Raw genomic sequence first — 49059 nt, 5'->3', positions numbered from 1 at the left:
GAGACGATCAGGGTGGCACCGAGCTCGGCCAGGCGATCGTGCAAGGTTTCGGCGGTGTCGGCGGCGGAGATCGGCGTGCGCTCGGCGAGCAGCATCGGGCCGGTATCGAGGCCCTCATCCATGCGCATGGTGGTGACGCCGGTCTCGCCATCGCCGGCTAGGATGGCGCGATGGATGGGCGCCGCGCCGCGCCAGCGCGGCAGCAGCGAGCCGTGGATGTTGAGACAGCCGCGCGGCGGGATGTCGAGCACGCTGAGCGGCAGGATCAAGCCATAGGCGGCCACCACCATGACATCATGCGGCGTCGCTTGCAGCAGCTGATGCGCCTCGCTGGCGATCTCCGGGTATTTGCCATCCAGCCGCAGCGATACCGGTTGCGCGACCGGGATCTGATGATCGAGCGCAAACTGCTTGACCGGCGACGCATGCAGCTGCATGCCGCGGCCGGCCGGGCGGTCCGGCTGGGTCAGCGCGAGGACGATCTGGTGACCGGCGTCGTGCAGGGCCTTGAGCGCCACGGCGGCGAATTCGGGAGTACCGGCGAAGATGATTTTCATTGTGAGCGATAAGGCGAAGGGTGGCCAAAATGACTACGGGACAAACGGCAAGAGCCGCTGACAGGGCGCTTCTTGCAGTTTGTCCCGCAACATGGAAAAGATGTTTATCTCGTACCGTATTGCTTGTCGCGCTTCTGCTCGCGTTCTTCCTTGAGCATCTTGGCCTTGATACGGTTGCGCTTCAGCGGTGACAGATATTCAACGAATACCTTGCCTTGCAAGTGATCCATTTCATGCTGGATGCAGACCGCCAGCAAGCCATCGGCGTCGACTTCAAACGGCTGGCCGTCCGCGTCCAGGGCGCGCACTTTCACACGCGCAGGGCGTTCAACGCCATCGTAGACGCCTGGCACAGACAGGCAGCCTTCATCGTAAATCTGCTTTTCTTCGCTGGCCCAGAGAATCTGCGGATTGATGAACACCCGCAGGTCGGTGCCGGTATCGGAAGTATCGATCACCACCAGCTGCTCATGGACGTCGACTTGCGAAGCGGCCAGGCCGACGCCTGGCGCTTCGTACATGGTTTCAGCCATGTCGGCGATCAATTTTTTTAACCGACTGTCAAAAACTGTCACTGGCTTGGCAATTTTGTGCAAGCGGACGTCGGGATAACGCAGAATATTTAATAAGGACATGCTTGAATACGTAACAATTAGGCGGTTTGGAAGGGGTTTTCTCTTGCTAGTTCAATCGATTATGGGCAAAATTTGATTCACTATGGCAAGTTTTTTGCTTTATTTTGCTTTACCAATATCAAATGCCGTGGCGACGAACCGGCCGGGAGCCGAAAAGCTCCAGGGTACAGGCGCCAATTTAACGCAGTATTCACCGGAAACAATATGAAAAAGTTTAGCACAGCTGCACTCCTTCTTGCTTTATGCACCGGATTTGGCATTTCCAGCATGGCCCACGCCCAGGCAGTGAAGACCATGCGCTGCGAGTTTTTGCCGAATGCTCCGGACCAGCACGTGGTAGTGCGTGGCGACACGCTGTGGGGGATTTCCGGTCAATTCTTGCAACATCCATGGTGCTGGCCGCAGGTGTGGGGCTTGAACCAGGATCAGATCCGCAATCCGCACTGGATCTATCCAGGCCAGATCGTGTATTTCGACCGTGTCAACGGCCGCCTGCGCCTGGGCAACAGCACTAGCGGCGAACCCGGCGTGGTCAAGCTGTCGCCGCAAGTGCGGGTGCAAGGCATCGGCCGCGATGCGATTACGACCATTTCCACCGATGCCATCGGTCCTTTCCTGTCGCAACCGCTGATCATCGAAGGCGACGACTTGAAAAGCGCGCCGCATATCGTGGCGGTGCAGGAAGGCCATATTAATCTAGGCAAGGGCGATAAGGCCTATGTGCGCGGCGACCTGGCGGATGCGACTGCATTCCAGGTATTCCGTCCCGGCACTCCGCTCAAGGATCCGGTCACGGGCAAGGTCATCGCCAACGAAGCGCTGTACCTGGGTACTTTGAAACTGGAGCGCCGCGGCAGCACGCCGGATGAGGCGGCAACCTTCAGCGTGGTCGACGTCAAGGAAGAAATGCAGGTCGGCGACCGCATCATTCCACGCCCGGTCGAACCAATCCTGAATTACGTGCCGCATGCGCCGGCCGGCAATGTCGATGCCCGCATCGTCTCCATCTATGGCGGCGTGGCCACGGCGGCGCAGAACCAGATCGCCACCATCAATCAGGGCAAGGCTGACAATATCGACGTCGGCACGGTGCTGCAGCTGTCCCGCCTGGGTACGACCATCAAGGATCCTGCCGATCACAACAAGAAGGTCAAGCTGCCGGACGAACAATACGGTACCCTGTTCATCTTCCGCGTGTTCAACCATATTTCGTATGGCTTGATCATGGAAGTCCAGAATACGGTCGATATCGGCGACACCGCCAGATCGCCGCAATGAAGTAAAGGTCCTTGCTGTTAATAAAGATAATCTTCACGACGATGATGGCGGCGCCGGTCTGAGCCGCCATCGGGCCGCCGCCGATGCCGATGAACTGGCATCCTGGCTGCGTCTCGACCAGACTGCCGGAGTCGGCGCCGAAACTGCGCGCCGCTTGCTGGCGGCCTTCGGCCTTCCGGCCAGCATCTTTTCCACTTCCTTCTCCGCCCTGCACAAGGTTGTGTCTGAGCGCATCGCCTATGCCTTGCTGGCACCGCCCTCGGACGCCACTCTGGCTCTGATCGAACGCACTCTGGAGTGGCTGCAGCAAGCGGGCAACCGCTTGTTGACCTTGGCGGACGCAGGCTACCCGCAAGCTTTGCTGGACATCAGCGATCCACCGCTGATGCTGTATGTGAAGGGGCGCGCTGAACTGCTGGCGCGGCCGGCGCTGGCGGTGGTCGGCAGCCGCAACGCGACTGGGCAGGGCATCGCCAATGCTGAACGCTTTGCAGAAATCCTCAGCCAGCGCGGCCTGACCGTCATCTCCGGCCTGGCCCTGGGCATCGATGCCGCCGCCCATCAAGGCGCTTTGCGCGGCGCGGCGGGTTATGCGGAAGCGGGCAGCACCATCGCCGTGATCGGCACCGGCGCCGACATCGTCTACCCGGCGCGCAACCGCGGCTTGGCGCACCAGATCGCTGAAGCGGGCTGCATTGTCAGCGAGTACCCGCTGGGCGTGCCCGGCATCGCAGCCAATTTCCCGCGCCGTAACCGTATCGTTTCCGGCCTGGCGCGCGGCGTGCTGGTGGTGGAAGCCGCGGCCCAGTCGGGTTCGCTGATTACCGCCCGCATGGCGGCCGAGCAGGGGCGCGATGTGTTTGCCATTCCCGGTTCGATCCACTCGCCGCTGGCGAAAGGCTGCCATCAGCTGATCAAGCAGGGCGCCAAGCTGGTGGAATCGGCGCAGGATATCTTGGAAGAGTTGCGTAGTTTCCACACCCCGGCGCAGGCGGATAGCGTGGCTGACGAGGCCGGCGGCGTGACCCAGGCCGCCGCCGAGGATCCGCTAGCGGCAAGCGATGACGATCAAAAACTGTTGCGGCAGCTCGGCCATGATCCGGTCAGTTTCGATGTGCTGGCGGTGCGCTGCGGCAGCGACGCGGCGAGCTTGAACGGCCGTTTGCTGGCGCTGGAACTGGCCGGCCTGATCGAAGTTCTGCCCGGCGCTCTTTACCGCCGCCTCGACTGATAATGCTGTAACGCATTTAAGATCTAATTTGCGATTTCGCGCAGCTTTGCGCAAATCCTGCGATACTAATATACGTATACTGACGCTCGAAGCTGCAACATTGTTGTAAAGCATTTCATTGTTAAGTTGCACTTTACTTGTCACACCCTTACCTTAGCGATACAGTAGAACCATGTTTGAAGTCCTCGTTTATCTGTATGAAACTTATTATCGGCCCGATGCCTGCCCTGAACCGGAGGCCTTGGTCAAGAAGCTGTCGGCGATCGGCTTTGAAGAAGACGAGATCACCAAAGCCCTCGGCTGGCTGACGGATCTGGCGGAAGCCAACCACGAATTCGCTGATAAGTATCCGCAGCAAACCTCTTTTTCCTTTGGCATCCGCATTTACGCTCAGCAGGAAATCGACGTACTGGGCATTGCCGCGATTGGTTTCATCCAGTTCCTGGAGTCGGCCAAGATGCTCAATCCGGTGCAGCGCGAGATCGTGATCGAGCGCGCACTGACCGTCAGCGAGACCCCGGTTCCGCTCGACAAACTCAAGGTGATCGTGCTGATGGTGCTATGGAGTCAGGGCAAGGAGCCGGACGGCTTGATGTTCGACGAGCTGTTTCTCGACGAAGACGACGATCCCGAGCCGCGCCTCTTGCATTAGCCGCGCTCAGCGCCATCTGCCCCTATGTCGGTGGACCTGCGCACTTGCAGCTTTTCCAGCAACCCGCTTATCATTGCCGCAATATTTGCCCGCCACAGTGCTGATTTCGATATTAGCCGTGGAGTTGGCAGCGAAATCGTCTGGTGTATGATGAGAGAATTTCTCTCTGGCAACCAAAATTCCGAACTGCCGCGATGGCTAAAAAACAAGCCATGGCGTGCATAAGCAAAAAAATGCGCTGAAATATTGCGCACTACTTTCGAGACAACACTATGAGCAAGACCCTCATCATTGCCGAGAAACCTTCTGTCGCGAACGATATCGCGAAGACGCTCGGCGGCTTCACCAAGCACGATGAGTACTTTGAATCCGACGAATACGTCCTGTCATCGGCGGTCGGCCATTTGCTGGAAATCGCAGTGCCTGAAGAATACGACGTCAAGCGCGGCAAGTGGACCTTCACCCATTTACCGATGATTCCGCCGCATTTTGCGCTGAACCCGATCGCCAAGACCGAGTCGCGCCTGAAGGTGCTCAACAAGCTGATCAAGCGCAAGGATGTCACTTCCCTGATCAACGCCTGCGACGCCGGGCGCGAAGGCGAGCTGATTTTCCGCCTGATCGCGCAATATACGAAAGCCAAGCAGCCGGTCAAGCGCCTGTGGCTGCAATCGATGACGCCGGGCGCGATCCGCGACGGCTTTACCCATCTGCGCGAAGACAAGGACATGCTGCCGCTGGCCGACGCCGCCCGCTGTCGCAGCGAGGCGGACTGGCTGATCGGCATCAACGGCACGCGTGCAATGACCGCCTTCAATTCGAAAGAAGGCGGTTTCTATTTGACCACAGTCGGCCGGGTGCAGACACCGACGCTGTCGATCGTGGTTGAGCGCGAAGAGAAGATCAAGAAGTTCGTGCCGCGCGATTTCTGGGAAGTGCGCGCCGAATTCGTCTGCGCCGCCGGCATCTATGAAGGCCGCTGGCTCGACACTGCCCACAAGAAGGATGAAAACGATCCGGAAAAGCGCGCCGAGCGCCTGTGGAGCAAGGCCGCCGCCGAATCCATCGTGGCCGCCTGCCGCGGCAAGCTGGGCAACGTCAAGGAAGAATCGAAGCCGACCACCTCGATGGCGCCGGCGCTGTTCGACCTCACAAGCCTGCAGCGCGAAGCCAACTCGCGCTTCGGTTTTTCCGCCAAGAATACCCTGGGCCTGGCGCAGGCATTGTACGAAAAACACAAGGTGCTGACTTATCCGCGTACCGATTCGCGTCATCTGCCGGAAGATTACCTGAGCACCGTCAAGCAAGCGCTGGAAACGGTCTCCGAGAACAATAACTACCAGCAGTTTGCCGCACAGATCCTGAACAAGGGCTGGGTCAAGCCGAACAAGCGTATCTTCGACAACACCAAGATCAGCGATCACTTTGCGATCATCCCGACCACGCAGGCGCCGAAGAATCTGTCGGAACCGGAACAGAAGCTGTACGACCTGGTGACGCGCCGCTTCATGGCAGTGTTTTTCCCGGCAGCCGAGTTCCAGGTCACCACCCGCTACACCGAAGTATCCGGCCATCAGTTCAAGACTGAAGGCAAGGTCATGACCAATCCGGGCTGGCTGGCGATCTACGGCAAGGAAGCCGCGGATGAGAAGGATCCGGAAAACAGTGGCACACTGGTTGCAGTGGCCAAGGACGAGAAGGTCAAGACCGACAAGATTACCGCCAACGGCCTGGTCACCAAGCCGCCCGCGCGCTACACGGAAGCCACCTTGCTGTCGGCCATGGAAGGCGCCGGCAAGCTGCTGGACGACGGCGAGCTGCGCGAAGCGATGGCCGGCAAGGGCCTGGGCACGCCAGCGACGCGCGCTGCCATCATCGAAGGTTTGCTGAACGAAAAATACCTGCTGCGCGAAGGCCGGGAAATGATGCCGACCGCCAAGGCGTTCCAGCTGATGACCTTGCTGCACGGCCTCGGCGTCGATGAGCTGACCGAGCCTGAGCTGACCGGCGAGTGGGAGCACAAGCTGTCGCAGATCGAACGCGGCACCATCAGCCGTGAAGAGTTCATGCGCGAAATCGCACAGCTGACCCAGATCATCGTCAAGCGCGCCAAGGAATACGATAACGATACGATCCCGGGCGACTACGCTACCTTGCTGGCGCCATGTCCGAACTGCGGCAGCGTGGTCAAGGAAAACTATCGCCGTTTCGCCTGCACCAAGTGCGAATTCTCGATGAGCAAGACGCCCGGCAGCCGCCAGTTCGAAATTCCTGAAGTGGAAGAACTGCTGACCAAGCGCACCATCGGTCCGCTGCAGGGTTTCCGTTCCAAGATGGGCCGGCCGTTTGCCGCCATCCTGAAAATCAGCCGCGACGAAGAAATCAAGAATTTCAAGCTGGAGTTCGATTTCGGCCAGAATGACGGCGAAGGCGAAGATGGCGAAGGCGTCGATTTCACCGGCCAGACTGCCTTGGGCCCGTGTCCGAAATGCGCCAGCGGCGTGTATGAGATGGGCCTGGCCTACGTCTGCGAAAAAACCGTAGCCAAACCGAAGGCTTGCGATTTCCGCAGCGGCCGCATCATCCTGCAGCAAGAAATCCTGCCGGAGCAAATGGTCAAGCTGCTCAACGACGGCAAGACCGATCTGCTGCCGGGTTTCATTTCGCAGCGCACGCGCCGTCCGTTCAAGGCTTTCCTGGTCAAGGGCAAGGATGGCAAGGTCAGCTTCGAATTTGAAGAGCGTAAAGCCAAGGCGCCCGCCAAGGGCAAGGCCAAGGCGGCGGCAGTTCAAAGCGAAGATGACGCCGCTGAAGTCAAGGCGGTAGCGAAGAAGCCGGCGGCCAAGAAACCGGCGGCCAAAAAGGCGGCTCCCAAAAAAGTCGTCGCCAAACGCAAGGCAGCCTAAGCGCTGACCTGAATCCGAAAAGCCGCTCCCTGAGCGGCTTTTTTATTTCCCCGACCTGCATGATCGGTTGACTGGCATGGCGATGGCGCCATGCCACTGCGGGCCAGGCTTTCAGCTACACTTGGTGTTCGCCTTTGTTAACCGGATCTTGCCATGTCTCTGGATCATCCCGCAGTTGCCCGCGCCCTGGTGCGTGAAATGGGCGCCTCGCGCATTCGCGAAGTTGCCAATGTCGGCATCGGCCGCGACGATGTGCTGCCGTTCTGGTTCGGCGAGCCAGACCAGGTGACGCCGGCTTTCATCCGCGATGCCGCCAAGGCGGCGCTGGACGACGGCGATACCTTCTATACCCATAACTACGGCATCCCGCCGCTGCGCGAGGCGATCGCCAAGTACCTGTCCGGCCTGCACCAGCCGCTGGACGCCGGCCGGATCGCGGTCACCTCTTCCGGCGTATCCGCCTTGATGGTGCTGGCGCAGCTGATCATCAGCCCTGGCGACCGGGTGGTGGCGGTGACGCCGCTGTGGCCCAATGTCAGCGAAATCCCGAAAATCCTCGGCGCGGAGGTGGTGCGGGTAGCGCTGCAGTTCGGCCAGACCTGGGAGCTCGACCTGCAGCAGTTGCTGGACGCACTGACACCCGGCACCCGCGCCGTGCTGCTGAATTCGCCTAACAATCCGACCGGCTGGGTGATGCCGCGCGCACAGCAGGAAATCGTGCTGGCGCATTGCCGCCGGCTTGGCATCTGGATCGTCGCCGACGATGTCTATGAGCGGCTGGTGTACAGCGAGCAGCCGCATCCCTGCGCGCCTTCTTTCCTGGACATCGCCGACGCTGACGATCGCTTGATTTCATCCAACAGTTTTTCCAAGTCCTGGCTGATGACCGGCTGGCGGCTCGGCTGGCTGGTGGCGCCGCCGGCGCTGATGCCGGATCTTGGCAAGCTGATCGAATACAACACTTCTTGTGCTCCCGGTTTTGTGCAGCGTGCGGGCATCGTCGCCATCGAGCGCGGCGATGAAATCATCGGTAACACCGTGGCCCGTTACCGCCAGGCGCGCGACTTCCTCTATGAGCGCCTGAACACCTTGCCTGGCATTACCGCACCGCGGCCGAAGGGCGCCATGTACCTGTTCTTCCGGGTCGACGGCGTCAGCGACAGCCTGGCGCTGTGCAAGCAGCTGGTGCGCGACGCCGGCCTGGGACTGGCGCCCGGCAATGCCTTTGGCGCCGAAGGGGAGGGCTATGTGCGCTGGTGTTTCGCCAGTTCCCTGGAACGGCTGGAGGACGGCGCGCAACGACTGCAGCGCTTCCTGTCTGCCTGAGCAGTCCACCTGCGCATGAAGGTGTGGCGCCAATGCCTGCCGGCGGCGCAGCTCGTTGCGCACGGGCGTTGATTCTTTCGCAAGCCAGCCCTGGCATTTTCCATTGCTACTCAGGCAAGAAGTCCCCGGCGATCATTTCCTGACCTTTTTTTTTGCCGATTCTGGTGCTATCATCAAAAAACGCGCAAACGTTTGCGCGTTTCAAATGACGGCATGCCGGCTCGAACGGATTTGCCGTGCGACATGACTCATTGGTAAAAATTTTAATAACGACTTCAGGAGACTTTTGATGAATACCCGTATCCGCCTCAAGCTGATTGCCGCCACCATCCTCGTTTGCGCCCTGCCTTCCCTGCCAGCCATGGCGCAGACTGCCGCCAAGCCGAAGGTCGCGCTGGTGATGAAGTCGCTGGCCAATGAATTTTTCCTGACCATGGAAAACGGCGCCAAGGAACACCAGAAAGCGCATGCTGCGCAATATGACCTGATCGCCAACGGCATCAAGGACGAAACCGATACCTCGAACCAGATCAAGATCGTCGAACAGATGATTGTCTCCAAGGTCAACGGCCTGGTGATCGCGCCGGCCGATTCCAAGGCGCTGGTGCCCGTCATCAAGAAAGCGATCGACGCCGGCATCATCGTGGTCAACATCGACAACAAGCTGGATGACGCCGCGCTCAAGGAAAAAGGCATCACCGTGCCGTTCGTCGGTCCGGATAACCGCCTTGGCGCCAAGCTGGTCGGCGACTACCTGGCCAAGCAGATCAAATCCGGCGACAAGGTCGCCATCATCGAAGGCGTGTCGACCACGTTCAACGCCCAGCAACGCACACTGGGTTTCCAGGACGCCATGAAGACAGCCGGCGCCAATGTGGTGGCTGTGCAGTCCGGTCAATGGGAAATGGACCCGGGCAACAAGGTTGCCGCAGCTATCCTGAACGCCCATCCTGACGTCAAGGCGTTGCTGGCCGGCAATGACAACATGGCGCTCGGCGCTGTTGCCGCAGTCAAGGCTGCAGGCAAGACTGGTAAAGTACTGGTGGTCGGCTATGACAACATCAACGCCATCAAGCCGATGTTGAAAGACGGCCGCGTGCTGGCCACCGCCGACCAGTTTGCTTCGCAGCAGGCAGTGTTCGGCATTGAAACCGTCTTGAAGGCGATCACCGACAAGAAAGCCCAGAACACGCTGGGCGGCACGGTTGAAACCAAAGTCGCGCTGGTGACTAAAGACAGCAAGTAACCGGTCCGTAATCAAGTAACTTATTGCGGCACACGGTTGCGTTGCCGCCGCGCCTGAGGCGCGGCGGCGGGTCCTGTCCGCACCAGCTTTGCCATTGGTGGAGGACTGCATGTCCAACGAATTCATCGCGGCGCACCCGTCTGACGTGCCCACCGCTACTCCTGCAACTTCTACAACTCCCGTATTGCTACACCTGACCGGCATCGGCAAGACCTATGTCGAACCGGTATTGAGCGACGTTTCGATCAGCATCAGCCCCGGCCAGATCCTGGCCCTGACCGGCGAGAACGGCGCCGGCAAGAGCACACTCTCGAAAATCGTCTGCGGCCTGGTGCAAGCCACCACCGGCAGCATGCTGCTGGACGGCCAGAGTTACCAGCCGGCTTCGCGCAAGGAAGCTGAACAGCTCGGCATCCGCATGGTGATGCAGGAACTGAACCTGATTCCCACCCTCAGCATCGCTGAAAACCTGTTCCTGAACCAGTTGCCGCATCGCTTCGGCTGGATCGACAAGCCCAGGCTGGCTGAAGCTACCCGCCAGCAGATGGCGGCAGTCGGCCTGACCGATCTCGATCCCTGGACGCCGGTCGGCGAACTGGGCGTCGGCCATCAGCAGATGGTTGAAATCGCCCGCAACCTGATCGGCAGCTGCCGTTTGCTGGTGCTGGATGAACCGACCGCCATGCTGACCAGCCGTGAAGTCGAACTGCTGTTCAAGCAGATTGCACGCCTGCAGTCGGAAGGCGTGGCGATCATTTATATTTCGCACAGGCTGGAAGAATTGAAACGCGTCGCCGACCGCATCGCCGTGCTGCGCGACGGCCAGCTGGTGTGCGACGATCCGATCGCCGGCTACAGCACCGACGCGCTGGTGCAGCTGATGGTCGGGCGCGCTGCGGAAGCAGAGCTCGATCTCGGCCACCGTACTATTGGCGCGCCTTTGCTGCGCGTGCGCGATCTTGGCCGCGGCACTGTCGTGGCGCCGGCTTCCTTCGATTTGCGCGCCGGTGAAATTCTCGGCATCGCCGGCTTGATCGGCTCAGGTCGCACCGAATTGCTGCGCCTGATTTTCGGTGCCGACCGAGCCGACCAGGGTCAGGTATTCATCGGTGATCAGACCGAAGCTGCCAGGATTTCATCGCCGAAGGAGGCGGTGGCGGCCGGCATCGCCATGATCACCGAAGACCGCAAGAGCCAGGGTTTGCTGCTGCCGCAATCGATAGGCTTGAACACCACCTTGTCGAAACTGGGATCGGTGAGCCGTTTCGGCGTGCTCGACAAGCAGGCTGAAGGCGTCGTCGCCGACGACTATATCAAGCGCCTGCGGATCCGTTCGCGCGACGGCAATCAGGCGGCCGGCGAACTGTCAGGCGGCAATCAGCAGAAGGTCGTGATCGCACGCTGGCTGTACCGCGACTGCCCGATCATGCTGTTCGACGAGCCTACCCGAGGTATCGATATCGGCGCCAAGTTCGACATCTACAAACTGCTGGCGGAATTGTCGCGGCAGGGCAAGGGCTTGCTGATTGTTTCCAGTGACCTGCGCGAATTGATGCTGATCTGCGACCGTATCGCGGTGATGAGCGCCGGCAAGCTGGTCGACACTTTCGAGCGCGGCGCCTGGAGCCAGGAGACGATTCTGGCGTCGGCCTTCAGCGGCTATATGAACAACGGTGACGACAGCGGCGCTGCCGCGGCAGAACCATCCACTGCGCAAGCTGCCTGAAGCACGCTGCTGCGCTGTAATCAACATACTGAAAATCATGACAACTTCTTCCCGTTCGTCTTCTCGCTGGTCCTCACGCCTTTCTTCTTTTAACGGCAGCATTTCCGGCCTGAAGAATTATCTGGGCCTGATCGGCGCCCTGCTGGCCATGTGCGCATTGTTCTCGGTGCTAAGCGAGAACTTCCTGACCGCCGCTACTTTCACCACGCTGTCCAACGACATCCCCACGCTGGTGGTGATGGCGGTCGGCATGACCTTCGTGCTGATCATCGGCGGCATCGATCTCTCGGTCGGTTCGGTGATGGCGCTGGCGGCCTCGGTGCTGTCGATGGCGATGGTGCGCTGGGGCTGGCCTTTGTTTACGGCCGGGATCCTGGCCATGCTGGTGGCCAGCCTGTGCGGCATGGTGACCGGCCTGATCTCGGTCGGCTGGCGGATTCCCTCGTTCATCGTCTCGCTGGGCGTGCTGGAAATGGCGCGCGGCCTGGCATACCAGGTCACCAACTCGCGCACCGAATACATCGGCAGCGCGGTCGACAGCATCAGCTCGCCCATCTTGTTCGGCATGTCGCCGGCCTTCATCTCGGCCATCCTGATCGTCATCGTCGGCCACCTGGTGCTGACCAAGACCGTGCTCGGACGCCACTGGATCGGCATCGGCACCAATGAAGAAGCGGTGCGCCTGGCCGGCATCAACCCGCGTCCTCCCAAGGTGCTGGTGTTCGCCTTGATGGGTTTGCTGGCCGGCGTCGGCGCATTGTTCCAGGTCTCGCGCCTGGAAGCCGCCGATCCGAATGGCGGCGTCGGCATGGAGCTGCAAGTGATTGCGGCCGTGGTGATCGGCGGCACCAGCCTGATGGGTGGCCGCGGTTCCGTCATCAGCACCTTCATCGGCGTCCTGATCATCTCGGTGCTGGAAGCCGGCCTGGCACAAGTCGGCGTCAGCGAACCGATGAAACGCATCATCACCGGTCTGGTCATCGTCGCCGCGGTGGTGCTGGATACTTATCGGCGCCGCGGCGAGCGTTCTACACACTAATTTGCAAGCAAGCTACGGCTCTGTTTCTGGCATCGGGTAATTATTTATGGCAACCATCAAGGATGTAGCGCGCAAGGCGGGAGTGTCGTACACCACGGTGTCGCACGTCCTCAACCAGACGCGGCCGGTCAGCCACGACGCCAGCGCGCGCGTGCTGGCGGCCGCGGAGGCGCTGGCCTACGTGCCGAGCGCGCTGGCGCGCTCGCTGCGCAGCAAGACCACCGGCAGTATCGGCCTGATCATTCCGAACAACACCAATCCGTATTTTTCGGAAGTGGCGCGCGGGATTGAAGACAGCTGCTACGCGGCCGGCTACAGCGTCATCCTTTGCAATTCGGACGACGACCCGGCCAAGCAGCGCGATTACCTCAACGTGCTGCTGACCAAGCGCTGCGACGGCCTGATCGTGGCAACCCTGGCGCAGACCGACGGCGAGCTGTTGCGCAAGATGAAGGTGCCGACTGTGCTGCTGGACCGGGCGCCCAAGGATATGGGGATCGACCTGGTGGCGGTCGACAATGCCGCCGGCGGCGCCTTGGCGGCGCAACATCTGCTGAGCCTGGGTCGGCGCCGCATCGCCTGCATCGGTGGTCCGGCCGACATCGACATTTCGCGCGAGCGGATTGCCGGCCTGCGCCAGACCCTGTTTGTCGCAGGCGTCACGCTGCCGGACGATATGCTGGTGTATGCGGATTTCACCAGCGCCGGCGGCTACCTGGCGGCGCGCAGCTTGCTGGCGTCGCAGGTTCCGGATGCGATTTTCTGCTGTAATGACCTGATGGCGATAGGCGCCCTGCGTGCTGCCGCGGAGCGCGGCATTGCGGTGCCGCAGGCGCTGGCGGTGGTGGGTTTCGACGATATCGACCTGGCGCAGTTTGTCCATCCGACCTTGACCAGCGTCGCCCAGAATACGCGTCGCCTTGGCCAATTGACAGCACAATGCCTGCTGGACCGGATCGCCAGTCCGGAGCGGCCTTTGCAGCGGCAGACCATTGCGCCGGAACTGCACGTGCGCGGTTCGACCGTGGCGGTCTGAATGGATCTGAACTCCGCGGTATTTTTGTAAACCTTAATTTGAAGACACACATGATCGTCATCATTGGCAGTATCAATATGGACCTGGTGTTGCGCGTGCCGCGCATGCCGCACCCTGGGGAAACCTTGTCCGGCGGCCAGTTCCGCACCATCCCGGGCGGCAAGGGGGCGAACCAGGCGGTGGCGTGCGCACGCCTGAGCGCCGACAGCAGCAAGGTGGCGATGATTGCCTGCCTGGGCGACGACGCCTTCGGCGCGGAACTGCGCGCGGCCTTGCGCAGCGACGGCATCGACGACAGCCATGTCAGCACGGTCAGCGGCACAGCCTCCGGCGTGGCATCGATCCTGGTCGATGCCGGCGGCCAGAACAGCATCGTGCTGGCCGCCGGCGCCAACGACGCACTTAGCCCGGCGCATATCGACGCTGCCCGTGCCTTGATCGAACAGGCGCGCATTATCGTCTTGCAGCTGGAAACCCCGCTGCCGACTATCCGCCATGCCATCAAGCTGGCGCATCAGCTGGGCAAGACCGTGGTGCTGAATCCGGCGCCGGCGCAGGGCTTGCCGGCCGACCTGCTGGCGCAGGTCGAGTACCTGATCCCGAACGAAATCGAGGCCGCGATGCTGGCCGGCATGCCGGAAGCCAGCCTCGACACTGACGCCGCCATCGACGCCGCAGTCGCCAAACTGCGCGCCAACGGCAGCGCCAATGTGCTGGTGACGCTGGGTTCAAAAGGCGTCTACGCCGCGCTGTCGTCCGGCTCCGAGCATTTCGCCGCACAGCCGGTCAAGGCGGTCGATACCACCGCCGCCGGCGACACCTTCATCGGTGGCTTCGTCGCCGCGCTGGCGGAGGGTCGCAGCGAAGCCGACGCAATCGCCTTCGGCCAGCGCGCTGCCGCCCTGAGCGTGGCGCGCATCGGCGCACAGACTTCGATTCCTTACCGTCACGAACTGGAAGCTTGAGATGAAGAAGAGCCCATTGCTGAATATCGCCCTGTCGCAACTGATTGCATCGCTGGGCCACGGCGACAGCATCGTCATCGGCGATGCCGGCCTGCCGGTGCCGTCCGGCGTGCCGCTGATCGATCTGGCGCTGACCCGCGGCGTACCCGGTTTCATGACAACCCTGCAAACGGTATTGACCGAGATGCAGGTCGAGCACCATGTGCTGGCCGATGAACTGCCCTTGCACAGCCCGCAGCTGGCGCAGCAGATCGACGCCCTCGGCGTGGCTGACAAGCGGACCTTGTCGCATGCCGATTTCAAGCGCATGACGCACAACGCCAAGGCAGTGATCCGCACCGGCGAATTCACGCCTTACGCCAACATTATTCTGGTGGCCGGCGTGGTTTTTTGATAATGTTTTTCTAAGGTGGGCGATAAAATGCTTGTGGCAGGTACAATAAAGCCATGAATATCTCATTGCCCGAACTGGAACAAGCCATCAATTACTGGCGCCTGCAACGGCCTGCGATAGGGGAGGAATGCGCTTTATCGCCGGAGGTCAACGCCCTCGCCGACGTCTATGCCTTGATGATCATCAATCACAGCAGCAGCGTGGCGCTGGCCTCGATGGGCAGCATCGCGCAGCAGCTGATCGCCGCGTGGCGCCAGCACATGCTTGATCTCAGCGCCGCGGCCAGATCAGTGGGCTAGATGACGCGCCTGCCGTTTGGGCGCAACCAGGTTGTCTGCTTCTTTCTTCGCCACCAATTGCTGTACATCTGCCTGCTTGGCCGGCTTGCCCGCATAGTCTGTACTGAGCACGGCGTTCACTTCCGTTTCCGTCATTCCATGCAGACGTAGCCACTGCCCGACCAGTCCCGCCAGCCGGTCCAGTGCGATGCGGTGGGTGGCGTCGGTTTTTCCATACAGCCAGTCGGAAAATTGCATGAAGCTGGCAAACGGCGTCTCCCCCAACAGTATCGGCAAGGTATGGGCGAAGCGGCCCGAGTTGGCGACCAGGTCCCAGTAACGCGAAAAGCGCTGCAGGCGCTGCATGGTCGGGAAATCGATCAGATTGGTGGCGAGAATGGTGTAGGGCGGATGTGGATCGAAGATCAGGCCAAACGGTTCAGTATGGCGGATGATCGGCGTTCCGCGCAGGCGCTTCAGAATCCCGAACTGGATTTCGTGCGGCTGCAAGGCCACCAGCCGGTCGAAACCGCGCGCGAAACTTTCCACGTCTTCCCCCGGCAAACCGGCGATCAGGTCGACGTGCAGATGGGCTTGCGATTCTTGTATCAGCCAACGGATGTTTTCCGCGGCCTTCTCATTGTTTTGCTTGCGGCTGACCAGCGCCTGCACTTCCGGGTTGAAGCTCTGGATGCCGATTTCGAATTGCAGCGCGCCGGGCGGAAACTGCGCGATCGATTCCTTCAAGGCATCCGGCAGATGATCCGGCACCAGCTCGAAATGGGCAAACACCGGATCGTCGGGATTGGCTGCCAGCTTGTCGAGGAAGAACTGCAGGATCTTGAGGCTGGTCTTGACGTTCAGGTTGAAAGTGCGGTCGACGAACTTGAACAGGCGCGCACCGCGCGCATGCAGCGCGTCCATTTCCGCCAGAAAATCCTCCAGCGCGAACGGCCACGCAGTCTTGTCCAGCGCCGATAAACAGAATTCACACTTGAACGGACAGCCGCGCGACGCTTCCACATACAGCGTGCGGTGGGCGATGTCGTGGTCGCTGTATAAGCTGTAGGGCAGGGTGATGTCGGCCATCGGCGGCTGCACGCCGACACGGACTTTCATCAGCGGCTTCGGGCCGTGCAGGATCTGCCGGCACAGCTGCGGCAAGGTGACGTCGCCCCAGCCGGTCACCAGATAATCAGCCAACTGGACGATCTGCTGTTCCGCCGATTCATAGGAGACTTCGGGACCGCCCAGCACGATCACCATGTCCGGCGCCACCCGCTTCAGCATCGCCACCACCTTGGTGGTTTCCTCGATATTCCAGATATACACGCCGAAGCCGACGATGGTCGTGCCTTCGCTAGCTTTGTGCGCCAGCAGTTTCTCGACGATGTCGGTGGTCTTGGCGCCGATCACGAACTCATGCAATTGCGTGGCGTCGCGCAGGTCGCCCATGTTCGCCTGCAGGTAGCGCAGGCCGAGGGAGGCATGGGAGTAGCGGGCGTTGAGCGTGGACAACAGGATGGTCATGTGTGGCTAGCGGAAAGATGGACGGCAGAAACCTGCGGGATGCGCCATTTTACGCCTGCGTGACCGCCTGTCCTTGAAGCTTTTAGGGAATTTGCCAAATTGACAAATTCAATTGAGATTATCAAGATTGCAATAATCCATCACCAAGCATGCTTGCCCTGAAATCGCATTTGCAACTATTTTTCAGTTGCATTGCGGGGAGTTAGAGAGGATAATTAAATGACCAGAGCCGAAAAGCTGCGCAACCGGGCCGAATCGATTCCCGCTGATTTCACCTGGCAGGAGTTGGTTGTCCTGCTCAACGCCTATGGATTCATCGAATTTTCAGACAAGGGCGGCTCCTATCGCAGTTTTAAAACTGCGGCAGGCCTGAAGATTTTTGTGCACAAGCCGCATCCTGGAAATATCGTGAAGAAATATATGCTGCGAAAGGTGATCGGCCACCTTAGAGAGCATGGTTTGATGAGCGCCAACGAGGAATGACATGAGCGATAAAATACTGAGTCATAAAAATTATTCGGGATCGATCGAGGTCAGCCTGGAAGACGGCTGCCTGCACGGCGAGATCATGTTCATCAACGATTTGGTCAGCTATGAATCCGAGACTGTCGGAGGCTTGCAGGCTGCCTTTGAAAAAGCCGTGGATGTTTATCTGGATAAATGCCGGCGCGAAGGACTGGAGCCGGACAAGCCTTGTAGCGGCACGTTCAACGTGCGTCTATCGCCGGAATTGCATCGGAACGCCAGCGTGGCGGCTGCGAGGAAAGGGCAGTCCCTGAACGATTTCGTTAAAGACTGTGTGAGCAAAGGCGTATCGGACACGAGCAAAGGTCCCGGCGCTACTCCAGGCCGCAGTCATTTGCGCCCTGTGATTACCAAGTCCTAGCGCCGCGCAACATCAGGCGAATTCCCGGCGCCGGCTTAACGCAAAGATTCGGCCGCCAACATGACGGCCATTGCGATCATCAAGCCGCCGCCCACGATATTGATCACTTTCATCCCTTTCGCTGTGAAAAATGCATGCGAACTTACTGCGTGAGCGGCAGCGACCCACGCCGCATCAATGACCAATCCCAAGCCAATGGGTATTAATGAAAAGCCGAGCAGCGCGAAAACGGGACTGCCCGATTCTGCGCTGATAAAGCTCGGAACTATCGTGCCGAACATAATCAAGGCTTTCGGATTTGTTGCGCCAACGATGATTCCTGCGACCAGTGTTTTCCTGATTTTATCCGGGCTGGTTTTTTCTGCCGCTGGCAGAGGAGCAGAGCCAAACAGATATTGGCAACCAATACAGAGCAAGACGATGGCGCCGAGCAAACGAATAACCGTCAAGACGTGGCCGGAATGCATCAGCAGGGAGCCAATTCCCAGCGCAACGACCACGGCCACACAATAAGTACCGATCGCGTTGCCAATCACGCCACGCAACGCACTATTCCGTCCTGCCGACATGGCCTGCCCCACAAGAAACATGACACTTGGTCCGGGGATGGCGATCAGTACCGAGGACGTCAGCACGAGCCCTGCCAGGCCATTGAGTGCAGTTAAGTTTCCGGTCATGGAACAGTCCTCGCTATCGACTATGAATAAGTGCTAGATGCTAGATTATTGCAATAAACATTCGCGCTAGCTACATCGCGGCCTTTCGAATGTCGCCTCGGCTCAAGTTTCTTTCAACAATGTCACGCCGGCAAAATATTCCCCAGTAGCGCTGCATAAGTGTTGGCTTAAATGCGGATTTCTATTTTCGGCGAGCTGCGCGAGGTTAGCCCCGCCGCCTTGTCGCAAATCCGCCCGCACCGGAAGAGTAGTGTTTCGATATATTGTTGTGCTCTGGTGATATCGTGCATGATGGTGCTTCTCTGCCGAAGGCGCGGATTGTGTGTAAGTCGTTGTTTGCTGCGGAATTGCTGTACATGTTGCAACTGGCGGGCGGCCAGCAGCTATTGGTGCCGGTGCCGTCTCATTGGGTTCATGCGGTGGACGGGGGGATCGGCATTTGCCTGGATATTAGCCATATGCTGAAGTTTTCTTTATAAACTGATTATTTTTTAGGTAATGCATCATGGCGAAGTACATCGTGGTTGGCTTGGAGTTCGGGGTGGTACTGCTGGTCGGACTGGCGATCTATATGATCAGGAAGAAGTAGTTGCCTGAGCTTCTTGAATAGCAAAAAGGCTGGCGTATCGTGCGCCAGCCTTTTTACGTCCAGCTTGTGCCGGCCTATTTATGATCGTTTCATGACATATCGCGGCGTACCGCTGCCGTTTGCCGCAATGCGGTAATATGTTTACTCTTTCATACGTAAAGATCGGCTTCCGATGAGCAATAAAACCACTTCCAAGTCACCAATACGCACCACCAGCAAAGCCGATTCGACCACGCCGCGGGTGGCGCTGGTATTGCAGGGAGGCGGTGCGCTGGGTGCTTATCAGGCAGGCGTCTATCACGCAATGCATGAGAATGGCCTGACGCCGGATTGGGTAGTGGGCACCTCGATCGGCGCCATCAATGCCGCGATCATTGCCGGCAACGAACGCGAGCTGCGGCTGTCGCGCCTGAAGGAGTTCTGGGAACAGGTCGGCCACGGCGACTTGACGGACCTGAGCAAAGTGCCGGATGCCATGCGCCAGTTCAACACCTGGTGGACCACCACCGATGTCACCACGCGCGGCGTGCCGGGATTTTTCTCGCCGCGCTCGCTGAATCCTTTCATGGTGGGCATGCCGGTACAGCCGGAACAAGCCAGTTTCTACGACACCACGCCGCTGGCCGAGACGCTGGCGCGGCTGGTGGATTTCGACCACCTGAACAGCCCTGGCGGCATGCGCCTGACCGTCAGCGCCATGCGCGTGGCCTGCGGCAGCCTGGTCAATTTCGATTCCCGGGAACGGACCATCGGCGTCGAGCACATCATGGCCAGCGGCGCTTTGCCGCCCGGTTTTGCACCGGTGCGCATCGACGGCGACCTGTACTGGGACGGCGGTCTGTATTCGAATACGCCGCTGGAAGTGGTGCTGGACGATGAGTCGAAGACTGACGTCGACGGCAACACCCTATGCGTGATGGTGGATTTGTGGAGCGCCGATGGCCCCGAGCCGACCACCCTGGACCAGATTACCAATCGCCAGAAAGACGTGACCTTTGCTTCGCGCTCGGAACGCCATATTGAAAATTATCTGCGCATGTATCAGTTGCGGCGCGCTGCGCAGGCGCTGTACGACAAGCTGCCGCCGGCTTTGCGCAAGAAATCCGACCTTAAGGAATTCGAAGGCTTATCGGATAACAGCACGATTCATATCGTCAGGCTGCGCTACAGCGGCCACGACTGGAACATGCCGTCCAAGGACATCAATTTTTCGCGCGGCTCGATCGAATGGCGCTGGGAGCAAGGCTATGCCGACGCCATGCATGCCGCGGAACGGATCAAGGCCAATGGCGACACCTTCGGCAGTTCCGATGCCGGCCTGGTGGTGCATGAACTGGTCATGCCGCCGTTGAGCTGACGCATGAGATTGTCGACCTTGCGCTGGCTGCCGCTGCTGGTGTTGCTGGCTGGCCTGGTGCCGCCAGCGCATGCGCAGCTTGCCGGCACGGGCCTGGATAGCCGGCAGTGCGAGCTTGTCAAACAACGCGTCCTGCAGCCCGGCGCACCGGTTGATTGCGCGCAACTGCAGGTAGTACGCTTTACCTATGTCGACTTTGACAAGGTACGGCGTGACGACGGCGAAATCATGGTCATGGCGGCCGTCGCGCCGCAGGTAAAAGCGCTGTTCGACGAACTGCTTAAGCGCGGTTTCCCGCTTGCACAGGCGCGCCTGATGGAGCATTATCAAGGCAACGACGACGCATCGATGGCGGACAACAACACCTCCGCCTTCAACGACAGGCCGATCACCGGCAGCAAGGCGATCTCCTTGCACGCCTACGGTTTGGCGATCGATATCAATCCTTTGCAAAATCCGTATGTGCGGCGCGATGCGCAAGGCCGGCCGGTTTATAGTCCGCCGGACGGACAGGCTTTCGGCCAGCGCACGGCCAGCCGCGCCGGCAGCAGCGAACAAGTGGTGGAACTATTCGCCCAGCATGGCTTTCTGATCTGGGGCGGGGACTGGAAAAAGCCGATCGATTACCAGCATTTCCAGGTCAGCCGAAGCATGGCTGAACGGCTGGCAAAACTGCCGTTGCCGCAGGCGCGCCAGTTGTTTGAAAATTCTGTCGTGGCCTACCGCGCCTGCCGCAGCGGCCATGGCGGCAAGCCGAACGACAGGAAAGCCTGCGCTGCCGCCGCAGGGTGAATGCTGCGCTGTTAGATTTGGAAGGGGGCAGCTGCGTATTCTGCTTGTATAATATGCAACGTTGCCATATTCATAGCAATCGATGATTTGTTCACACAGGAGAAGGCCATGTTTTCGTTTCACGAACAGTTTGCCGCAGCAACCAAAGCCCATTTCGAAGCCCAGTTGGCATTGCTCAATACACTGACTGCAAAAACCTTCGAAGGCGTTGAAAAAGTTATCGAACTCAATTTGAGCGCGGCCAAGGCTTCGCTGGAAGAATCGGGCGGCGCCGCCAAGCAGCTGATGAGCGCCAAGGATCCGCAGGAATTCCTGTCCATCTCGGCGGCACAGGCCAAGCCTAGCGCCGAAAAGGCAGCGGCTTACGGCCGTCACCTGGCCGGCATCGCTTCCGGTACCCAGGCGGAATTCACCCGTGCGGCCGAAGCGCAGGTCGCGGAAACCAGCCGCAAGATCAACGCCTTGATCGAAGAAGTCAGCAAGAATGCGCCGGCGGGTTCGGAAAATGCCATCGCCATTCTGAAATCAGTGATCAGCAATGCCAATGCCGGTTACGAGCAACTGACCAAGAATGCCAAGCAGGCGGTGGAAACGCTGGAAGCCAACCTGAATACGGCGACCACGCAACTGACCAAGGCTGCCGCGCCGCGCGCCAAGAAATAAGCCGGAGTACAGGCTGAGCAAAGAAAAAGGGCCGCGGATGCGGCCTTTTTTCATAGGGGCAGGTCGCGGTCCCAGTCGGGCTCTTCGCCGAACTGCTGCGCCAGGAAATCGACAAAGGTGCGCACCTTGGCCGACAAATGCTGGCGGCTCGGGTAGACCGCGTGGATCGCCAGCTCGTCGCCGTGATAGCTGGTCAGCAACGGTAGCAGGCGGCCGTCGCGGATGGCGTCGCCGATGATGAAGGTCGGCTGGCGGATGATGCCCATGCCGGACAACGCTGCCGCCAGCAGCAGGTCGCCGTTATTGCAATGCAGGCCGCCATGGATACGTACGGTGTGGCTTTTGCCATCGCGCAGAAAGCGCCATTCGTTATCAGGCTGGGTGTAGGCGTAAGTCAAGCATTTGTGCCGTGCCAGGTCTTCAGGATGCAGCGGTACGCCATGCTGTTCCAGATAAGCGGGCGCGGCGCAGGTCAGCACGCGCGCCGCTACTAGCCGGCGCATGACCAGGCTGGAATTCTGCAGCTTGCCAATGCGGATCGCCAGGTCGAAGCCTTCCTCCACCAGGTCCACTACCCGGTCTGAGAGAGTCACATCTAGTTCGACATTGGGATAGCGTTCGGCATACAAGGGCAGCACGCGGCCCAGGTGGTGCACGGAAAACGATAGCGGCGCATTGATGCGCAAGACGCCGCTCGGATTGGCCGCGTGCATGCCGGCCACGAGCGTCGCCTGCTCCAGGTCAGCGAGTACTTGCTTGCAGCGTTCGAGATAGGCGCTGCCGGTGTCGGTCAAGCTGATGCGGCGGGTGCTGCGGTTCAGCAGGCGCGCGCCAAGGTAGGCTTCCAGGTCGGCGACATGCCGCGTCACCGATGGGTTCGACAGCTTGAGCATGCGGGCGGCGCCCGACAGACTGCCGGTTTCGGTGACTTTGACAAACACTTTCATGGCTTCAAACAGGTTCATCGCTGGATCCTATTATTCCGAAATACGGAAATCATATTTTAATGAAAGCGTATTTTTCTTTGTATTGCAAGAATATATAGTGAAACACGATTCGGCTGCCACCCTCGGCCGTTAACTATTCTTCTTCGAAAGCTCGCCATGAACACCAGCAATCCCGGCATGTATGCCGCCACCCTGCTCAGACTGACTCTCGGCATCGCCTTGCTGGCGCATGCCTATCTCAAGGTGTTCGTCTTCACCTTGCCTGGAGCCGCCGCCTTTTTCGCCAGCCAGGGCTTTCCGGCCTGGTCGGTGTATCCTGTGGTCGCGGTGGAAGTGCTGACCGGCCTGGCCATGGTGCTTGGCTTGCAGGCGCGCATCGCGGCGATCATTTCCCTGCCGGTGCTGCTCGGCGCGTTGTCGGTGCATGCGCCTAACGGCTGGGTGTTTACCAGCCCGAACGGCGGCTGGGAATATCCGGCATTCATGGTGGTGACGGCGCTATCTGTCGCATTGCTGGGCAATGGCGCGTTCGCCATCGGTAACGCCAAGGCCGGCGACTAACTTTACTGGATGAGATCATCATGAGCAGCAATGCCACCCGCATGCCGGCGATTTTCTTCGGCCACGGCAGCCCGATGAATGCGCTGGAAGATAACCGCTACACTGCGGCCTGGGCCCGCCTCGGCGCGCGCGCGGCGCAACTGCAGCCGAAAGCGATCCTGTCGGTGTCGGCGCACTGGTACACGCGCGGCATCGGCGTGACCGCCATGGCCGCGCCCAAAACGATCCACGACTTCGGCGGTTTTCCGCAGGCGCTGTTTGATGTGCGCTATCCGGCGCCGGGCGATCCGCAACTGGCGGCGCAAGTGCGCGACCTGCTGGCGCCGCTGGCGGTCGCCATGGACCACTCCTGGGGGCTGGATCACGGCACCTGGTCGGTGCTGGTCAAGGCCTTTCCCAAGGCCGACGTGCCGGTGATACAGCTGAGCATCGATGCCACCCAGCCGGCGCAGTTCCATTTCGACCTGGGCCGCAAGCTGGCGGTGCTGCGCGAGCAAGGCGTGCTGATCATCGGCAGCGGTGACGTGGTGCACAACCTGCGCCTGATGAATCGGCATCAGGATGCGCCGGCCCATGCCTGGGCAGAGCGCTTTAACGACCATATCCGCGCCAGCCTGCTGAGCGGCGACATGCAGGCCCTGATAGATTACGCCGACCAGGGCCAGGATGCGCAATTGTCGGTGCCTACGCCTGAGCACTATCTGCCGCTGCTGTACATTGCCGGCGCCAGGCAGGATGACGAAGCCATTTCGATTGCGGTGGATGGCATAGACATTGGCGCCATCAGTATGCTGACCGCGGTGGTCGGCACCGCCTGAGGCTGCGGTCCTGCCTGCCGGATTATTCCTTGCCCTTCACCGGCTTGGGGTAATCCTTCAGCACATCGATAGGCTGGGCGTAGGCCGAATCCCAGGTTTGCCGGTGCAGCTCGGCGATCCGCTGCGCCATCTTTTCGTTGCGCAGCACGATTTCCAGGTTGCGCGACAAATCCAGATAGCCGCCGCTCCAGTTACTGGTGCCTATCCATGCCACCTGGCCATCGATTTCCATGGTCTTGCTATGGATTACCCGGGCGAACGGAATGAAGCCGCTGCTGGCCTGGGGCAGCGTGACGATGCGGATCTCCATGCCGGGCAGCAGCGCCAGGCTTTGCAGGTAGGCGATCGCCGGCTTCTCGGTATTCCAGTTCGACACCATCAGCTTGACCTTGACGCCGCGCGCCAGCGCTGCACGGATCGCATTGTCGATCACGGCATAGTAAGGGCGGCTGCGATTCGGGCCGTAGCTCAACGGCGCGTAGTCCAGCAGCTGTATCCGTACTTCCGATTTGGCCGCCGCCAGCAGCTTGGGCAATTCAGTTTCAGAATCGCCTACGCCAGGTGGATTGAAAGCATTCGGGCTGGCCACCAGGAATGTCGTCTGCTGGTCGTTAGCTGCAACCACGGCCTGATTCAGCTTCGGCACTTCCTTGCCTTGCGCGATCAATGTCTGCGCCTGCCAGTCATGCTCGAAAATCTTTTGCAGCTGCGCGACCACCACCGGATCGGTAATCCGCAGACCTGTTTCATGGATATGGACAAAGGAACGCCAGTCGAAATTCTGGCTGCCGACATAGGCGGCGCTGCCGTCGATCACCATGTACTTGGCGTGGATGATGCCGTTGCCGGTCAGCTTGGAATAATCCAGGTAGCGGAATTCCAGGTTAGGGATCTTCTTCAGCCGTTCGACGGTCGCCATGTCTGAGGCGAATTTTCCCTTTTCTTCCATCAGGAAGCGGATCTTCACACCCCGCTCGCCGGCGGCGGCCAGCCGCGCGATCACCTGTTCGAAGGCGGCGCCGGGCTGGCTGGCGACGTAAAACTGGCCGAGCACGATCTCGCGTTTGGCGCCGTCGAACATCTCGCTCCAGACCTGCAACGGTTCGCGCAAATCGGGTGTTGCCAACGTGGTTTCCACTGGCGCGGTATGCACCAGCTCGTAACCGGGGATGCTGAATTCAGCCTGGGCCATGCCGATGTGGCCGAGCAGGATGGCGAGCGGGACGATCAATTTGCGCATGTGCTGCTTTCGGAATTAGGGTACGAAGATTAATGCAAACGCAGGATGCGGCCAGCGGCCTGGACGCTGCCGGCCGGATGTCCATCGCGTTCGCTGGCGATCAGGTATTGGCTCAGCGCGTCGAGATCGTTGATGCCGGTGTCGATCCGTTCGCTGCCCTGGGTCAGCAGGCTGAAGCCGTCGCCGCCCTGGGCGATGAAGCTGTTGACGCTGACCCGGTACTGTTTTTGCGGCTCCAGCGCGACGCCATCCAGCCTGACGCTGCCGCGCACGACGCGCTGCCCCAGCGACTGCCGGGCATCCCAGCGGTAACTGAAACCCTGCGATACCTGCAGCATGATGCGGCCGCCGGGACGGTCTTCTTCCAGCCAGCTTTGCTGCTCCAGCAAGGCAAGGATCTGCTTGCCGCTCAGGTTCATCAGCACCAGCGTATTGCCATATGGCGTAGTGGCAGCGACCTGAGCGTAGTTGCTGCCGCCGGCGCCGCTCTCCAGGTTTTCACGTAGGCTCTTGTGATTGATCAGCGCAATCCGGGCGCCGAGTTTACGGGTTGCCGCCAGCTGGGAATCGGCTATGACGTCACCCAGCGGCGATTCGCCGGCATCGTTGATCTGCTTGTCAACATGTGGCACGGCTATGCGTGCGATCGGCTGCGCCAGAACAACACCGCTGCGTTCCTTCAGTTTTTGCAAGAAGCTGGCCAGCGCTGGATCGGCCGTGAAGCGCTGCGGATCCATCAAGACGTTGCGCGCGTTGATGGCCGTGATTTTGCCGGCCATGTCGGCAACCCCGGGATCGACGGTCAGCGTGATCCGGGTCAGCATGTGGCCGAAGGAGTCGCCCTGGGTCACGGTGCGGCCGTCCACCAGGCAGGTATAGCCATTATGCGTGTGGGCGCTGATGACCAGCCTGATGGCAGGATCAAGCCGCTTGACGATGTCGACGATCGGGCCGCGCAGCTGTTGGCAGTTGGCTTTGTCGAACGGCTCCGGCGTTTCTCCACCTTGGTGGATCAGCACCACGATGGCGCTGACGCCTTGCGCCTTGAGGTCCGGCACCCAGCGGTTGATGGCGTCCGCCTCGTCGGTGAAGTGGACGCTGGCGATGCCGTCGGCCGACACCATTTTTTCGGTTTCCCTCACAACGCTGCAGATGAAGGCGATCTTGAGGCCGCGCACCTGCTCGATACGATAGGGTGGCAACAGCGGCGCGCCGTCGGCGTTGCCGATGACGTTAGCCGCCAGATAGGAAAATCCGGCGCCGCTGAAACTGGGGGAAAAATGACAGGCCTTCTCGGGCCGGTTGGAATTGCAGCCGCCATGCTGATCGCGCAGCAGTTCCGCCGTGCCCTGGTCGAATTCGTGGTTGCCGACGGAGCTGACGCGCAGTTGCAACTGATTGAGCGCAGTGATGGTCGGCTCGTCTGCCCAGATCGACGATAGCGCCGGGCTGGCGCCGATCAGGTCGCCGGCGCCGACCAGCAGCAGTTGCGGATCTTCGGCGCGCCAGGCATTGAGGGCGCCGCCGATAGTATCTATGCCACCGGCCGTGATCTTGTGCGGACTGGCGTCACCGACCCCGGCAAAGCTTTTGCTGGTCGCTTCCAGATGACCGTGCAAGTCATTGATGGCGACCAGATTGACCGTGACTGGCGCGCGTAGCTGCATGCCGCTGCACGCGCTCAGGAAAAAAGCTGCGCTGCACAGCGCCCACTTGGTCCGGCTGAAAGAGATTGCACGCATGTATTTCAACCAGTCCTTTACGATCAATGATTATCAGGCCAGATGCAGTTTTCCCGCCTCTGCCGCAGCCGCCGATTTGGCGATTTTTTCCGCATCGCGGCCAACGCAGGCACGCAGCATCAGGACCTTCAGGTGATCGTTGATGCGCTCGATGCGTTCCTGGAACATGTTGAAGAAGAACATGCCGACCACCGCAATGCCGATACCCAGCGCCGTTGCATACAAGGCGGTGCCGATGCCCTGCGATACCTGGCCCGGGTCGGACACGCCGGAGACTGCCAGCGCCTTGAAAGTATCGATAATACCCAAAATAGTGCCGAGCAGTCCAAGCAGCGGCGCCGCCGTCACGATCGTGTCGAGGATCCACAAGCGATGCTGTACCGCGCCGCGGTTAGCGATGTAGACCGACTCGCTGAAATCTTCCAGGTCCTTTTCGGTGGTCAGCTGATGCTTTTCGGCCAGGATATCCGACACCAGGGTCAGCGGCAGGCTGCCGCGCGCAGTCAGCTCGGCCGGCAGTTCCTGCACATGCTGCACTGCATGTGTCATGGCTTTTTCCAGGCCGATGGCCTGGCGCAGGGTGTAGTTGAAAAACAGTCCGCGTTCGACAATCACGAAAATCGCCAGCGCGGCGCAGGCGTACATAAGATAAAAAGCGAGCTCGTGGAATAATTGCATGTTCATGATGACCTCTTTGTTGTTGCAGCGGCGGACCGCGGTCCGCCGCCAGGGTTTGCTGCAACTGCTGTGATCAGAAATCCGCGACCAGCGTGACGCTGAAGGTGCGCGGAGGACTGACGTAGAACAATGGCGCCGATGCTGCGATATTGCCGACTGCTACTGCATTGGTCGTGAACTGGCTGCCGCTGCCCGAACTCAGGCTCAGGAACTGCTTGTCGAAGATATTGTTGACGTTGAAGCGGACCGTCGGTTTCTTCAGCCAGGTGGACGACGGGAAGGTATAGCCGGCGCCGGCGTTGAATACGGTGTAGCCGCCGATGCTGTCGTCATTGACCAGTGTGGAGTAGCGCTTGCCGGTGTACTTGCCCTGGCCGAATACATACCAGTTGTCCTGCTGGTACTGCAGGCTCAGGCCGCTCAGCCAGTTCGGCGTATCGGGAAATTCCTTGCCTCCGGTAGGCAGCGAGGTGGTAGCCGAGAACGGCATGTCGCTGTCCATCTTGCTCTTGATATACGAGAGCGATCCGTACAGGCTCAGGTTCTTGGTAAGCGAGTAGCCGGATTCCAGTTCGAAACCCTTGGAGGTGGAATCGCCGACGTTATAGTCGGTGTTGCTGTTGGTGAGCGGATTGTAGGAACTCGCTATGCGGTTCTTGAAGTCAACATAGAACAGGGAGCCTGAAAATGTCCATTTGTCAGCCGCGTAACGATAGCCGAGATCATAGTTCCACGAGGTTTCCTTGTCGACCAGCGGATTGCGCACTGTGCCGCCGGTATACACGCCATTGACGATGGTGCCGCCGGAGATCAGACCGAAGTAGGAGAAGTTGCCTGGCGCCTTGAAGTTCTTAGCCGCATTGAAAAACACCGAATCCGTGGTCGTCAACTGATAGCGCGCACCGAAGCTAGGCAGCAGGTCGGAATACGATTTTTGCAGCGTATAGAAGCCCGGCGAGCTCTGGCTCGGATTGTTGGTGAAGTCGCGGTCGATGCTCGAATAGCGGGCGCCGATCTGCAGGTTCAGCTTGTCTTGCATCAGGCTGATATTGTCCTGCAAAAAGGCCGATTTTCCGGTGCTGATGGTCATGGTGTCGCGGTACTGCACGTAAGAGCCGTTCTGGTTCTTCAGCCACAGGTCGGGATTGTTGAGCCAGATATCGGCGGCGTTGCCGTTGTTGTCGATTGGCGTGTAAGGACCGGTTTGCTGATGGCGCGCCCGTTCGTACCAGTAGCCGACCATCAGCTTGTGGTTGTCGATCTGCTGGTTGTACTTGATCGTTACGCCCGGACGATAGGTGCGGGTGCGGCTGCCTTCGTAGGCGAACACGGTGTCCTTGGTGTCGCCGTCGCCGTTGACATCGCGCACGCCGCCGCCCAGCAGGTTGCCGGCATTGCCTTCGGTGACGGTCTGCAGCTGGTTGCCGCCGGTGCCGAAGCCGTACCACATGTAGGGGCTGACATCGACGCTAGAAGCCGGCGCCAGCTGGAAGTGAGCGTTCATGGTGGCGAGCCAGTTCTTGAACGGGTTCAGGTTATAGCCGTAGTACAGATTCTTGTTGCCGGTGTTGATGCCCGCATTCGGTCCGTAGGTCGAATCGTTCTGCGCGCCTGGACCGCCTGGCTGGTGCACCGGCGGCACCGTGCCAAAATCCAGGTTCGGACCATACTGGGCGATTTGCGCCTTGGTCAGCGAACGATAGTTGTTGTTGAGCGCCGAGTTGTACATGAAGCCAGTGTCGATATAGCTGCCGCCGCCGAGATCGAAGTTGCTGTTGAAATCGGTATGTTCCTTGTCGGCGCGGCCTTCGCCCTTGAATTTATCGGCCTGGGTCTTCGAGTAAGAGATGAAGAATTTGAAGCGGTCGTTGAACAGCTTGCCGGAATCGAAGCGGACATAACCCTTTTGCAGATGGTTCGAACCGAATGTGTATTCGGTGCGGAAACGCTGCTGGTCTTCCGGCGTGCACATGGTCATGCCGATGTTGCCGCCGGAAGCGCCGACGTGCGGCGCTTCGGTATCGGTGGAGCCTTGCGTGACAAAGATGTTGCAGAGGTTTTCAGCGTCGGTGTATTCCTGCGGATAGACGGCGAAGCTGCCGGAATCGTTGACCGGCGCGCCATTGATGGTGAAGCCCAGCTGGTCGCTGTTGAAGCCGCGCACCCGGACATTGCCGCCGAACAGGCCGCTGCCGTCCTGGTCGTAAGAATTCACGCCAGGCAGCAGGTTGATCATCTGGTACGGGTTGCCGGTGCTGCTTTGCTTTTCAATATAGCCGCGGTCGACCGAGCTGCGCGCCTTGGCCGACTCTTCCTGCTGGATCAAGCCGGTGCTGGTGCCGCCGCCGGCATCGCCCTGCACCGTGACCTTGCCGACATCGGAGGTGTCGGCGGCATGGACTAGCGGACTGGCGGCGATGAATAGCCCGGAAATCAGCAATGACAGCCGGGTGACTTTGAATTGCATGGTTCTACTCCCTGTAGTTTTTTGGTGTGTGCCTGGACAAAGCGTTCAGGCGAAGTCTTCAACTCGGTTTGCAAACTGCTGCTTCATCCCGCTCCCGGGATGAACTCCAACTCGGCGCTGAATCTGTGGGTGGCTTCGCCGGCCCAGCTGGACTCTGGAAAAGCGGTAAACGTGGCGCGGTTGATGGTCTTGCGGGCGGCTTCGTCGAGCAGCATGGAATTCGACGATTCGTCGATGCCTTGCTCGACCAGCGTGCCGTCGCGGTTGAGCACGAACCACACTTTGACCTTGCCTTGCGGCCGCTGCTGGCTGGCTTCACGGCCGGTCGGATAGCGCTTGATGCTGTTCAGGTGAGCGCGCAGCTTGCTGATGTAGCTGGCCTCGATGCTGGCGTTGTTCGGCTTAGCCACCGGCGCCGGCGGCGGCGTTTCCTGCGGCGGCGCCGCCGGCGCGGCTATCGGTGCGGCGATAGCCTTAGGCGGCGTTGGCGCCGCAACTTCGGCGCTCGGTGTGCTGCTGACCGGTGTCGCCGTGACTGTCTGCGGCGGGGCTGGCCGTGGCGGCTGCTGCGACGTCGGTTTTGCCACCGGCTGCGGCTTTACTTCCTGTGGCGGTGCAGGTGTCGGCGGCGTTGGGGCAACTACCGGCGACTCCGGCTCCATCAATGCAATCTGCACCAGCGAATCGTCGGCATGCGACTGGATCTTCACCGCCTTCTGGATGCCGGCAAAAACCAGAATCGCCAGGATCAGTACTGAAGGCAAGGTTGCCAGCGCATCGCGGAAGCGATAAAAGAACGGCATGTTCATCGTCGCCTGCATCACGGCTTACGGGTTGCAATGGAGATGGATTCGAAGCCGTTCTGCTTCAGGTTGTCCATGACTTCCACCAGCCGCTGCACTTCGACGCCGCGATCGCTGTTGACGATCACGTTGAGTTTTTCACCGTTCTTTTTCACCAGGTTCAAACGGCTAGCCAGCTCGCCGATCTTGGTGTCGACGCCATCGACCTGCAAGGCATCGTTGAGGCCAATGGTGATCACCGCCTTGTTTTGCGGCTTCAAATCCTGCGAGCTGCTGGCGCTAGGCAGATGCGTTTTCAGGCCCAGGGCCGGAATCACATTGAGACTGATCAGCACGAAAAACACCAGGAGAAACATCATGACGTCGATCATTGGAATGATTTCGACACGGGCTTTCCGTTTTTTTGGTTCGTCCCAACTACGCATTGCACTACCCCGATGTAAGAGTTGCGGTGATAGCGGAGCCGGCGCAAAGCTCCGCCCATGGCGTAGCCTGGCGCTGGCTAACCGCTATAATTTCTATAACTGTGCGGCAGAATAGCGAGGAATTATTTCGGCAGTATTACAATCGGAAACAATGTGGCGGTCGCGCCACGTGGCATCGGCAGTGCGCGTTCAGCGGCGCGGCACAGGGAAGAAGGACAGCAGCATCTTGATCGCATACACTACGATCAGCGAACCGGTGAGATCGCCGATCGACATGACGATCAGGCCGGACCAGAAGTGATAAGAAATTCCGCGCATGACAAACCACATCAACTGCAATAGCGGATTGGTCAAGCCGTACAGCAGGATGCAGGCCAGCAAGCGGGTGGTGGTCAGGTTGCCGAGCGAAGGCTGCAGACGCATTTCCTGCAAGGTGAAACGGTAGGCAAGGTAGGGCGCCAGCGCCGAGATCGCGCTGTAGCCGATGGTGGTGACGGGATCGCCGGGAAAGATGGCGTACATGCTGGAGGTAAGCAGCGAGGCGATCAGGATGCCGAATACGCCGGCTTCGGCAAATAGCAAAGTACAGATAAGCCTTATCCCTGCCGGCAGATAGATCCAGGCAATCCCTTGGGTAAACTCGATGTGCTTGAACAGCCAGTCATTGGTCATGTACACCAGCATATAGGCCACCACCGTGATGGTGATGGTCAGCAGGTGCAGACGGAATTTCTCGGCAAGGGGCGGAGTTGAAGGCATAGCGCGCGTATCTTACCGAACTATCTGGATATGTGTGGCAAGATGCTTGCAGCGACTATAAATTGACGGGTATGATCGTTACAAGAAATTAACTGCGTCAACAATGTTAGCTTTTCATTTTTCCTGCAGTTTATAAAATAGCCATGGACAAAAACAACCGACCTGCAGACATCTACGTGCGTTTTCTACAGCTGGCGAATGCGCTGCGCGGATTGCCGTCCTTGCCGTCGCTGGATCCGCTGGAAGACCGCATCCTGGCCTTTGTCGCCCGCGCCGGGCAGGCGCGTGAACGCCTTTCAGTGCGTGACATGATGGCGCAGAGCGAGCTCGGTTCACCGGCAATGCTGCATGCGCGCCTGAAGTCGATGCGGGAAAAGGGCTGGATCGTCCTGGCGGATACCGACGACACGCGCCGCAAGCAGATCGAGCTGAGCCAGGCGGCGTGGCTGCATTTCGACAAATTATCCAAATGCCTGGTGCAGGCGACACGGGACGTCAGTAAATAAGGCAGATGTTTCTGCTGCTACGGCAGCACCTTCTCACAAAAAGCCGAGGGCATATGCCTTCGGTTTTTTTTTTGCCTGCCGAATGTATCGAATGTAACAAGCGTGTCACATTTTATTTTTATAATTTGCTAACTCAATATCACCTACCTTTTTGTGAGCATCATGGACGCCATCAAGCAAGCACAGCACCGCAAGCCATTTACCAAAGCGTTCGGGCTGGCTTCGAGCATGACCCTGAGTTTGCTGGTTGCTGCTTGTGGCGGCAGCGACAGCAACATCGATGCCAGCGTCAAGGCTGCTTGGGTGGCGGTCGGCAGCAACAATCAGGCCACCGTCAGAGTAATCACCAGCGACGCTACCTGCCCCGACGTGCGCGACGGCTCCAGCTATGCAGCGATGACGGTGCGCGCAGCAGCCGCGACCGTGGCGCAGCGGCCGACCGCCAGCGCGGCCACGGATTCCAAGCCGTCTGCCTTCCCGGTCACTGCCTGCGAATACCAGGTACCGGCTGGCAGCAGCGGGGTCTCGGTCGGTTCCCGCAGCTTACCGCTGCCGAAGCAAGCGCCGCAACGCATCGTAGTGCTGGCGGATACCGGCTGCCGCCTGAAAAAAGCCGACAATGCGTGGCAAGCCTGTGATGACAGCGACTCTTGGCCATTTCCCGAAATTGCCAAGACCGCTGCCGCCATGAAGCCGGATCTGGTGCTGCATATCGGCGACTATCATTATCGCGAGAATGCCTGTCCGGCGGATATCGCCGGTTGCAAGGACAGTCCATGGGGCTACGGCTGGGATGCCTGGCAGGCGGATCTGTTCAAGCCGGCGGCGCCCTTGCTGGCAGCAGCGCCGTGGGTCATGGTGCGCGGCAACCACGAAGAATGCGCGCGCGCCGGCCAGGGCTGGTTCCGCTTTCTCGATACGCAAGCGCTTGATCCCAAGCGTTCCTGCGACGATCCTGCCAATGACGCTGCCGGCAACCTGTCCGATCCGTATGCCGTTGCGGTGGGCGCCGACACCCAGGTGATCGTGTTCGATTCGGCCAAGGCGGGCAGGGCAGCGCTGGCCACCAATGATCCGCAATTCGTCGCTTACCAGGCGCAGTTCCAGGCGGTCAACCGGCTGGCTGCGAAAGCTGGGGTCAACAGCATTTTCACTAATCATCATCCGATCCTCGGTTTCGCGCCGATCGCCGGTGCACCGCCGGCCCCGGGAAACCTGGCGTTGCAATCGGTGATGCAAAGCGTTAATCCGACCGCGTTCTATCCATCTGGCGTGAAGACGGCGATCCATGGTCACGTGCATGATTTTCAGGCCATCAATTTCTCCTCCGCGCATCCAGCCACTTTCGTCTCCGGCAACGGCGGCGATAACCTCGATGTGAATTTTGCCGATCCCTTCCCTGCCAACACCAATCCCGCGCCAGGAGCCGTCGTCGACAAGATTTCCCATACCAGCAGCTTCGGCTTCATGGTGATGGACCGTCAGAGCAATGGCACGTGGGCGTACAAGGCCTATACGCGCAAAGGCGTGCTGCTTACTACCTGTCTGCAAAGCGGTAACAACATCAGCTGCGACAAGACCGGCTTCCTGGCGCCAAACTGATGCGCTTGCTGGCGCTCAAGCGTATCTTGGGGGCTTTGCTCCTGCTGACTGTTTTGCCGCCGGCCCTGGCGGCCACGCCGCTCTATCCGGAAATGCCGGCGCCGGCTGCGAAGCCGGATGATGCGCCGGCACTGGTCGCGCTCGGCCGCAAACTGTTTTTCGATGAGCACCTGTCGGAGCCGCGCGGCACCAGTTGCGCCAGCTGCCACGCGCCGGCCCAGGCTTTTTCGGGCAACCACGGCTCGCGCATCGGCGTTGCGCTCGGTAGCCGTCCGGCCAGCCTGGGTACGCGTAATACTCCCTCGGTGTTGTATCTGCGTTATACGCCGCCGCGCTTTTTCTATCAGGACGATGATGCGCTGGCGCCGATTCCATTCGGCGGATTTTTCTGGGACGGACGCGCGGATAGCTTGGCGGAGCAGGCGCAAGGTCCTTTGTTCAATCCGCTGGAAATGAATAACCGCAACCCGCGCCAGCTTGCGCGAAAACTGGCGCAAGCTTATGCATCCGAAATGCGCGCGCAGTTCGGCGTTGCGATCTTCGAACGGCCGGAGCAGGCCAGCCAGGCAGCAGGCCAGGCGCTGCAAGCCTTTTTGCGCAGCGACGAAATGACCCCGTTCAGTTCCAGGTACGACGACTATATCCGCGGCGCTGGCAAGCTGAACGAGATGGAATTGCGCGGACTGCGCTTGTTCAAGGATCCTGACAAGGGTAACTGCGCGTCCTGCCACAAGTTCAACGACAAGTCCGCCAATCCGGCGCGCTCGATGTTTACCGATTTCGGCTACGACGCCGCGGCCGTGCCGCGCAACCGCCGCATCGCCGAAAACCGCAATCCAACATTCTACGACGTTGGCCTGTGCAAAACCGCTGCCGATTTGAAGTGGCCGGACAGCGGCCAGTGGTGCGGCTACTTCAAGACCCCTGGCTTGCGTAATGTCGCCGTGCGAGAAAGCTATATGCACAACGGCGTGTTTACTTCATTGCGCGATGCCGTCGCGTTCTACGCAACACGCGCCACCAGGCCGGGCGACTGGTACAAGACCGGAATCAAGTTCGACGACGTGCCGCCTGCCTATCGGGAAAACGTCAATATCAACTCGGTACCGTATAACCGGCGCGAAGGCAGTACGCCAGCGTTGAGCGACAGTGATGTCGACGATCTGGTGGCATTCTTGAAAACATTGACCGATGCTCAGTTTGTCAAATCGTCTGCAGAGTCTGTGCGCAAATAGAGCGGTCTGTGATATGCCGGAGTGGCCATTTCTCCGTGATCGCCGGACGCTTTTTCAGGTAAAACTTATGCATATCCCTATGAACAGGGGATGAAAATTAAGCAATACTAGAATCTTTCGTTGTCCACATGCTCGCGGCTACCCGTCAGCTGGCTTTTATTGGAGTGCTATGAAAGATGCTATTATTGGTGCTATTAACAATACTTTAAAGAGTATTTCTATGGCACACCTTATTCTTGCTGAAACCACCGCTAGTGTTTCCGAGTTAAAAAAAGATCCAATGGGGACTGTCGCTGCCGGTGAAGGATTTCCTGTGGCGATCTTGAACCGGAACCAGCCTGCCTTTTATTGCGTTCCGGCAAAGGCGTATGAGGCGCTGATGAATAAGCTGGAAGATATGGAGCTGAATGCCATTGCGGATGCACGTAGCGGCCAGGCGGTCATCAAGGTCAAGCTGGATGAACTTTGAGCTCGCGTTTCTTGAAGAAGCATTGAAGGAATGGCGCAAGCTCGATCAGGGCATACGCGAGCAATTCAAGAAAAAGCTGGAAGAGCGGTTGCTCAGCCCGCACCTACCGTCGGCACAACTTTCGGGCTCGCGCAGTCGCTACAAAATCAAGCTGCGGCAAGCCGGCTATCGTCTAGTTTACGAGGTCCGTGACAAACAGTTGATCGTGCTGGTCGTGGCAGTGGGCAAGCGCGAGCGCAATGCCGTCTACAAGGCTGCAGAAAGACGTTAGGGGGGAGCATAAGAGCTCCGCGGCAGGGGCCTGTCCTAGTTTTTGCCAAGAATGCTCAAGGCAACCGCTTCCGCCACCCGGATGCCGTCAATCGCCGCCGACATGATGCCGCCGGCATAACCCGCGCCTTCGCCCGCCGGGAACAGACCGGTGGTATTCAAGCTTTGCAGGCTGTCGTCGTGGCGTTTGATGCGGATCGGCGACGAGGTGCGGGTTTCGACGCCGGTCAGCACGGCATCGTTCATGGCGAAGCCGCGTATCTGCTTGTCGAAAACCGGCAAGGCTTCGCGGATAGCTGCAATCGCATAATCGGGCAGTGAAGTACTGAGATCGCCCAGCAGCACGCCCGGCTTGTAGGACGGAATCACGGAACCGAGCGTAGTCGAAGCGCGGCCGGCGATAAAATCGCCTACCAGCTGGCCGGGCGCGTCGTAAGTGCCGCCACCTAGTTCAAAGGCCCGCGATTCCCATTGCTGCTGGAAGGCGATCCCGGCCAGCGGGTGGCCTGGATAATCGGCCGGCGTGATGCCGACCACGATGCCGCTGTTGGCATTGCGCTCATTGCGCGAGTATTGGCTCATGCCGTTGGTGACCACGCGGCCCGGCTCAGAGGTGGCAGCCACTACAGTGCCGCCCGGGCACATGCAGAAACTGTAGACCGCGCGGCCGCGGGCTTGATCCGATTCGCAATGATGGACCAGCTTGTAATCGGCCGCGCCGAGAATCGGATGGCCGGCGCTCGGGCCGAAACGGCAGCGGTCGATCAGCGACTGCGGATGCTCGATGCGGAAGCCGAGCGAGAAAGGCTTGGCTTCGATGTAGACGCCGCGCTCGTACAGCATCTGGAAAGTATCGCGCGCGCTGTGGCCGATCGCCAGCACCACATGGTCGGTGACGATGGTTTCGCCGCTAGCCAGCACCACGGCCTGCACCTGGCCCTGGCCGTTCTCCGACTTGATGGCGATGTCTTCAACCTTTTGCTGGAAACGGAATTCGCCGCCCAGCGCCTCGATGGTGGCGCGCATCTGCTCGACCATCTTGACCAGGCGGAAGGTGCCGATATGCGGCTTGCTGACATACATGATTTCTTCCGGCGCGTCGGCCTTGACGAATTCGGTCAATACCTTGCGGCCGTAGTGCTTGGGATCCTTGATCTGGGTCCACAGCTTGCCGTCGGAAAAAGTGCCGGCGCCGCCTTCGCCGAACTGCACATTCGATTCCGGCTGCAGTTCGCGTTTGCGCCACAGGCCCCAGGTGTCCTTGGTGCGTTCGCGGACTGCCTTGCCGCGTTCCAGGATGATCGGATTGAAGCCCATCTGGGCCAGGATCAATCCGGCAAACAGGCCGCACGGCCCGGTGCCGATGACCACCGGCCGCGATTTCAGCTGGCCCGGGGCTTGCGCCACGAAGCGATAATTGGTGTCCGGCGTCGCCATCACGTTGCGATCGCCGGCGCGCCGTTCAAGGACCGCGCTTTCATCCCTGAGCTCGACATCCACCGTATAAGTCAGGATGACCGCGGATTTTTTACGGGCATCGTAACTGCGCCGGAAAATTGTGTAACCGAGCATTTCCTCAGCGGCGATCCCGAGCCGTTCCAGGATCGCGGCGTGCAGGGCGTCTTCAGGATGGTCCAGGGGGAGTTGTACTTCGTTCAATCGCAACATGGGTAATCCGGGAAGTCAGGTGGGGACAGGTCGCAAGCTTAGCCTGGCAAGGCCAAGGCGCTATCCCGCACATATTTTATAAAACGACAATGCCGTCTGGCAGGCCGCCATTTTACCTTAGGGCACGGCGCTACGGCTGTCTGCGCGGTATTTCGACGTTTTCAAAATCTGTATCTTTTGGAAACACAAAATTACAAGTGTCCTGATATTTATGACCTATATTTCAATCGTTGTCTGATGTTTTCAAACGAATGAAGGAGGTCCCCAATGAAGATCAAATCGATGTTGTGTGTCAGTGCCCTGGCTTTGAGCGCCGGATTCATGCTGCCGATGAGCCAGGCCCAAGCCCAGGCCTATGTGAATGTCCAGATCGGACAACCGCCGCCGCCGCGCTATGAAGTGGTGCCGTCGCCGCGTCGCGGTTTTGTCTGGGCGCCTGGATACTGGCGCTGGAACGGCCGCCGCCATGAGTGGGTCGGTGGCAGCTGGATCAGGGCACGGCCGGGTTACCGTTATGTGCCGCCAAGCTGGGTCAGAGGCCCGCGCGGAGATTGGCAAATGCAGCCGTACCGCTGGGCTCGCTAAACCCGTGCAAGGGCGCCTCAGGGCGCCCTTTTTGCGTTGGCGGCGGTAGTGCGCCGCTGTTCCTTGAGTAAGAAGCGCGCCGGATCGAGCGCTGCGGCCAGGTCGGCCTCGATTGGCAGCGGTTCGCCTTCCAGTTGCGCCGCCAGCAATTCTGCCGCCAGCGGCGCCCAGATCAATCCGCGCGAAGCGTAGCCAAGCAGGCTGTACAGGCCGGCATAGCGCGGCATATCTTTCAATTTCGCTTCGCGTACGCTGCTTGCTCCGTGCTGGTCCGGCACCGCGCCCACCAGCGGCAGGCGGTCGCTGGCAACGCAGCGGAAGCCGACCCGTCCGGCCAGCGGCAACGAGCCGGCGCTCCAGTCCGGCAGCATGTTGGCCAGACGCGCCAGGTTGTCGTCCTGGCTGTCCTGCCGCAAGGCCGGATCGGTATCCTCGCCGTAGGAAGCGCCGACGCTGCACACATTTCCACAGGGCGGGGTGAGATAGGCCTCGCCGCAAATCACCGACGCTGTCGGCGGCGCCTGGCTGACGTCGACATGGGTAATCTGTCCGCGGATGGCGGCCAGGGGCAAATCAGCCGCTTGCGGGAACTCGAGCGCGTCGCAGCCGTTAGCCAGTATCAATACCGGTGCGCTGGCAATTTCAGCACCGCCTTCAGCACGAACTATCCATTGTTGATGTTCATACTCAAGCTTTTCGATCCGCTGCCCGAACAGCATCTGCAAGCTGGCGCCGCAATCGTCCAGCATGGCCTGGCACAGGCTGCGCGGCTGCACCCAGCCGCCGGCCGGAAAATGCCAGCCGCCGTTGCTGACTGGGCTGCCGACCAGGCGCGCGGCGGCAGCTTGCTCCAGCCATTCCGCAAAATCGTCTGGATAACGCCAGTGGCTCACCAGCTGTTGCTGGGCCTTGGCGTGTTCGGCATCGCGCGCGATTTGCAGCACGCCGCAGGCTGCGCCCGTGAAGGCGTTGCCGATGCCGCCCAGCTGGCGCCAGACATGCTGGGCGAACAGGTAGGCGCTGCGGCTGAGGCGCGAACCTGGATTGTCGTCGCGCGACAGCAGCGGCATGAAAATACCGGCGATGTTGCCGGAGGCTTCCTGGGCGATGTCAGCATGGCGCTCGATCAGGGTCACCCTCCAGCCGCGCCGCGCCAGCCGCTGGCAGGCGGCGCTGCCTGCCAGTCCGGCGCCGATTACGATGGCATGGCGTGCGGTCGCCGGCGCGCTAGGTGCGATCGGGTGGCGCGCTGAAAAGCGCGGCGCAAAATGGGCGAGCAAGGGATCTTCCTCAAAGACAAAGCCTGCTTGTCGCAGCGCCGCCCGCTGTGCTGCAAGCGCTGCGGCGCCGGTAGCCGAGATGGCGAGACGGGCTTGCCTGGCCGCCAATCTGCCCAGCAAACCGAGCATGGACAGCGGCCACTCCTGCCAGCCGGCGCCGCGCAAATGGAAGGCGTCGACGCTAGCCACGATCTGGCGCAGGCAAGCGGCGCTGTCGCCGAACATCAGGGTCAGCACCAGCTGGCCGTCTTGCAGGAATAATCTGTGAAATCCCGGTACGGCTGGCGGCCATGCTGCGTGAAGTTCCGCCGCCAGTACCTGCCATTGCGGGTTTTTCACCAGCGTCTGCTGTAATGCGCGGCCGGGCACCAACGCCAGGTAGTGCAACTGGCGGGGAGGCCGGGTATCGTCGCGCCAGGCTTGCCAGGTCGCAAAGAACTGATCGCCATCGCCAAAATCGCTGTCGAGTAGCACGAAGCGATCCCTCCCTTGCCAGTGGCTGGAGTCATTTGGCAAGGCCGGGGTTGGATGGTTGAGCGACAAAGTGGCAAGAGGTTGGTGGTCAATAAGCGATTATAGGCAGTATCGCGCCTGCAGCGCAGGCGGTTTGATCTATATCAAAGCGCTTACCGACCCAGCCCGCTACGCTGTGACTATGGATACAGCCAATCGCCGGAGCCGCCACATGTCAACTTCCCTGCAACCGATCGCCGCGGCCACACCGCTGGCTGCGCTGGCGTTTGAACCGGCGCTGTTGCGCAAGCTGAGCCAGCTCGGGCCACGCTATACCTCCTATCCGACGGCAGACAGGTTCTCCGCGGAATTCGACGCCACAGCCTATTGCCAGGCAGTCGCGGAACGGCGCGCGATGGGTGCGCGGCATGCCTTGTCGCTATACGTGCACATCCCGTTTTGCGCTACGGTCTGCTATTACTGCGCCTGCAACAAGGTCGTCAGCAAGATCCTGAGCAAGGCTGCCGTTTACCTGACCTATCTGCAGCGCGAGATTGCGATGCAGGCAGCCTTGTTTGACGGCATGAACCAGGTCGAGCAGCTGCACTTCGGCGGCGGCACCCCGACCTATCTTAGCGATCGCCAGATGAGCGAGTTGATGGAGCATCTGCACCAGCATTTCCAATTCGCGCCCGATCAGCTGGGAGAATATTCGATAGAAGTCGATCCGCGCACTGTCACCCCGAAGCGGATTGTCACGTTGCGCCGCCAAGGCTTCAACCGGCTTAGCCTGGGCGTGCAGGATTTCGATCCGGCAGTGCAGAAGGCGGTCAATCGGATCCAGGCTGAGGAAGACACGCTGCGCATCATCGACGCTGCCCGCTTCGCCGGTTTCCGTTCGGTCAGCATCGACCTGATCTATGGTCTGCCCAAGCAGAGCCTGGCATCGATTGCGCAAACGCTGGAAAAAGTGATCGCCGCGGCGCCGGATCGCATCGCTATCTACAACTATGCCCACATGCCGCAGCTGTTCAAGCCGCAGCGGCGGATTGCCGACAGCGACCTGCCGCCGGCCGCGGACAAGATCGACATGCTGTTCCTGTGCATCCAGCGCCTGACCGAGGCCGGCTATGTCTACATCGGCATGGATCATTTCGCCAAGCCGGAAGACGACCTGGCGGTAGCGCAGCGGCAAGGGCGCTTGCACCGCAATTTCCAAGGCTATTCGACCCATGCCGAGGCCGACCTGGTGGCGTGCGGGGTGTCGGCGATCAGTGCGGTCGGCGCCAGCTACAGCCAGAACGAAAAGACGCTGGAAGCCTACTATCAGCGGCTCGACCGCCAGCAATTGCCGGTTGCGCGCGGGATTCAGCTGAACATGGATGACCTGCTGCGACGCCTGATCATCCAGCGCCTGATGTGCAATTTCGAGCTTTCGCTCGCCTCGATCGAGATGGCCCATCCGATCAGGTTCAGCGACTATTTCGCTGTCGAGCTTGCGAGCTTGAGATTGCTGGAAGCCGATGGCCTGCTGACCCTGGATGAAGAGTGGATCAGCGTGACCATGAAGGGCCGCTTGCTGATCCGAAATATCTGCATGGTGTTTGACCGCTACCTGGATCCGGAGAAAAGCCCGCTGCGCTACTCAAAGACCATTTGAGGGAATTCAGCTACAAGCTTCCGCGCCTGTCGCCAGCGCCTTCAGCAACGGCAAGTCGATCAGTTCGATATCGCGGTTGCTGACTTTCAGCATGCCGTCCTTCTTGAGCTTGGACAGCAAGCGGCTGATGCTTTCTATCGTCAGGCCGAGATAGTTGCCGATGTCTTCGCGCGTCATGCGCAGCTGAAAGCTGCTGGGCGAATAGCCGCGCGCCGCATAGCGCGACGACAGGTTCACCAGGAAAGCGGCAAAGCGCTGCTCCGCGCGCATATTGCCGAGCAACAGGATGACGCTTTGCTCGCGCGTGATTTCCTTGCTCATCATGCGATGGAAATGGCGCAGCAAAGTCGGAATCTCGCCAAACAATTCTTCCAGCCGGACGAACGGAATTTCACAGACCTCGCTATCTTCCAGCGCTACCGCATCGCATTGATGGGTATCGGTGCTGATCGCATCCATGCCCAGCAATTCCCCGCTCATCTGAAAGCCGGTAATCTGCTGCGCGCCGTCGGGATTGGTTTGCGAAGTCTTGAACTGGCCGACCCGCACCGCATACAGGGAACTGAATTTGTCGCCGATACGATACAGGCTGTCTTCGCGCGCTATGCGGCGGCGGCCGATAATGCTGTCCAGCCGCTGCATTTCAGGCTCATCCAGCCCCATCGGCAGGCATAGCTGGTGCATGCTGCAAGACGAGCAGCTGCTGCGCAGGGCGCGGATGTCCAGCAGTGGCGCGGCACGGGATGGGGTGTGATTCATAGACAGGTCCGATGGATGGCGTGGCGTTGCAACTTGCCAAGATTCTCCATTCTACTGCCATGTACCCTGCTACGGTCATAATCCGCAGGCAATCGCATCCTGCTCAATTGACGATGGCGGCGGCGCTGGTCGGCACGCCGGAAAAATCGGTCCAGCAATGACGCCTGAAATCGTACAGCTTGCAGCGCCGTGCCGTATCAAAGTACCAGCGCCAGGAAAATTTCTGGATCACGATGCGCAAGGGCAGCATGGTTTCCAGGATCCGCTGCGCTTCCTGCAGGCGATACAGCGGGATGCTCATGTCGACATGGTGCGCGGTGTGCTCCATGATGTGATGCAGCAGCGCGCCGATGCGGTAGCGGAAGGTCAGGTGCACGGTGGTCGAGACAAACGGCTGCGCCGCCGCCCACACGGTTTTCTGGTCATACCAGGCGACCCCGGTGTGGGTGTGATGGACGTACACGACAAAGCCGATCATCGCATTCCAGAACAGCAAAGGCGTTATGAATCCTGCCAGCAGGGTCAGCCATATCGGCTGCGCGGTACTCAGCGCCGCGGCCACCAGCAAGGCCACCCAGACCAGAGCGACGGCCGTGACCAGGATGCCATCCCAGACGAACACCGGGCGCCGGGTCGGCATGGTGCGGCGGTTCGGAAAGTACATGCGTTGCCACCACATTTCCACCAGATAGTAGAGCCAGGGCGCCCAGCCGCTGCGATAGATGCGTTCCAGCCACTGGCGCCGGCGCGGCAGCGCCTGAAATTCTTCCAGCGACAGTGGATGCCATACGAAATCGAAACCCTTCAGGTTGGTGTAGCCGTGATGTACCACGTTATGGCCCACATCCCACAGGCTGTAGGGCGTCAGCGACGGCAGGAACAGCAAGCGGCCGAGCCAGCGATTGAAGCGCCGGTGCGGGGTAAAGCTTTGATGGCAGGCATCATGGCCGAGGATGAACAGGCGGCCGATGATGAAACCGGCGACAGCCCCGAACAGCAGCTTCGCGGCGACATGCTGCAGCCAGACGGTGGCGCTGAGCGACATTGCAAACAGCACCAGGTCGAGCAGCACCAATATCAACGCCCGGCCGGTATTGCGGCGGGCAAGCGGCAGCAGCCAGGAGCGGATGGTTTTTCGATGCGGCATGGCCGCCGATGGCGATACCGGCTCCGGCAAGTGAGATACATTCATTTAGCAAACCTTTGACATAAAGACGACGCCGACCGATCTTAGAAGACTTGACGCGGCCCGGCGTTGATTTCGATCAAAGATCATGCAGATTGCAGAACCGCGTTGACGTCGCCTAGAAGCGGTAGCCGACGCCCATGCCGAGCAGCCATGGATCGATCTGGACGCGGCTGATTTTCTCGCCGCCGGCATACACATCGCTGCGGATTTGCAGTTTTTTCACGTCCAGGTTCAAGGACCAGTTTTTATCCAGCTTGTAGTCGAGTCCGGCCTGCAATGCCAGCCCCCAGCTGCTATGTTCCAGTTGCGCCGCGCCGTCCAGCAGGTCGACGTTGGAAATGTGCGTGTAGTTGAGGCCGGCGCCGAGGTAAGGACTGAAAGCGGCCTGCGGCAGGAAGTGATACTGCAAGGTGAGTGTCGGCGGCAGGTGCTTGAAGCTGCCGATTTTCTTGCCATCCAGCGTGACGTCCTGCTTTTGCGGATAGGTCAGCACCAGTTCGGTCGCCCAGTTCTCCGTGAAGAAGTAGGAAATATCGACTTCGGGGATGGTCTTGGAATTGACCTGCAAGCGGTCCGATGCGCCTGTGCCGCCTACCGCATCCGATTTGTTTGCCGGTTTCAGGTAGTCGGCGCGCAGCCGCACCTGCCATGGGCTTTCCTGCGCCATGCTGTTTGCTGCCAGGCCCAGTGTCGATAACGCCAATATGCATGCAGTGATTTTCATATCCGATTCCCGTTCAGTCTGTGTCGTGGTCTGTATTGACCTGCACTGTAAAAGGGAAGGCTGCAATATGCTTTGATGTAAATCAAGTCATGGGTAGAACGGCAAAGCAGCGGGACCGTCGGCAGGTTTCAGTAAACGCGTTTCACCGAATAGCCGCGCTGCTGCAGGATCGCCAGTACGCTGTTTGGCCCGACCAGATGCAGCATGCCGATGGCGACGAAGGGATCGTTTGCCGAAGCCGTCAGTTTTGCGATGCCGTCGGCCAGGCCGGGATTTCTGCCGTCGAGCAGGGCGCGCTGCATGAATTTGCTGGCGAAGCTGTCTTCGGCGTTCATTTCCGCTAGCATCGCCGCCAGGCCGTCGATATCGCCATTGCGCCACAAGTTGACGAGGTCCAGGGAGCGATGGGCTTTGGCTGGATCCTGTATTTCGTCGACGCTATCCTGCAGGAACTGGACTTGCTCGGCGGGCGACAGGTTGCCCAGCAACGCCAGCTGCGCCTCGGCGGTTTCCAGTTCGACCAGGCGTTTGTTGCTGCTTTTCGCCAGGCTGGCGAGCGTGCTGTCGACCCCATATTGGGACAGATAACCTTGGCTGGCGTATTCACTGATGCCAAGCATGGTCGCGATCAGCCATGGTTTCAGGCTGGCGACCTGCTCTGGCGTCATATCGTATTTTTCCAGCAGTGCGGTCAGTTGCTTTTGCAGCTTTGGCGGCAAATCTTTCTGGTGCGGTTTGCCGTCCAGGTAGAAACCATATTTTTTCATCAGCGGAATCATGGCCTGGGTATTGCCAGGATCGATTTCCAGGGCGAGACAGCAAGATTGTTGCAGAGCTTGCAATATTTTTGCGTCCAGCGGATAGAAATCCGCCTTGCCGACGTGGATGGTGCCGAATACATAGGCGCTATGGCCATCGCGCTGGATCTGGAACATGGCGCCGCCCTGGCGCACGGCGGCGGACGGTTGCAGGGAGGCGCCGGCAAGGGTGTCCTGGGCGAACAGCGGCGCTGCGCCAGCCAGCAACGTCCCCAGGCCGAGGGCAAGCAGCAGGCGGCGTAACAAGCGGAGACCGTGCCAGGGCCCGTGCAATTGTGCGAGTAATGTCACTATAATCTGACGAAACACAGCTTCCCCTTTGGTTAACGAGTTCAACGATTTTAATTCCGGCCCAAGCGCCGGCGCACATCATGGTAATGGATACAGGCAGTAAAAAAACAAAGGGAAAGAATAATACGGCGCTCTGGCTGTTCGATCTGGACAATACTTTGCACAATGCTTCGCATGCGATTTTCCCCGCTATCCATGTCAACATGAATGCTTTCATGGCGCGCACCCTGGGCAGCGGCGGCGTCGACGCCGATGTCGCCACCGTCAATGCCGTTCGTGAAAACTACTGGCGGCGCTATGGCGCGACCCTGCTCGGCATGGTAAAACATCATCAGGTGCGGCCCGAGGATTTCTTGCGCGAGGCGCACCGCTTCGACGATCTGCTGGGCATGATCCGGGCCGAACGCGGCCTGATCAATCTGCTGAAACGTCTGCCAGGCCGCAAGATCCTGCTGACCAATGCGCCGCTGCGTTATTCAGGCGACGTCGTGCGCCACCTGCGCCTGCAGCGTCATTTCGGCAAGCATATTTCGATCGAATCCATGCATGTGCACCGCCAGCTGCGGCCGAAGCCGTCGCGCCACCTGCTGCGGCAGCTGATCGCGCGCGAGAAGGTGCCGGCGCGGCGCTGTATCCTGGTGGAGGATACCATCGCCAACCTCAGGGCCGCCAAATGGGTCGGCATGCGCACGGCATGGGTGACGCAGTACCTGAAGGACCAGTCAAATACGATAAAGCGCCCCAATTACGTCGATGTCAAAGTAAAATCCGTCCGTCAGCTGAGCAAGAATCTGCACCGTCTGCGTTGAGGTCCCGCTAGTGGCTAGAGGGAGGTTTAACGCGCAGGCCCCGTTTCAGCTGCAGTTTTCCTTATCTCCATCATTACTAAAATAAAAAATCATGGCTACTAGCAAACCAGGCGAGCGTAAATTACAAATCCTTCAGACCCTAGCGGTCATGCTGGAACAACCCAAAGGGGAAAAGATCACCACGGCTGCGCTGGCCGCCAGGATCGAGGTGTCCGAGGCGGCGCTGTACCGCCATTTCGCCAGCAAGGCGCAGATGTTCGAAGGCTTGATCGAATTTATCGAGACGACCGTATTCGGCCTGGTCAACCAGATTACCGAACAGCAGGAAAAGGGACTGCATCAGGCGCAGGCGATTACCTTGATGCTGTTGAATTTTGCCGAACGCAATCCAGGCATGACCCGGGTCATGATCGGCGATGCGCTGATCAACGAGGACGAGCGCCTGCAGCTGCGCATGAACCAGTTCGTCGACCGTATCGAATTGGCGCTGAAGCAGGCGCTGCGCACCGCCGCCGCGCAAGGCGAAGCGAATGAAGCGGAAACCGCAATGCGCGCCAACATTCTGACCAGTTTCGTGCTGGGACGCTGGCAGCGTTTCGCCAAGAGCCGTTTCCAGCACAAGCCCAGCGCCGACGCCGCGCAGCAGGTCGCGCTGATGCTGGTCTGATTTTTTTGCTACCATCGCTGGCTAGCGTCGTGCCGGCCGGCTTGGCTGGCGCGCGCCGTACAACTCAATGGAGCAGAACAGATGAAAAAAGCATGGTTGGGGACGACCGTTTCCGCAGCACTGGCAATCACCCTGGCCGCCGGCAGCAGCGGCGCATATGCTCAGATCAAGGTCGGCGTGAGCGTTTCCGCCACCGGCCCGGCGGCGTCGCTGGGTATTCCGGAGAAAAACACGTTTGCTCTGCTGCCCAAGGAAATCGCCGGCCAGAAGGTGCAGTACATCGTGCTGGATGACGCCACCGATAGCACTACGGCGGTAAAGAACGCACGCAAACTGATCAGCGAAGAAAAGGTCGATCTGCTGATCGGTTCGACCGCGGTGCCTGGTTCGCTGGCGATGAGCGATGTCGCCGCCGAGTCCGGCACGCCGATGATTTCGATGGCGGCTTCGGCTTCATTGGTCGAGCCGGTCGACGCCAAGCGCCGCTGGATTTTCAAGACGCCGCAGAACGATTCGCACATGGCAACCGCGATCATCGCCCACATGGCCGATGCCGGCGTCAAGAGCGTGGCCTTTATCGGCTTCTCGGATGCCTACGGCGAAGGCTGGTACCGCGAATTTTCCAAGCTGGCCGAGCTGCGCAAGATCAAGATCGTCGCCAATGAACGGTTCGCCCGTCCCGACACCTCCGTGACCGGCCAGGTCTTGAAGATAGTCAGCGCCAATCCGGATGCCGTGCTGATCGCCGGCGCCGGCACGCCCGCCGCCTTGCCGCAAAAAACCTTGAAAGAACGGGGCTACAAAGGCAAGATCTATCAGACCCACGGTGTCGCCAACAATGATTTCCTGCGCGTCTGCGGCAAGGATTGCGAAGGCACTTTCCTGCCTGCCGGACCGTTGCTGGTGGCGGAGCAGCTACCTGACAGCAATCCGGTCAAGAAATCCGCCATGGCCTACCGCAGCGCCTATGAAAAGGCCTACGGCGTCGGCAGCATTTCCACTTTCGGCGGTCATGCCTGGGATGCCGGCATGCTGCTCGGCGCGGCTGCGCCAGCGGCGCTCAAGAAAGCTCAGCCTGGCACCAAAGAGTTCTGCGCCGCGTTGCGTGACAGTATTGAAGCCATCAAGAACCTGCCGGTCTCGCAAGGCATCGTCAACATGAGCCCGACCGATCACGTCGGTTTCGATCAACGCGCACGGGTGATGGTGGAAATCGTCAACGGCAAATGGAAGCTGCTGGGCGCTGCGCAATAACGCCGCATAGAAAAAGCATGGATCTTTCAATCGCCGCCATCCTGGCTCAGGATGGCATCACCAGCGGCGCCGTTTATGCGCTGCTGGCTCTGGCGCTGGTGCTGGTATTTTCGGTTACCCGCGTCATCTTTATCCCGCAGGGCGAATTCGTGGCGTTCGGCGCCTTGACGCTGGCGGCCATCCAGGCCGACAAGTTTCCCTTGTCGGCAACGCTGCTGGTGGCGCTCGGGGTATTGAGTTTCATCCAGGAAGCTGCAATGCTGCTGGCCGGCCGCAGCGGCGAAAGCCGCGCGACGCTGGTCAAGCGCGGCGGCCTTGCCTTGCTCAAATTCGTCCTGTTGCCGTTCATTGTCTATGGCGTCGCCCGCCTGTACGGCCACGCCTCTCTGGCCATGCCTTTGCAGGTCTTGCTGACGCTGGCGATCGTGGTGCCGATGGGACCAATGGTGTACCGGCTGGCATTCCAGCCGCTGGCGGAAGCCAGCACCCTGGTGTTGCTGATTGTCTCGGTAGCGGTGCACTATGCCTTGATCGGCATCGGCCTGCTGATGTTTGGCGCCGAAGGTTCGCGCACCGCACCATTTTCCGACGCGCGTTTCGACATCGGCGGCCTGACT

Annotated in this window: 48 protein-coding genes and 1 pseudogene; 31 read left to right on the top strand and 18 right to left on the bottom strand. The window is 59.8% G+C overall.

The genetic code is table 11. The features are described from left to right. Both VNZ65_RS15085 and def read right to left on the bottom strand, forming a co-directional pair. Positions 1–557: methionyl-tRNA formyltransferase (locus VNZ65_RS15085; protein ID WP_325670358.1), on the bottom strand; the 557-nt coding region annotated here is incomplete at its 3' end. A gap of 104 nt (positions 558–661) precedes the next feature. After that, on the bottom strand, positions 662–1192 hold the full coding sequence (def, locus tag VNZ65_RS15080; RefSeq protein WP_061944935.1) for a peptide deformylase: 531 nt from the start codon (positions 1190–1192) through the stop codon (positions 662–664). Positions 1193–1396: 204 nt separating this feature from the next. Between def and VNZ65_RS15075 the strand changes: the two genes are divergently transcribed. The 12 genes from VNZ65_RS15075 to VNZ65_RS15020 all read left to right on the top strand — a co-directional run bounded on the left by VNZ65_RS15075 (position 1397) and on the right by VNZ65_RS15020 (position 15290). Further along, on the top strand, positions 1397–2470 hold the full coding sequence (locus VNZ65_RS15075) for a LysM peptidoglycan-binding domain-containing protein (RefSeq protein WP_414649139.1): 1074 nt from the start codon (positions 1397–1399) through the stop codon (positions 2468–2470). A gap of 58 nt (positions 2471–2528) precedes the next feature. Further along, positions 2529–3701: a DNA-processing protein DprA gene (gene dprA / locus VNZ65_RS15070; RefSeq protein ID WP_325670364.1), complete on the top strand. Its 1173-nt coding sequence runs from the start codon at positions 2529–2531 to the stop codon at positions 3699–3701. 172 nt (positions 3702–3873) lie between these two features. Beyond that, positions 3874–4353 (top strand): DUF494 family protein, encoded by a 480-nt coding sequence (locus VNZ65_RS15065; RefSeq protein ID WP_062119523.1) that lies wholly within the window; start codon positions 3874–3876, stop codon positions 4351–4353. Positions 4354–4625: 272 nt separating this feature from the next. After that, positions 4626–7259 carry a DNA topoisomerase III gene (locus VNZ65_RS15060; protein ID WP_325670354.1) on the top strand — a complete coding sequence of 878 codons (2634 nt, stop codon included), beginning with the start codon at positions 4626–4628 and terminating at the stop codon, positions 7257–7259. A gap of 153 nt (positions 7260–7412) precedes the next feature. Then, a complete protein-coding gene (locus VNZ65_RS15055) occupies positions 7413–8585 on the top strand; it encodes a pyridoxal phosphate-dependent aminotransferase (protein WP_325670352.1) in 1173 nt (390 codons plus the stop codon). Positions 8586–8874: 289 nt separating this feature from the next. Further along, a complete protein-coding gene (locus VNZ65_RS15050) occupies positions 8875–9831 on the top strand; it encodes a sugar ABC transporter substrate-binding protein (protein WP_062119518.1) in 957 nt (318 codons plus the stop codon). A gap of 109 nt (positions 9832–9940) precedes the next feature. Then, positions 9941–11557, top strand: coding sequence for a sugar ABC transporter ATP-binding protein (locus VNZ65_RS15045; RefSeq protein WP_325670349.1), 1617 nt, complete (start codon positions 9941–9943; stop codon positions 11555–11557). A gap of 37 nt (positions 11558–11594) precedes the next feature. Then, the gene (locus VNZ65_RS15040; RefSeq protein WP_325670347.1) at positions 11595–12596 is read left to right on the top strand and encodes an ABC transporter permease; all 1002 of its coding nucleotides are present in this window, start codon (positions 11595–11597) and stop codon (positions 12594–12596) included. A 46-nt stretch (positions 12597–12642) separates the two neighbouring features. After that, a complete protein-coding gene (locus VNZ65_RS15035; protein WP_325670345.1) occupies positions 12643–13632 on the top strand; it encodes a LacI family DNA-binding transcriptional regulator in 990 nt (329 codons plus the stop codon). Between the two features lie 50 nt (positions 13633–13682). Continuing rightward, positions 13683–14597 carry a ribokinase gene (gene rbsK, locus VNZ65_RS15030; RefSeq protein WP_325670343.1) on the top strand — a complete coding sequence of 305 codons (915 nt, stop codon included), beginning with the start codon at positions 13683–13685 and terminating at the stop codon, positions 14595–14597. A 1-nt stretch (position 14598) separates the two neighbouring features. Further along, the gene (gene rbsD / locus VNZ65_RS15025; RefSeq protein WP_325670341.1) at positions 14599–14991 is read left to right on the top strand and encodes a D-ribose pyranase; all 393 of its coding nucleotides are present in this window, start codon (positions 14599–14601) and stop codon (positions 14989–14991) included. A 53-nt stretch (positions 14992–15044) separates the two neighbouring features. Next, complete coding sequence (locus VNZ65_RS15020; RefSeq protein ID WP_325670340.1) at positions 15045–15290, top strand: DUF3717 domain-containing protein; 246 nt, start codon at positions 15045–15047, stop codon at positions 15288–15290. On the opposite strand, the gene VNZ65_RS15015 is transcribed toward VNZ65_RS15020, so the two are convergent. After that, entirely contained in the window at positions 15279–16799 is a 1521-nt protein-coding gene (locus VNZ65_RS15015) for a B12-binding domain-containing radical SAM protein (RefSeq protein WP_325670338.1), read from the bottom strand. The genes VNZ65_RS15020 and VNZ65_RS15015 overlap by 12 nt on opposite strands. Positions 16800–17018: 219 nt before the next feature. Here VNZ65_RS15015 and VNZ65_RS15010 point away from each other — a divergent pair, with 219 nt between their 5' ends. After that, positions 17019–17282 carry a type II toxin-antitoxin system HicA family toxin gene (locus tag VNZ65_RS15010; RefSeq protein ID WP_325670336.1) on the top strand — a complete coding sequence of 88 codons (264 nt, stop codon included), beginning with the start codon at positions 17019–17021 and terminating at the stop codon, positions 17280–17282. 1 nt (position 17283) lies between these two features. After that, positions 17284–17685 carry a type II toxin-antitoxin system HicB family antitoxin gene (locus VNZ65_RS15005; protein ID WP_325670334.1) on the top strand — a complete coding sequence of 134 codons (402 nt, stop codon included), beginning with the start codon at positions 17284–17286 and terminating at the stop codon, positions 17683–17685. A gap of 35 nt (positions 17686–17720) precedes the next feature. Here the strand turns inward: VNZ65_RS15005 and VNZ65_RS15000 are convergent, their stop codons facing one another. Beyond that, positions 17721–18362 (bottom strand): LysE family translocator, encoded by a 642-nt coding sequence (locus VNZ65_RS15000; protein ID WP_325670332.1) that lies wholly within the window; start codon positions 18360–18362, stop codon positions 17721–17723. Between the two features lie 284 nt (positions 18363–18646). On the opposite strand from VNZ65_RS15000, the gene VNZ65_RS14995 reads away from it, so the two are divergent. The 4 genes from VNZ65_RS14995 to phaP all read left to right on the top strand — a co-directional run bounded on the left by VNZ65_RS14995 (position 18647) and on the right by phaP (position 21763). After that, positions 18647–18841 carry a hypothetical protein gene (locus VNZ65_RS14995; RefSeq protein ID WP_325670330.1) on the top strand — a complete coding sequence of 65 codons (195 nt, stop codon included), beginning with the start codon at positions 18647–18649 and terminating at the stop codon, positions 18839–18841. Between the two features lie 282 nt (positions 18842–19123). Continuing rightward, the gene (locus tag VNZ65_RS14990) at positions 19124–20308 is read left to right on the top strand and encodes a patatin-like phospholipase family protein (protein WP_325670328.1); all 1185 of its coding nucleotides are present in this window, start codon (positions 19124–19126) and stop codon (positions 20306–20308) included. Positions 20309–20311: 3 nt separating this feature from the next. Further along, on the top strand, positions 20312–21100 hold the full coding sequence (locus tag VNZ65_RS14985; protein ID WP_325670326.1) for a M15 family metallopeptidase: 789 nt from the start codon (positions 20312–20314) through the stop codon (positions 21098–21100). A gap of 108 nt (positions 21101–21208) precedes the next feature. Continuing rightward, positions 21209–21763 (top strand): TIGR01841 family phasin, encoded by a 555-nt coding sequence (phaP, locus tag VNZ65_RS14980; RefSeq protein WP_325670324.1) that lies wholly within the window; start codon positions 21209–21211, stop codon positions 21761–21763. Between the two features lie 50 nt (positions 21764–21813). Here phaP and VNZ65_RS14975 read toward each other — a convergent pair whose 3' ends face one another. Further along, the gene (locus tag VNZ65_RS14975) at positions 21814–22728 is read right to left on the bottom strand and encodes a LysR family transcriptional regulator (RefSeq protein WP_325670322.1); all 915 of its coding nucleotides are present in this window, start codon (positions 22726–22728) and stop codon (positions 21814–21816) included. A gap of 138 nt (positions 22729–22866) precedes the next feature. Between VNZ65_RS14975 and VNZ65_RS14970 the strand changes: the two genes are divergently transcribed. Both VNZ65_RS14970 and ygiD read left to right on the top strand, forming a co-directional pair. Then, a complete protein-coding gene (locus VNZ65_RS14970) occupies positions 22867–23271 on the top strand; it encodes a DoxX family protein (RefSeq protein ID WP_325670320.1) in 405 nt (134 codons plus the stop codon). A 20-nt stretch (positions 23272–23291) separates the two neighbouring features. Next, entirely contained in the window at positions 23292–24089 is a 798-nt protein-coding gene (ygiD, locus tag VNZ65_RS14965; protein WP_325670318.1) for a 4,5-DOPA dioxygenase extradiol, read from the top strand. Positions 24090–24111: 22 nt separating this feature from the next. Here the strand turns inward: ygiD and VNZ65_RS14960 are convergent, their stop codons facing one another. The 7 genes from VNZ65_RS14960 to VNZ65_RS14930 all read right to left on the bottom strand — a co-directional run bounded on the left by VNZ65_RS14960 (position 24112) and on the right by VNZ65_RS14930 (position 32203). Then, positions 24112–25329, bottom strand: coding sequence for a phospholipase D-like domain-containing protein (locus tag VNZ65_RS14960; protein WP_325670316.1), 1218 nt, complete (start codon positions 25327–25329; stop codon positions 24112–24114). A 29-nt stretch (positions 25330–25358) separates the two neighbouring features. Further along, positions 25359–27071 (bottom strand): bifunctional metallophosphatase/5'-nucleotidase, encoded by a 1713-nt coding sequence (locus VNZ65_RS14955; protein ID WP_325670314.1) that lies wholly within the window; start codon positions 27069–27071, stop codon positions 25359–25361. A 33-nt stretch (positions 27072–27104) separates the two neighbouring features. Beyond that, on the bottom strand, positions 27105–27755 hold the full coding sequence (locus VNZ65_RS14950) for a MotA/TolQ/ExbB proton channel family protein (protein WP_325670312.1): 651 nt from the start codon (positions 27753–27755) through the stop codon (positions 27105–27107). Positions 27756–27822: 67 nt separating this feature from the next. Next, positions 27823–30216 (bottom strand): TonB-dependent receptor, encoded by a 2394-nt coding sequence (locus tag VNZ65_RS14945; protein WP_325670311.1) that lies wholly within the window; start codon positions 30214–30216, stop codon positions 27823–27825. Between the two features lie 83 nt (positions 30217–30299). Next, positions 30300–31019 (bottom strand): TonB family protein, encoded by a 720-nt coding sequence (locus tag VNZ65_RS14940; protein WP_325670310.1) that lies wholly within the window; start codon positions 31017–31019, stop codon positions 30300–30302. A gap of 17 nt (positions 31020–31036) precedes the next feature. Continuing rightward, positions 31037–31444: a biopolymer transporter ExbD gene (locus VNZ65_RS14935; protein WP_325670309.1), complete on the bottom strand. Its 408-nt coding sequence runs from the start codon at positions 31442–31444 to the stop codon at positions 31037–31039. 189 nt (positions 31445–31633) lie between these two features. Further along, positions 31634–32203, bottom strand: a complete 570-nt coding sequence (locus VNZ65_RS14930; protein ID WP_325670308.1) for a hypothetical protein — start codon at positions 32201–32203, stop codon at positions 31634–31636. A gap of 143 nt (positions 32204–32346) precedes the next feature. On the opposite strand from VNZ65_RS14930, the gene VNZ65_RS14925 reads away from it, so the two are divergent. The 5 genes from VNZ65_RS14925 to VNZ65_RS14905 all read left to right on the top strand — a co-directional run bounded on the left by VNZ65_RS14925 (position 32347) and on the right by VNZ65_RS14905 (position 36286). Continuing rightward, positions 32347–32709 carry a winged helix-turn-helix domain-containing protein gene (locus VNZ65_RS14925; protein ID WP_325670307.1) on the top strand — a complete coding sequence of 121 codons (363 nt, stop codon included), beginning with the start codon at positions 32347–32349 and terminating at the stop codon, positions 32707–32709. Between the two features lie 228 nt (positions 32710–32937). Next, complete coding sequence (locus VNZ65_RS14920; protein WP_325670362.1) at positions 32938–34311, top strand: metallophosphoesterase; 1374 nt, start codon at positions 32938–32940, stop codon at positions 34309–34311. Next, the gene (locus tag VNZ65_RS14915) at positions 34311–35546 is read left to right on the top strand and encodes a cytochrome-c peroxidase (RefSeq protein WP_325670306.1); all 1236 of its coding nucleotides are present in this window, start codon (positions 34311–34313) and stop codon (positions 35544–35546) included. The genes VNZ65_RS14920 and VNZ65_RS14915 overlap by 1 nt, the downstream gene beginning before the upstream one ends. A gap of 220 nt (positions 35547–35766) precedes the next feature. After that, the gene (locus tag VNZ65_RS14910; RefSeq protein ID WP_325670360.1) at positions 35767–36015 is read left to right on the top strand and encodes a type II toxin-antitoxin system Phd/YefM family antitoxin; all 249 of its coding nucleotides are present in this window, start codon (positions 35767–35769) and stop codon (positions 36013–36015) included. Further along, positions 36005–36286: a type II toxin-antitoxin system RelE/ParE family toxin gene (locus tag VNZ65_RS14905; protein ID WP_325670305.1), complete on the top strand. Its 282-nt coding sequence runs from the start codon at positions 36005–36007 to the stop codon at positions 36284–36286. Before VNZ65_RS14910 ends, VNZ65_RS14905 begins: the two co-directional genes overlap by 11 nt. 35 nt (positions 36287–36321) lie before the next feature. Here VNZ65_RS14905 and VNZ65_RS14900 read toward each other — a convergent pair whose 3' ends face one another. Then, positions 36322–37953: an NAD(P)/FAD-dependent oxidoreductase gene (locus VNZ65_RS14900; protein WP_325670304.1), complete on the bottom strand. Its 1632-nt coding sequence runs from the start codon at positions 37951–37953 to the stop codon at positions 36322–36324. A 267-nt stretch (positions 37954–38220) separates the two neighbouring features. Between VNZ65_RS14900 and VNZ65_RS14895 the strand changes: the two genes are divergently transcribed. Next, positions 38221–38538, top strand: coding sequence for a YXWGXW repeat-containing protein (locus tag VNZ65_RS14895; protein ID WP_325670303.1), 318 nt, complete (start codon positions 38221–38223; stop codon positions 38536–38538). 17 nt (positions 38539–38555) lie between these two features. Here the strand turns inward: VNZ65_RS14895 and mnmC are convergent, their stop codons facing one another. After that, on the bottom strand, positions 38556–40292 hold the full coding sequence (gene mnmC, locus VNZ65_RS14890) for an FAD-dependent 5-carboxymethylaminomethyl-2-thiouridine(34) oxidoreductase MnmC (RefSeq protein ID WP_325670302.1): 1737 nt from the start codon (positions 40290–40292) through the stop codon (positions 38556–38558). Between the two features lie 211 nt (positions 40293–40503). On the opposite strand from mnmC, the gene hemN reads away from it, so the two are divergent. Then, positions 40504–41931, top strand: coding sequence for an oxygen-independent coproporphyrinogen III oxidase (hemN, locus tag VNZ65_RS14885; RefSeq protein WP_325670301.1), 1428 nt, complete (start codon positions 40504–40506; stop codon positions 41929–41931). A gap of 6 nt (positions 41932–41937) precedes the next feature. Here hemN and fnr read toward each other — a convergent pair whose 3' ends face one another. The 4 genes from fnr to VNZ65_RS14865 form a co-directional block, all read right to left on the bottom strand. After that, positions 41938–42690 (bottom strand): fumarate/nitrate reduction transcriptional regulator Fnr, encoded by a 753-nt coding sequence (fnr, locus tag VNZ65_RS14880; RefSeq protein WP_325670300.1) that lies wholly within the window; start codon positions 42688–42690, stop codon positions 41938–41940. A 103-nt stretch (positions 42691–42793) separates the two neighbouring features. Then, complete coding sequence (locus VNZ65_RS14875) at positions 42794–43882, bottom strand: fatty acid desaturase (protein ID WP_325670299.1); 1089 nt, start codon at positions 43880–43882, stop codon at positions 42794–42796. Between the two features lie 112 nt (positions 43883–43994). Further along, positions 43995–44603 carry an OmpW/AlkL family protein gene (locus VNZ65_RS14870; protein WP_325670298.1) on the bottom strand — a complete coding sequence of 203 codons (609 nt, stop codon included), beginning with the start codon at positions 44601–44603 and terminating at the stop codon, positions 43995–43997. Between the two features lie 128 nt (positions 44604–44731). Next, on the bottom strand, positions 44732–45667 hold the full coding sequence (locus VNZ65_RS14865; RefSeq protein ID WP_325670297.1) for a TraB/GumN family protein: 936 nt from the start codon (positions 45665–45667) through the stop codon (positions 44732–44734). 125 nt (positions 45668–45792) lie between these two features. On the opposite strand from VNZ65_RS14865, the gene VNZ65_RS14860 reads away from it, so the two are divergent. From VNZ65_RS14860 to VNZ65_RS14845, 4 genes and pseudogenes are all read left to right on the top strand, one after another. Next, positions 45793–46521, top strand: coding sequence for a pyrimidine 5'-nucleotidase (locus VNZ65_RS14860; protein ID WP_325670296.1), 729 nt, complete (start codon positions 45793–45795; stop codon positions 46519–46521). A gap of 91 nt (positions 46522–46612) precedes the next feature. Beyond that, positions 46613–47188 (top strand): nucleoid occlusion factor SlmA, encoded by a 576-nt coding sequence (gene slmA / locus VNZ65_RS14855; RefSeq protein WP_061944824.1) that lies wholly within the window; start codon positions 46613–46615, stop codon positions 47186–47188. 81 nt (positions 47189–47269) lie between these two features. Beyond that, positions 47270–48442: an ABC transporter substrate-binding protein gene (locus VNZ65_RS14850; protein ID WP_325670293.1), complete on the top strand. Its 1173-nt coding sequence runs from the start codon at positions 47270–47272 to the stop codon at positions 48440–48442. A gap of 17 nt (positions 48443–48459) precedes the next feature. Next, positions 48460–49059 (top strand): annotated as a pseudogene (locus VNZ65_RS14845) (branched-chain amino acid ABC transporter permease); the annotation flags it as partial.

Source organism: Collimonas sp., from assembly GCF_035566555.1.
Taxonomy (GTDB): domain Bacteria; phylum Pseudomonadota; class Gammaproteobacteria; order Burkholderiales; family Burkholderiaceae_D; genus Collimonas.
This window is presented reverse-complemented; position numbering and strand designations above follow the sequence as displayed.

Bases quoted from the DNA above. Each gene is read 5' to 3' on its own strand.
- def (WP_061944935.1), bottom strand. From the start codon at position 1,192: ATGTCCTTATTAAATATTCTGCGTTATCCCGACGTCCGCTTGCACAAA.
- VNZ65_RS15075 (WP_414649139.1), top strand. From the start codon at position 1,397: ATGAAAAAGTTTAGCACAGCTGCACTCCTTCTTGCTTTATGCACCGGA.
- VNZ65_RS15065 (WP_062119523.1), top strand. From the start codon at position 3,874: ATGTTTGAAGTCCTCGTTTATCTGTATGAAACTTATTATCGGCCCGAT.
- VNZ65_RS15060 (WP_325670354.1), top strand. From the start codon at position 4,626: ATGAGCAAGACCCTCATCATTGCCGAGAAACCTTCTGTCGCGAACGAT.
- VNZ65_RS15055 (WP_325670352.1), top strand. From the start codon at position 7,413: ATGTCTCTGGATCATCCCGCAGTTGCCCGCGCCCTGGTGCGTGAAATG.
- VNZ65_RS15050 (WP_062119518.1), top strand. From the start codon at position 8,875: ATGAATACCCGTATCCGCCTCAAGCTGATTGCCGCCACCATCCTCGTT.
- VNZ65_RS15045 (WP_325670349.1), top strand. From the start codon at position 9,941: ATGTCCAACGAATTCATCGCGGCGCACCCGTCTGACGTGCCCACCGCT.
- VNZ65_RS15040 (WP_325670347.1), top strand. From the start codon at position 11,595: ATGACAACTTCTTCCCGTTCGTCTTCTCGCTGGTCCTCACGCCTTTCT.
- VNZ65_RS15035 (WP_325670345.1), top strand. From the start codon at position 12,643: ATGGCAACCATCAAGGATGTAGCGCGCAAGGCGGGAGTGTCGTACACC.
- rbsK (WP_325670343.1), top strand. From the start codon at position 13,683: ATGATCGTCATCATTGGCAGTATCAATATGGACCTGGTGTTGCGCGTG.
- rbsD (WP_325670341.1), top strand. From the start codon at position 14,599: ATGAAGAAGAGCCCATTGCTGAATATCGCCCTGTCGCAACTGATTGCA.
- VNZ65_RS15020 (WP_325670340.1), top strand. From the start codon at position 15,045: ATGAATATCTCATTGCCCGAACTGGAACAAGCCATCAATTACTGGCGC.
- VNZ65_RS15015 (WP_325670338.1), bottom strand. From the start codon at position 16,799: ATGACCATCCTGTTGTCCACGCTCAACGCCCGCTACTCCCATGCCTCC.
- VNZ65_RS15010 (WP_325670336.1), top strand. From the start codon at position 17,019: ATGACCAGAGCCGAAAAGCTGCGCAACCGGGCCGAATCGATTCCCGCT.
- VNZ65_RS15005 (WP_325670334.1), top strand. From the start codon at position 17,284: ATGAGCGATAAAATACTGAGTCATAAAAATTATTCGGGATCGATCGAG.
- VNZ65_RS15000 (WP_325670332.1), bottom strand. From the start codon at position 18,362: ATGACCGGAAACTTAACTGCACTCAATGGCCTGGCAGGGCTCGTGCTG.
- VNZ65_RS14990 (WP_325670328.1), top strand. From the start codon at position 19,124: ATGAGCAATAAAACCACTTCCAAGTCACCAATACGCACCACCAGCAAA.
- VNZ65_RS14985 (WP_325670326.1), top strand. From the start codon at position 20,312: ATGAGATTGTCGACCTTGCGCTGGCTGCCGCTGCTGGTGTTGCTGGCT.
- phaP (WP_325670324.1), top strand. From the start codon at position 21,209: ATGTTTTCGTTTCACGAACAGTTTGCCGCAGCAACCAAAGCCCATTTC.
- VNZ65_RS14975 (WP_325670322.1), bottom strand. From the start codon at position 22,728: ATGAACCTGTTTGAAGCCATGAAAGTGTTTGTCAAAGTCACCGAAACC.
- VNZ65_RS14970 (WP_325670320.1), top strand. From the start codon at position 22,867: ATGAACACCAGCAATCCCGGCATGTATGCCGCCACCCTGCTCAGACTG.
- ygiD (WP_325670318.1), top strand. From the start codon at position 23,292: ATGAGCAGCAATGCCACCCGCATGCCGGCGATTTTCTTCGGCCACGGC.
- VNZ65_RS14960 (WP_325670316.1), bottom strand. From the start codon at position 25,329: ATGCGCAAATTGATCGTCCCGCTCGCCATCCTGCTCGGCCACATCGGC.
- VNZ65_RS14955 (WP_325670314.1), bottom strand. From the start codon at position 27,071: ATGCGTGCAATCTCTTTCAGCCGGACCAAGTGGGCGCTGTGCAGCGCA.
- VNZ65_RS14950 (WP_325670312.1), bottom strand. From the start codon at position 27,755: ATGAACATGCAATTATTCCACGAGCTCGCTTTTTATCTTATGTACGCC.
- VNZ65_RS14945 (WP_325670311.1), bottom strand. From the start codon at position 30,216: ATGCAATTCAAAGTCACCCGGCTGTCATTGCTGATTTCCGGGCTATTC.
- VNZ65_RS14940 (WP_325670310.1), bottom strand. From the start codon at position 31,019: ATGCCGTTCTTTTATCGCTTCCGCGATGCGCTGGCAACCTTGCCTTCA.
- VNZ65_RS14935 (WP_325670309.1), bottom strand. From the start codon at position 31,444: ATGCGTAGTTGGGACGAACCAAAAAAACGGAAAGCCCGTGTCGAAATC.
- VNZ65_RS14930 (WP_325670308.1), bottom strand. From the start codon at position 32,203: ATGCCTTCAACTCCGCCCCTTGCCGAGAAATTCCGTCTGCACCTGCTG.
- VNZ65_RS14925 (WP_325670307.1), top strand. From the start codon at position 32,347: ATGGACAAAAACAACCGACCTGCAGACATCTACGTGCGTTTTCTACAG.
- VNZ65_RS14920 (WP_325670362.1), top strand. From the start codon at position 32,938: ATGACCCTGAGTTTGCTGGTTGCTGCTTGTGGCGGCAGCGACAGCAAC.
- VNZ65_RS14915 (WP_325670306.1), top strand. From the start codon at position 34,311: ATGCGCTTGCTGGCGCTCAAGCGTATCTTGGGGGCTTTGCTCCTGCTG.
- VNZ65_RS14910 (WP_325670360.1), top strand. From the start codon at position 35,767: ATGGCACACCTTATTCTTGCTGAAACCACCGCTAGTGTTTCCGAGTTA.
- VNZ65_RS14905 (WP_325670305.1), top strand. From the start codon at position 36,005: ATGAACTTTGAGCTCGCGTTTCTTGAAGAAGCATTGAAGGAATGGCGC.
- VNZ65_RS14900 (WP_325670304.1), bottom strand. From the start codon at position 37,953: ATGTTGCGATTGAACGAAGTACAACTCCCCCTGGACCATCCTGAAGAC.
- VNZ65_RS14895 (WP_325670303.1), top strand. From the start codon at position 38,221: ATGAAGATCAAATCGATGTTGTGTGTCAGTGCCCTGGCTTTGAGCGCC.
- hemN (WP_325670301.1), top strand. From the start codon at position 40,504: ATGTCAACTTCCCTGCAACCGATCGCCGCGGCCACACCGCTGGCTGCG.
- fnr (WP_325670300.1), bottom strand. From the start codon at position 42,690: ATGAATCACACCCCATCCCGTGCCGCGCCACTGCTGGACATCCGCGCC.
- VNZ65_RS14875 (WP_325670299.1), bottom strand. From the start codon at position 43,882: ATGAATGTATCTCACTTGCCGGAGCCGGTATCGCCATCGGCGGCCATG.
- VNZ65_RS14870 (WP_325670298.1), bottom strand. From the start codon at position 44,603: ATGAAAATCACTGCATGCATATTGGCGTTATCGACACTGGGCCTGGCA.
- VNZ65_RS14860 (WP_325670296.1), top strand. From the start codon at position 45,793: ATGGTAATGGATACAGGCAGTAAAAAAACAAAGGGAAAGAATAATACG.
- slmA (WP_061944824.1), top strand. From the start codon at position 46,613: ATGGCTACTAGCAAACCAGGCGAGCGTAAATTACAAATCCTTCAGACC.
- VNZ65_RS14850 (WP_325670293.1), top strand. From the start codon at position 47,270: ATGAAAAAAGCATGGTTGGGGACGACCGTTTCCGCAGCACTGGCAATC.